Origin of the sequence: Micromonospora parva (genome assembly GCF_000718515.1) — a bacterium.
GTDB classification, from domain to species: domain Bacteria; phylum Actinomycetota; class Actinomycetes; order Mycobacteriales; family Micromonosporaceae; genus Micromonospora; species Micromonospora parva.
This window is the reverse complement of sequence record NZ_JNZS01000010.1, coordinates 56,082-110,841: the sequence shown is the minus strand read 5'-3', so window position 1 is coordinate 110,841 and position 54,760 is coordinate 56,082. Positions and strand designations below refer to the sequence as shown.

The window sequence follows — 54,760 nt, the reverse complement described above, 5'->3', positions numbered from 1 at the left end:
GGGTGTACGTGCCGATGACCATCCCGACGGCCCGTCGGCCGGCCCCGACATCGCCGTGGACCGAACGGGCCGCCGCGGAGGCCACCGAGGCGGTGGCACTGGTGGACGAGCCCTCGCGGCGCTGACCGTACGGCGCACGGCGTTTCGCCGGGCGACGGCGGGGTAGCCGGCCTGGTGAGCGACGGGAGAAACGCGATGCCGGATCAGAGTTCCTGGCTGCGTGAGGCCACAGCGACCGCCGAGGGCGGTCACGTACGCACCGACGATGGCGGGCTCTCCACAGCGCTGGCCTCACCGCTGGCGCCGCACTGCACCGGGCTGACCCCGGAACAGTTGCTGGCCGCGGCCTTCGCCTCCTGCCTGCACCACGCGGCGGTGGAGGTGGCCGGGGAGATCACCGACGAGGCGCACACCGTGCAGGTCCGGGCGGAGGCGAAGCTGGGACGCGACAACGACGGCCGGTACCGGGCCGACGTGCACGCGGAGATCTCCTCGGCCGGCCTGAGCCGAGATCAACTGGCCGACCTGGTCGAGTACGCCGACCGGCTCTGGCCGTTCTCCAGCGGCGACGCCAGCCGACACCGGCTGACCGTCACCCCGGCCGAGAACGGCCGACACTGACCCGCCGGGCGGGCCCGACCCGACGATCGTGACGCGTGTCGGCCCCGCATGATCGTGCTTGATCCTGGTTGTAGGTGCCTCGTTCCTGCTTGAGGGCCCTGTTTCCTGGATCGGGCACGATCTTGCCGAGGGCCTCGGCGACTTCGTCTACGACGCCGACGGGCACCGCGGCCATCACCCGCTTGATCGACTCGGGTTCCTGAAAGTCGCGGTGTCTAGTGGGGGGTTTTACCCCGACTCGTCTACGACGCCGACCGGCACCGCGGCCATCACCCGCTGATCGACTCGGGTTCCTGAAAGTCGCGGCGTCCAGGTGGCGGGGTTACCCCGACTCGTCTACGACGCCGACCGGCACCGCGGCCATCACCCGCTGATCGACTCGGGTTTCTGAAAGTCGCGGTGTCCAGGTGGCGGGGTTACCCCGACTTCATGAAAGCCGAGTGGATCATGTCGGTCTGCGTCGTTCGCGCAGCCTGACTGGGCCGACCCGGCCGCACCGCGCCGTGCGGCAACCCCGATGGTGGTGAACAACCGGTCGATCAAGACCCTTGCCCGGCCGCCCAGCAGGACCCGCGACCAACCTGCGCCGGCCAAACCGGCCTCCGCCGGCCTCCGTCGGCCTCGCCGGCCGAACGAGGCACCACACCCTCAAGATCGTGCTCGATCCAGGAAACAGGGCCCTCCCGATGCCGAGGAGGCCACTACAACAAGGATCGAGCACGATCATTGCGAGCGGCGAGACCGCCCCCACCACCAAGCGAACCGACGGCGGTCAGTGGGAACACCCCCGCGGGCCGAGCCAGGGGGCCGGGTGTCGCAACCCGGCACCGTGACGCGGCACCATGACGCGGCACCATGACGCGCCACCATGACGCGCCACCATGACGCGGCACCATGACGCGGCGCCGTGACGGGGCACCGTGACGGGGCACCGTGACGGGGCACCGTGACGCGGCACGCCGATGCCTGCCGATCGCGGCACTTCGCTGCGCCGCCGCCGGAGGATCGGCCGAGGGAGCGGTGGGCTTTCCGGGGGCATCGCATCGGGTGTTCGGTGGAACCTGGAGCGCGGTCGGACGTCGGACCGACGGCCCCTCGCCGCGAGCGCATTCATCCAGCAAGTCGGGAATAACCGTCTGGAGGCATCCGCGAGGTTGATCAGCTTCGCTCTGCTTTTGCCCGCTAAAGTCATCATGATCAGGGCAAATTGTGGCGCATGCCACCGTACCGGCCTATGGCATCGAGCATTCAGCTCTTTAGCCTCGGCAGGTGCATCCCGACGACCCCTCCGCCCAGAAGCTGACCGACGCGCGCCCGACCACCCCACCGGACGACGCCGCATCAACCGAACGGACGATCGGCCGTCACCGCGCTCCCGAACCGCGACGACGGGCCCTGCTGGGCTCGACCCCGGTGCGGGTGGCGCTGGCCACCGGTGTCACCTGCTGCCTCAGCCTCGTCGCGGTCGCCACCGCCCAGGGCAACGACGACACCCCCCGTACGGTCGAGCCGCTCGCCGAGGCGGTGGCCGAGCGCGCCGCCATCGCCGACGAACGCGCCTCCCGGTCACTGGACCGCGACCTCGCCCCCGCCCGGGTCCTGCCCAGCCCGACGGCGAAGCCCACACCCACCCCCACCGCCGTCCGCAAGACACCCAAGAAGCCGGTCAAGCCCCGCCGGCCCCGGCCCGTCGCCGGCCTCGACCAGGCCCAGATGGACAACGCGAAAGTCATCGTGGACGTCGGCCTGGAGATGAAGATGCCGCGCCGCGCCCTGGTGGTGGCGTTGGCGACCGCCATGCAGGAGAGCAACCTCTACAACCTGGCCAGCGACGTCCTGCCCGAGTCGGCGCAGTACCCGAACCAGGGCAGCGGCTCCGACCACGACTCGGTCGGGCTGTTCCAGCAGCGGCCCAGCAGCGGCTGGGGCACGGTGGCCCAACTGATGCGCCCGTCGTACGCCGCCCGGGCCTTCTACAGCGCGCTCAACGAGATCCCCGGCTGGCAGGACATGAGCGTCACCTCCGCCGCCCAGGCCGTCCAGATCTCCGCCTACCCCGACGCGTACGCCCAGCACGAGGACCGGGCGACCACCGTCGCGGCCGCGCTCACCGCCTGAACCGGGCGACCGACCCCCGCGCCCACGGGCCTCAGCGACGACCCGGCGGCTGCGCGCCCGGGTCCGGCCCACCGGCCCCGACGCGGCTGCCCGGCATGCCGGCGGCGGCGGTCGGGGTGTCCGCGGGCACCTGGTCGACCGTCACCCGGCTGAGGATCTCCTCCACCCGCGCCTCGCGCCGTCGACGGGCGTCCAACGCCGCCTCGACGTCACGTCGGGCCTGCACGGCCTCCGCGTACGCCTGCTCGCGCACCCGCCGTGCCTCCTCGCGGGCCTCGTCCAGCTCGACGCGGGCCCGGGCCAGGATCTCGGCGGCCTCGCGCCGCACCGCGTCCCCGGCGTGCCGGGTGACGGCGGCGTCGCCCAGGTCCAGCCGTTGCAGCAGCCCGCTGAGCCAGGCCGCCTCCTGACGGATCTCGTCCCACTCCCGGGCCGCCCCGGCCGCGCTCTCGGCCCGCGCCGCGAGCCGGGACAGCCGGATCCCCAGCTCGTCCAGGCAGTAATCCACCTGCCGCTGGTCGTAACCGATGTCAACGACGGAGAACCTCATACTGTCGCCCCCAGGCAGCCGCTGTTACTTCCCCACCTGGATCCTCGGCCGGGACCGCTCGCGCCGAGGAGGTTCGGGGAAAATGTTCAGCATCCGCTCAGGTGGCGGCGGCGTCAGGTGCGCTTGGGCAGCACCACGACCCGACCGAAGAACTCGTCGATGCGGCGGACCACGTCGTTGAAGTCGTCCAGGTCGATCGGCTTGGTGACGTACGCGTTGGCCTGCAACGTGTAGCTGCCGACGATGTCGGTGTCGGCGTTGGAGGTGGTCAGCACGACGATCGGGATGGTCCGCAGATCCTCGTCCTGCTTGACCGCACCGAGCACCTGCCGACCGTCCATCCGCGGCATGTTCAGATCCAGCAGGATCACGTCCGGTCGGTGGGCCTGCTGGTGCCGGCCCTCGGCGCGGAGAAACTCCATCGCCTCCTCGCCGTCACTGACCACATCGATGATCTTTTCGACGTCGGAGTCCGCCAGCGCCTCCTCGATCATCAGGACGTCACCCGGGTCGTCGTCGACCACCAGGATGCGTACCGGCTGCGGGCTGTCTACGCCCATCACTACCTGCCTCAGAGTCGGCGGAGACGGGACCCTGACGGTCACCGCGCTGGCGGGAAAATGCTGGCGTGGAAATCTAGCCCATCAGGACGCACTGCGGGACGCGGGGTCGACCGACTCCGGTTCGTAGCGCAACACGTCGGCGAGGCCCGTCACCCGCAGCACCCGCTCGACCCGCCCACGGGCGCCGGTGAGCCGGAGCCATCCCCCGTCGGCGGCCGCTCGGTTGTCACCCCGGACGAACACGGCCATCCCGGTGGAGTCGCAGAACGTGAGGTCGGTCAGGTCGAGCAGCACCCGGGTCTCGCCCGCCGCGGTGAGCCGGTCGATCACGGCGGACAGCTCGGGGGCGGTGCTCAGATCCAGCTCGCCGACGAGCCGCAGGTAGGCGCCACCACCGCCGCGCTCGACGTAGTTGACGCTGAACGTCACCGTTCTCCCCCTCGCTCCACCATGGGTGGGACGTTTGCAGTCCGGCAAGTATACGCAGAGCTGACCGTGCCGCCGCTGAGCGCGGTGATCGATCCGGAGCCACCAGTGGGTCGGTCAGCGGGGCCTGCCAGGCAGCGTCGCCGATCCCAGCGCCAGCGCCCGCGCCGCCCGCGGAAAGTCCCGCAACGCGCCGGCGTAGTGCTCCAGCGGCAGGGCGATCGCCCCGACGGGCACCCCACGACTGAGCAGAATCCCCGACAGCCACTGCACGAACTCCGTGAACAGCGAAGCGTCGTCGACGTAGACCGCGGCGGCCAGGAAGTCAACGATGTGGCCCAGGTCGCTCACTGTCGCGTCGAGCTGCGCGGCGGTGTACTCCCGGGTCGCCGGCACCCGCTCCCGCAGCTCCGCCAACGCGCTGTCGATCAACTCACCCCGACGACGCAGGAGGCTCGGGTACTCGTCGTCGGCCAGGTGGGCCAGCCGGGCCGGCGGCGCCCCGCGCAGCGCCCGCTCGTCGGCGATCAACTCGGCCGCCGAGGGCGCGTCCGGTGCCCAGGCCACCCCGAGCCGGCCCGCCCACCGGCCGTCAGCACCGAACCCGCGCCCGCCGACCACCACCGGCACGTCCGAACGGCGGCACGCCTCGATCATCCGGTGGGCGTACGGCAGGCGCATCGGCAGCGCGCACGCCAACGCGACCGCGTGCGCGTCGTAGCGGTGCAGATACGACACGAGGTGCGCGGCGGGCACGCTGGCCCCCAGGAAGGTCACCTGCCACCCGCGCAACCGCAGCACCTCGGCCACCAGCCGGGGCGGCAGCGCGTGCCACTCGCCGTCCATGCAGGCGACCACCACCCGACCGCCTGTCGGCCGCGGCTTCACGTGCGCCGACACCGCCGCCACCACCTGCTCGCTGATGTGGGTGGCCGCGTGCTCCTGGGCGACGCTCCACTCGTTGCGCGCCCACCGCTCGCCCACCTCGGCCTGGGCGGGAGCGACCAGGTCGAGCAGCACCCGTTCCGCCGCGACGCCGGCGTCGAGCAGGCCGATCGCCAGGTCGGTGGCGGCGTACTCGTCAGCGTCGGCGAGGTGGTCCAGGTAGCCGGAGTACGCCTCACCGAGGTCGGGGGCGGCCATGGCGGCGGTCACGCGTCGGTCTCCTCTGTCCGGTCGATGCCGGCGGGCACCGAGTGCAGGTGCCGCCCTCCGCGCCCGCCCGGGCCGGCCGCCCGCAACGCCAGCACGGCGATGTCGTCGTGGTCGCCCTGGGCCAGCCAGTCGCAGGTGACCTGCTCGACCCGTTCGGCCAGGGCCGGCGCGGGCATCCGCTGGCAACCGGTCAGCGCGGTGACCAGCCGCTCGGGGCCGAACAGCTCGTCGCCGCGCCGGCCACCCCGGGCCTCGGTCACGCCGTCGCTGTAGAGCAGGCAGGTTTCGCCCGGTGCCAGCCGCACGGTCACCTCTCCGACGCGGGGGTCGGACACCACCCCGATCAGCATGCCGCGTAACGGCACCGTCTCCACCTCGCCGGAGGCGCGCAGCACCAGTGGTGGCAGGTGCCCGCCGCCGGCCATGGTGAGGGTGAGGCCACCGTCGCGCTCCGGGCGGGCCACGCCGAGCACGATCGTGGCGAAGCGACCCTGGCCGTGCGCCTGGGTGGTCTCGAGCAGCGCGTCGTTGAGCAGCCGCAGCAACCGCGCGGGGTTCGACTCCAGCCGGTGCAGCGCCTGAAGGCACTGGCGCAGTTGGCCGGTGAAGACGGCGGCCTCGACGCCCTTGCCCGACACGTCGCCCAGGAAGAACACCGAGCCACCGTCGGTGAGCCGGTGCGAACCGTAGAAGTCCCCGCCGATGCGCAGCCCCGCCTGCGCCGGGCGGTACGCGGTGCCCCACTGCACGCCGACGGCCTCGACCGGCTCGACCGGCAGCAGGCTGGCCTGAAGGGTGTCGGCCACCTCCGCCTGGTCGCGGTAGAGCAGCGCGGTGGTCAACGCCGCTCCGGCGCGGGCCGCGAACGCGCGGACCAGCTCCACGTCGTCCTCGTCGTACCAGCGGGTGGCGCGGCGGGCCACCAGCAGCACACCGACGGGGGCGTCGCGGCCCGGCAGCGGGACGACCCGGGCGACGGTCTCGGTGTCGGCGAGCCCCGGCAGCCACCCGGCGTCGACCGCCTGCTCGACCAGCCAGTCCACCGCGTGCGGCTCGGCCCCGGTCAGCCCGTCGGCGATGGCTGTCGGCAGCTCGCCGCCGACCAGCACGCCGCTGTCCACCGCTGGCGCGTCGTCGTCGGTGCGCGAGGCCCGCCACCAGCGGGCGCGCCCCGCGCGCGGGGCCAGCACCAGCACCGCCACCTCGGCCAGGGTCGGCACGGCGAGTCGGACGACAGCGGCGGCGGCCCGATCCGGGTGCAGCGGGTTGCCGAGCTTGTCGCCGACCACGGCCAGGAACGCCGAGCGGGCTCGCTCGGCGAGCAGCGCGTCGGCACGGCTGACGCTGTCGGTGACGTCCTCGACGTACCAGCAGCAACGGGCACCGGAGAGGGGCACCCGGCGCGCGGTGAGCCGACGCCCACGATGGGTGAAGCCGCCGCGGGCGTCCTCGCTCAGGCCGGGCACACCGGCGGAGCTGAGCGGCTCGCCGGACGTCACCTCGGGCAGCAGCCGCTCGGCCACCGGGCTGACGTGGCGCACCACGCCGTCGGCGTCGCAGACCACCAGGCCCTCACGGAAATGCTCGACGACCTCGAACCAGTCGGGTGGGGCCTGACCCCGGTCGGGGGCCAGTGGCGGCAGGGCCGTCGTGGTGCGGCGAACGTCGGCGGACCACGCCGAGGGTCGTGTCGTGCTCGGCGTGGAGAGCCGTCCGTCGCCCGGGTCACAGTCCCTGACGTCGGAAGCAGTCACCAGCTGAGCCTCACTCCTTGTCGTTCACCGAACCCGTGCCGGAACCGGCGTCCACTGTCAAAAGTCTCCAGCCCACCCTACGCCCGAACACGGACAGCGGCATCCCACGGCAGGTGGCGGGCACCGACACGGCGGCGGACGCCACACCAGGGACACGGGTGCGCGGTCACCGCCCCGCTTTGCGTTTTGTCGGCTGGCAAGGAGAATGGAGGGATGCCTGAACAGCCGTTGACCATCGAGACAACCCGGCTCGCCGCCGGGCACGTCCGACTCCGGCTGACCGGCGAGCTCGACTACGACACCGCGCCCGAGCTGATCGCCGCGGCGGCCGAGTTGCGCAGCGGCGTCCCGGTGCTGGTCGACCTGACCGGGGTGACCCTCTGCGACTCCTCCGGGCTCAGCGCGTTGCTGGTGGTGCACCGTGCCGCCGGGGCGATCCAGTTGACCGGGGTCAGTCCCCACTTGCAGCGGATGCTCGACCGCACCGGCCTGAGTGAGTTGCTGGCCGTGGCGTACTCCGACGACGTGCGCGCCATCGGCTGATCCGCCAGCCGTCCCCGGATCCGTTCGGGGATGGCCCCCGACCCTGGGACCTGGGGTCGGGGGCCGGAGGAATGTCTAGGGCGCCGTCATCGGCTGGAGCCGGGGGCCGTCGGCACGCAGATCGCCGACCGGGGTCTCATCGACGTCCTCGGGCTCCCCCGAATCGGGCGTCTGGTACAGGTAGCGGACGAACTGCCCACCCGCCTCGTTGTCGTCCGCGCCGGGCCACTGACCGATGCAGTCCATCCCGATCACCTCGCGGCCCGTTCCGTCGGCCTCCTCCAGCAGCGCCCACAGGCTCACCGGGTAACACCTGGTGACCTCGGGCGTGAGCTGCCAGCGCGCGTACCAACCGGGTCGGGCGGGGACGATCTCGACAACTTCCTTCATGACGACCTTCCTTCCGTGTACCTCGGAAGAACTCCGGTCCTGACCCGATCCTGCGGGCCGAGCGGGTGAGCACCCCTCACCCTCGGCGGATGAAGCGTGGCGGAGGCCGGGCCGACCCGGCCGGCGGCCGCCGTTTCGTTCTCTGGAACGGCGGGAAGGCGACTGGCGCAGGCACGATCCCCAGCGGAAGGGGTGCCACCATGCGCAAGCAGATGGAGGGCGACAACCAGCGGCGCCGGGCGTTGGCCCGGCAGGCCCGTGAACAGAGTCGCCAGCCCAGCGAGATCGGCGCCAGCCTGAGCGCCTCCAAGCAGCTCACGAGCCTCGATGCGGGCAAGCGGGCCGGCCCACCAGCGGCCGGACCGCACAAGTCGGATACAACCCGCGGCGGGCCGGCACCGCCGCCGGTCGGTAGCGCCGACAACCCGCGTCCGCAGCCGTCCCCGCCGGGCGGCGCGGCCGGGGTGAGCAGCATGGGTTACCACGACCTGGTCGACGAGGTCCGGCGTCGCGCCGGGGTCGACTTCAAGACGGCGAAGGTGGGCACCGAGGCGACAGTGCTGGTGCTCGCGTTCGCCCTGGAGGCCGCCGAGCGGCAGCGGCTGCTCGCCGCCGTGCCGTCGTCGCTGCACGACGTGCTGCCGGTCGACGGCATCGAGCGGCACCGGGACCTGCCCGGCTTCCTGGCCGAGGTGGGCCGGATCAGCGGCAACACCCCGGAACAGGCCCGGTACCAGGCGGAGGCGACGATCGCCGCGCTCGCCGAGCAGGACAGCGACCTGGTCGAGTCGTTGCACGTACCCGACGGGTTGCGCGACCTGCTGAACCCGCCGGAGGCCGGCGGCGGCCTGGTGGGCGCCTCCACCACCACACCCACCCTGGACGACGACGAGATCAGCGCGGCGCTGGACGACCTGCCCTACTGGTCCGGCGACAGCCAGGGCCTCTACCGGGTGGTCGCGCTGCCGCCGGACAACCTGGACCGGGTGCTCGCCCGGCTGGATCGGCTGCGCCAGGACAACGGCCGCGGCCCGAGCATCGGGCGTCCGGGCGACACCGCCGCCGTGTTGACGGTGCGGACCAACCAGGCCAACGGGGTGACCGCGCTCGACGTGGACCTCGCCCGCCAGATCGACGACGCGATCGACGAGGTGGGAGCCGGGATGGCCGGCAGCTGACCGGACAACCGCGACATGGCGGGCCGGCGGGCCGGGGGCGAACCCGGTCCGCCGGTCCGTCGGCCGTGCCGGGCCACCGGCCGGGTGGGCCATGGGCTCGGCTAGCGTGCCGGACATGAACCGCGCCGCCGACCGGCTGGAACTGGTCGCCGACCCGGTCCGCCGGACCGGGCGGACACTGCTGTCCGCCGGGGTCGAGCAGTCGTACGTGGATCTCGAGGATCCGCGCCACCTGCATTTCGAGTACGTCCGGCGGATCGCCTCGGCGGTGGACGTGGCGGCCCCGGCCGGTGCGCCGCTGAGCGTCCTGCACCTGGGCGGCGGGGCGTTGACGTTGCCCCGCTGGTTGGCTGCCACCCGGCCCGGCTCCCCGCAACGGGTCGTCGAGCGGGACGCGGCGGTGGTCGACCTGGTGGCCCGAGAGTTGCCGCCGCTGCCGCCGCAGGTGCGGGTGGAGGTCGCCGACGCCCGAAACGCCCTGACCTCCACCCCGGACGACCGGTACGACCTGGTGATCGCCGACATCTACCGGGCGGCCCGGATGCCCCGGCACGTGCGCACCGTCGAGTTCGTCGCCGAGGTGGCCCGCGTCCTGCACCCCGACGGGTTGTACCTGCTCAACGTCACCGACCTGCCGCCACTTGTCGGCACCCGGGTGCAGGTGGCCACGCTGCGGGCGGTCTTCGCCGACGTGTGCGTGGTCGGCGACCGGCGGATGTTGCGCGGCCGCCGGTACGGCAATCTGGTGTTGGCCGCCACCTCCCGCCCCGGCGGGCTGCCGGTCGCCCGGTTGGCGGTGGCCGCCCTGCGTGACCCGGTGCCCGGGGGTCTGTTGCACGCCGCCGCGCTCGACACGTTCGTCGCCGGGGCCCACCCCGTCACCGACGCGGACGGCACCTCCGGGCGCTGATCGCCGTTGCGCCCGCCGTGCCGGGTTTCCGACGGTCTGCGCGGGGAAGGCGCGCCGGATGAGCAACACCGACGTCCGGGGCACCGCGCGTCGCACCCTGGTCGTGATCGGTCTGGTGCTGGCGACCGCCCTCGCGCTGGGCTTCGTGTACGCGACCCGCCGGGTGCTGGTCTGGGCGGTGCTCGCCGCGTTCTTCGCGGTCGCGCTCAAACCCCTCGTCGACCGGTTGCAACGTCGCCTTGTCCGCCGTCGGGCGCTGGCCACGCTGCTGGTGTTCCTCGCCGCGTTCGTGCTGCTGGCGATCCTGGCCGCGCTCATCCTGGTGCCGCTGTTCGGGGAGTTGAGCCGCTTCGCCGACCGGGCCCCCGAGCTGGTGCGCGACGCCCGCGCCGGGCGGGGCCCGGTGGGGCAGCTGCTGGAGCGCACCGGGGCGCGGCGCTACGCCAGCGAACACTCCGAGCAGCTGCGCGGCTTCGGCGGGCAGCTGCGCCAACCCGCGGTCGGCGTGCTGCGCGGCGTCGTCGAGTCGATCGCCGGGCTGGTCACTGTCGTCGTGCTCGCGTACCTCATGGTGTTGGAGGCGCCGCGGATCACCCGCGGCCTGCTCGCGGCGGCCGGGGACGGTCAGGGCGAGCGGCTGCGTCGGGTGGGCCGGGAGGTGTCGCGCACCGTCACCGGCTACCTCACCGGGAACCTGCTGATCAGCGTGATCTGCGGGGCGCTGACCTACGCGGTGCTGGCTCTCACCGGCGTGCCCTTCGCAGCCGTGATCGCCCTGCTGGTGGCGGTCGCCGACCTGATACCGCTGGTCGGGGCGACGCTCGGCGCGGTGATCGCGGCCGGTGCCGGTTTCCTGCACTCCCCCACCGCCGGAGTGGTGGTGCTGGTCTTCTTCGTGGTCTACCAACAGGTGGAGAACCACCTGCTCCAGCCGCTCATCCTGTCCCGCGCGGTCCGGCTGAACCCGTTGACCGTGCTGGTCAGCGTGCTGCTCGCGGCGGAACTGGCCGGTCTGCTCGGCGCGCTGCTGGCCATCCCCGCCGCCGGCATCATCCAGACCCTGCTGCGCGAGTACGGCCCGCGCCGGTTGCGGCCCGCCCCGCCGGCCGGTCCGGCCGCACGGCCGGGACGACCGGCCGGCTCCACCCACTGACCGGCGCGGCTACGTACGATGCTCTCCTCCCCGGCGACCGGCCGGGTGACCGCTCTCAGCGGATCCGGGTCGCGACCTCCGGCGTGGTGCTCTCCAACGGCACCGCGTTCGCCGGCACCAACCCCAACTGGACGGCCGAGCGGGTCAACGCGGCGTCCAACGCCCAGTCGGCACTGACCCGCGTGCGGTTTCCCGGCATCGCCATCAGGTGGTACGCCCGGGTGACCGCCTTGGCCGGCAACCCGGCCAGGTTGACCTGCAACGGGTTCGCCGCCGCGTCCTTGCCACCGAGGTCGACGACCCAGCCCAGGTCGTGGTGCTTGTACGGCTTGCGCCGGCCGAACCCGTACGACGCGGCGATGTTGTACGCCGCGCGCTTGCCCTGCCGCTGCGCGTGCTGGGCCGTCATCCCGCAGACCTTCCCCGGGTTGACCAGGTCCGGCACGGCGGCGGCGTCGCCGCACGCGTACACCTCCGGGTAGCCGGGAACGTTGAGGAACTCGTCGGTGACCAGTCGACCCCGGTCGGTCCGCAGGCCCAACTCGTTGACGAACGGGTCGGGGCGCACCCCCACACACCACACCAGGGTGCAGGTCGGCACGTACTCACCGTCGGTGAGCTTCACCCCGTCGCAGGTCGCCTCGGCCACCGAGGTGCCCATCCGCACGTCCACCCCACGGCGGTTGAGCACCTTGTGCGAGGTGTCCGACATCCGCTTGTCCAACTCCGGCAGCACCCGCGACGCCACGTCGAGCAGCATCCAGCGGGGGCGGACGGTGAGCCGTGGCCGTTGGGCGTGCAGCGCGTCGGTGAACAGCTGCCCGTGCGCGGCGACCTCGGTTCCGGTGTAGCCCGCCCCGACCACCACGAAGGTGGCCCGGGCCTGCTGCTCCGCCGGGTCCTCGGCCTGCTCGGCCAGCTCGAGCTGGCGGACGATGTGATCGTGCAGGTAGACGGCCTCGGGCAGGCCGCGGAAGCCGTGCGCGTACTCGGTCACCCCCGGGATGGGCAGCAGCTTGTTGACGCTGCCCACGGCGAGGATCAGCCGGTCGTACGCCAGCCGGTTCTTGTCCCCCTCGGCCTGGGTGAAGCCGACCCACCGGTTCTGCAGGTCGACGTGGTCCGCCTCGCCGACCACCACCCGTACGCCCTTGAGCGTCCCCGTCAGCGGCACGGCGATCCGCTTGGGCTCGACCACCCCGGCCGCCACCTCGGGCAGCAGCGGCAGGTACAGGAAGTAGTCGGTGGAGTTCAGCACCACGATCTCGGCCCGGTCCCTGGCGATCCGGCTCAACGTCTTCGCCGCGTGGTAACCGGCGAACCCGGCCCCCACGATCACCACACGAGGTTTCGTCATTGCGGGCCGTTTCCCGTCGACGCCCCGGACAAACGTCGGACGCGGCACCCGCGCTCGGCTCGCACCGCAGCCGAACGTGGTCGCTGCGACCGTCCCCGACCGTCGGAGCTCCGGCGGTCAGGCGGGGGCGGGCGCGGTGATCGCCCAGCGTTCGTGGTCGCGCCAGGCGCCGTCGATGAACAGGTAGTCCGGGGAGAAGCCCTCCAACCGGAATCCGAGCTTGCGGGCCACCCGCCGCGACGGCTCGTTGCCCGGCTGGATGTTCGCCTCCAGGCGGTGCAGACCGACCGAGGTGAACGCGTGGTCGATCGCCAGGGCGATTCCCGCCGAGGCGTGCCCGGTCCCGCTGTACGGCAGGAACGCCGCGTATCCCAGGAAGCCGCCACGCAGCGCGCCGAGCACGATGCCGCTGATGTTCACGTAGCCGGCGATCGCGCCGCTGGCCCGGTCGCAGATCAGGTAACCGGCGCTGTCGCGGCGACGGATCCGGCGCAGGTAGAGGTCGTACTCCTCGGGGGTGGCCGGCGCGGCCAACCACGGGTGGTGCAGGTCCCGACTGCGCCGCGCGGCGGCGACGAACTCGTCGGAGTCGGTGGGCCGGGGCCGCCGGATCGCGGCGGGACCACCGCTACGCAGGTATCTCACGGCCGACCACTCTGACCGACCGCTGCCGCCGTTGTCCAACCGGCCGGCCGGTGCGTGGCGCCCGCGGTTCCGTGATCGTGCTCGAACGTCGTGTGATCGTGCTCGAACAAGGATGTAGTGGCATCCGGCGGCGCACGCGACCACTACTTCACTGATCGAGCACGATCATGCGGGCGTTGGCGCGCCTAGCGAGGCATCAGCAGGCTGAACTCCTGACCATCAGGGTCGGCCAGCGCGAGACGGCCCGTCCCGTCCGGGTCCGTGCCGAGCCGGGTCGCACCGAGTGAGAGCAGACGGTCGACCTCGACCTCCCAGTCGACGCCAGCGGCCGGGGCGAGATCGAAACGCACCCGGTCCCGGCCGCCGTTCGGCATGTACGGCGGACCGCCCCAGGTGATCTTCGTGCCGCCGTTCGGTGACTGGATGGCGGTCTCCTCGCCCTCGTCCCAGACCAGCGGCCACCCGAGCGCCCGACTCCAGAAGTACCCCACCGCCGGCGATCCGTCGCAGGCCAGCGCACCGACGAAGCCGCAGCCGGCGAGGAAATTGTTACCCGGTGCGATGACGTCGAACTCGTTGCCCTCGGGGTCGGCGAGCACCACATGATCGATCTCCGGGCCCTGCCCGATGTCGGCGTGCCGCGCGCCGAGATCCAACGCCCTGGCCACCGTCTGCCGCTGGTCCTCCAGCGAACTGCTGGTCAGGTCGAAGTGCATCCGGTTCTGGACGACCTTCGGCTGATCCCAGGGCACGAAGCGCAGGCGCAGTTCCGGGGCGGCTCCCGGCAGGACCAGGACGCCGTCCTGCGGATCCTCCACCATCTCCCGACCCAGCAGCGCGGACCAGAAGCGGGCGAGCCGCAACGGCTCACGCGCGTCGAAGCTGATCGCGAACAGGTGTGCGGTCATCGCAGCGCTCGTCTCCCATCCGACCGGACGCCGTGCCAGCCGTCGGAGCGGGAGCCTAGGGGTGTGCCAGGTCGACCGCACCCGAGTTTCGGCGGTGTCATCCCCGGTAGGGCGCTGCCACACCCCAGCCCCAGCGTCGGCTCACCGAGGAAGGACTCAGCCTGGCCCCGGTGTGGCAGGCCCTGTACGACCGGGGCGCCTCAGCCGGGCGAGCGTCCCGTCAGAGCGGGCCGGGGAACGGCTGCTCCATCGGCATCGGCACCTGGAGGTAGGTGGTGCCGCGCATGTCCAGCCAGGCCCGGTCCGGCCCGCGCACCAGGCGCACCATCACCTCCTCGCAGGAGGGGCAGCGGGCGACCAGGCCCGGAGCGTGCGAGTAGACGTGCAGGCTGGCCATCGAGCCGGTCATCCCGCAGTTCTCACAGCGGCCCATCGCGCTGCTCAGGTCGACGGTGAACAGCTCACGCATCGGGCCGTCGAGCATGTTGCCGTCCACGTACGACATCTCGGTCATCGGATCTCCTCGACAGGGCGGGCGTCAGCCGGTGGGGCCGAAGCGTTCGGTCTTGACCCGGCGTGACGGGTGACCCAGCCCCACCAGCAGGTCGGCGACGGTCTCCACGAACGCGGTCGGGCCGCAGACGTAGGTGAGCGGTTCCAGATCCGGGGGCCACCCGTGCGTGTTGACGTCGGCCAGCCCGATCCGGTGCGGTTCGCCGCGCCAGCCGTCGGGCGCCTCGCGGGTGTAGACGTACGCGACGTCCAGCCCGAAGTCGTCACGGACCCGGCGGCGCAGCTCGTCGGCGTAGATGACGTCGGCGGGGGTGCGCACCGAGTAGATCAGCCGGAACGGAGCCTTGCTGCCCACCGCCCGCCGGGCCCGGATCATCGCCATCAGCGGCACGATGCCGGAACCGCCGGCGACGAGCTGCACCGGCGCGGTCTCCTCGGAGCGCCAGATGAACCAGCCACCGAGCGGTCCGCGCACCTCCACCGGGTCGCCGGCGGAAAAGACATCGATGAGGTACGGGGACACCTCGCCGTCGTGCACCCGCTGCACCGTCACCTCGATGCGCGGGCCGCCGGGCCCGTCGACGGCCGGCCCGGCGATCGAGTACGAGCGGGCCGCCTGGTAGCCGTCGGGGGCGGTGAGCCGCAGGTCGACGTGCTGTCCGGGCAGGTGCCCCGGCCAGTCCGGCACCTCCAGCACCAGGGTCTGCGCGGTCGCCGTCTCCACCCGGCGCTCCACCAGCCGGCCCACCTGCCAGCGGTTCGGCGTTCGAGGCTGGGTGCTCGTCGCCACGGCGCGCTCAGTCACCCTGGTACCGCTGTTCGCGCCACGGGTCGCCGTAGTCGTGGTAGCCGGCGGTCTCCCAGAACCCCGGCTCGTCCATCGTCTTGAGCCGCAGGCCGCGCACCCACTTGGCGGACTTCCAGAAGTACAGGTGCGGCACCAGCAGTCGGGCCGGCCCGCCGTGCTCGGCGGGCAGTGGGGCGCCGTCGAAGGTGTGCACCACCCACGCCTGGCCGCCACGCAGGTCGTCCAGCGGCAGGTTGGTGGTGTACCCGCCGTAGGAGTGCGCCAGCGCGAAGTGCGCCCCGGTGTCGACGTCGGCGAGCAGCGTGTCCAGTGAGACGCCCTGCCAGCTGGTGCCGAGCTTGGACCAGCGGGTGACGCAGTGGATGTCCACCGTCGGCGTCTCCTGCGGCAGGGCCATCAGCTCCTGCCACGACCACCGGTGTTCGCTGCCGTTCTCGGCGGAGATGACGAACTCCCAGGTGTCCAGGGACACCCGGGGCGTCGGGCCGGCCGAGAGCACCGGAAAGTCCTCGGTCAGGTACTGACCGGGTGGCAGGGCCGGCTCCTGCGTTCGGGGCCGGCCCTGAAAGCCGGGTGACACGATTCCCATTGCACAGTCGTACCACCCGCGCCGGCCGGGGCGGGAGCTTTCCCGCGTACCCCCTCGTCGGCTGGCGCGGCGCGGTCAGTGCCGCTTCGCGACGACCTCGCGGTCCGCGGGCAGGTCGCCGCCGCGGGTGGCGCGCAGACTGGTCACCGTGACGACCACCAGCACACCGATGATCACGCCGAGCGAGGCCAGGGTGGGGATCTCCGGCACACCCTCCCAGATGCCGTGCGCCCAGTGCAGACCCAGCTTGAGGCCGATGAACGCCAGGATGACGGCCAGACCGTAGCTGAGGTGCACCAGCCGGCTCAGCGCCGCGTGCAGGACGAAGTAGAGCGCCCGCAGGCCGAGCAGGGCGAACGCGTTGGTGGCGAAGACCAGGTACGGGTCCTCGGTGATGCCGTAGACGGCGGGCACCGAGTCGACGGCGAAGACGATGTCGGTGGCCAGCACCGCGACCACCACCAGGGCGAACGGGGTGAGCGCCCGCTTCGCGCCCTGCCGCACGGTCATCTTGGTGCCGTGGTACTCGTCGACCACCGGCATGATCTTGCGCAGCAGCTTCACCGACCGCATCTTGTTGATGTCGACTTCCTGCTGATGCCCGGACAAGGCGTCGCGCAGCAGCTTCACCGCGGTGGCGATGAGGATGATCGCGAAGAGCAGGAAGGCGAAGTCGAGGGTCTGCAACGCCGCCGCGCCGAGGGCGATGAAGACGGCCCGCAGCACCAGCGCGCCGGCGATGCCGTAGAGCAGCACCCGCTGGGCGAGCACCGCCGGCACCGCGAACGCGGCCAGCAGCAGCATGAAGACGAAGAGGTTGTCGACCGAGAGCGACTTCTCCACCAGGTAACCGGTCAGGTACTCGACGCCCTGCTGGGAGCCGAAGCGGGACCAGATCCAGGCGCCGAACGCCAGCGGCAGCGCGATGTAGAACGCCGACCAGCCGACGGCCTCCCGCATGGAGACCTCGTGCGGGCGACGGGTGACCAGGAAGTCCAGCACCAGCAGCAGGATGACCCCGATGATGGTGACCGCCCACAGCGTGGGCGTGCCCACCGACGACAGGTCACTGGCAGCGGACAGATACGACACTTGGCTCATATGGGGTCTCCTCGAACACCGTCATGTTCGAGGTCTCCTTCACCCACCACCTGATGGGCAACCACCCGAGGCGCGCCGGGCGCGCCGTACTGACCGGAATGGTTCGTGGGAAGTACTCCCCTCGCACGACAAGGTTAGGCCAGGCTGAATCACCGCGCCAAGCGGGACATCGATGGTTGCCCTGGTAAACCGCTGTGCGTACCCGGAACGGGCGCGGTCAGCCGCGGCGCAGCGTCGCTCCCGGGGCCATCGCCTGCTCGACCAGGCCCCGATAGTCACGCGGCAGTTGAGTCGCCACGTCATCGAACTCACCGCCGGTGATCGCCTCGCGCAGGGTGGTGAAAACCGCCCGACTGGCGTCCCGGGCGGCCGGCTCCTGCACCCCGGCGCGCACCGCGACCCGGGCCACGAACTCCGCCGCGCCGAACCGGTCCGCCTGCTCGGTGCTCGGGCTCGGTTTCAGCACGAGTTGCAGCGGTTGGGGCAACTGGGCGGCCAGGTCCAGAACCTCGCCGCCGGTCAACCGCTCGGCGAACGTCTCCAACACGGCCCGGGTCAGCTCGACCGCCCGCTCGGACGACGTCGCGGTACGCTGGGAAACCTGGTCGATGAAGGTGTCGTAGTTCATCGCGTACTCCCTTGGGTCGCGTCGGCGTCAGCGGGTACCCACGACGGGCGGGGAGAAACGGCACCCGGTTACCCCCGGTGGGTGGGCGTGACCGGCCGGCAGACGGGTAACCGCCGCCGGTCGTCACCACATCGATGCCCGAGGGAGCCCACGCCATGGCGAGCTACGCCGACGTCCTGCAGTACCTGTCGAGCCTGGACTACCCGGCCGAGAAGGACGACGTGGTCCGCGAGGCCGAACGGGAGGGCGCCCCGCCGGACGTGCTGAAGGCGCTGCGCGCCCTGCCGCCGGTCGACTACGCCAACGGTACCGAGGTGGCCCGGTCCGCCGGGATCGAGGCCGCGCCCGAGGTCGGCCCCGCCCAGCGGGCCGAGCAGGCCCGGGACAAGAAGCACAACCGGGTCTCGCAGCACCTGCGCGGCATCTGACCCAGCGGTGACGCCCACAGCCCGGCGAAGGAATCGTCACCGATGACCTACACCGGTGGCCCGTCCCGGCCGATGGATGTGCGCTTCCCCGCCGCGCGGCAGCTCGCCGTCGTGGCGGTGGTCGGGGTCGTCGCCGGCTGCGCCTTCGCGCTCGTGCTGCCGCTGCCGCTCGCCGCGCTGGCCGGCTGGGACGTGGGCGCGCTCAGCTGGCTCGTGCTGATCTGGCACAAGATCTGGCCGATGGACGCCGAGCGGACCGCCCAACTGGCCGTGCACGAGGACCCGAACCGGGCGGTCCGGGACGCCCTGCTGCTCTTCGCCTGCCTGGCCAGCCTGCTCGCCGTGGGGTTGGTGGTGGCCAGCGCGCAGAGCGCGCCCCCCGGACTGGCCCGGGAACTGCACAGCGGCCTGGGCGTGCTCAGCGTCGTGCTCTCCTGGCTCGTGGTGCACACAGTGTTCGCCGCCCGGTACGCCCGGATCTACTACACGGGCCCGGATGGCGGCGTGAACTTCAACCAGCCCGAACCGCCGCGCTACTCCGACTTCGCGTACGTCGCGTTCACCATCGGGACGACGTTCCAGGTCTCCGACACCAACCTGACCAGCAACGAGATGCGTCGTACGGTGCTGCGCCACTCGATGGTGTCGTACCTGTTCGGCGCGTTCATCATCGCCGTGACAGTGAACCTGCTGGCGGGTCTGGCGCGATGACGACACCGGCTGGCCGGTCCCCCGGAGCACGACACGGGGCGGGGCCGATCGAAGGGCCGGGACAGGCGGGCGCCCCTGGTCACGAACCGCGACCCAGGGCGCCACGCAAGCCTGCCCAGGCGGTGAACCGCATCCGAACCGGTCGCGGTCACCAGGCGGTGGAGGCCCGCCCGAACCGAGCGGCCAGCACTGCCGGGTCCAACCATACGACAGAACATCCTCCGTTTGGTCAGAATTTGCGGAAGTGTGGGCCAGGGCACGTCACTGCCGACCGGTCACCTCCGCGTACCGGTGCTCCAGGTCGACCCGGGCCAACGCCCCCACCAGCCAGGCCAACTGCTCCGACTCGCCACTGGCCAGGCCGGCCAGGTCGTCGGCCGACCTGCCCAGCCCGAGTCGGCGCGCGGCAGCCAACGCCCGCCGGTCGGCGACCGGCGCCACCTCCCGCCACAACGCCTGAGCCTCGCGCAGGAACAGGTCGACGACCTGGCCGTCCACCCCCGGAAGCTCGGCGAGCAGCGCCCGCTCCCGGACCGGGTCGTGGTGCGCCACCGCCCGCAACCGGCGCAGATCACCCCGGTACCGCTCGACCACCGTCCGGGCCAGGTCACCCAGCACACTGGCGAGCCCGTCCACGTCGCCGCGCTGGCCGCTGGCGCGCAACACCCGCACCCGGTCCTCGTGCAGCGAACGAGCCAGCCGGGCGGCGCTGTCCCACCCCTCGTCCCGCAACGCCCGCGCCCCGTCCAACGCCCGCCGGAAGTCACCACGACGGGCCAGCAACACCGACAGACACAGCACCTGGAACAGGCTCGCCGGGTTGTTGGTCACCCGGAACCCGTACTGCTCGGCGAAGCCCCGCCCGCTGCCGGCGAGCCGGCGCGCCAGACGTTTACGGTCCTCCACCGGGGTGATCAAACTGGTCGCCATCCCAGCGACTACCCGCGCCGCCCCCGGCCACACACCCCCCGCCCGGCCCGCCCCGCCCCCTCCCCGCCGATCTTGCAGTTTCTGTCGCGGCAAAAGCCCGCAGGATCGACATTCCGGGGACCGAAACTGCAAGATCGACGAGGTGTGAGGGCGTCAGCCGTGCAGGCCACCGGTGCGGTCGCGGGCCTTGAGGCGGGTCGTGGGCAGCGCGGGCGCCGGCAGCGGCGGTGCCGGATCGTCGGCGACCACACCGAAGCGTGCGTCACCGGCCATCCAGTCCTCCCGGGCGGCGGCGATCTCCTCGTGCGACCGGCCCACGAAGTTCCACCACATCACCAACGGCTCCTCGAACGGCGTACCGCCCAGCAGCAGCAACCGGGCCCCCGCCCCGCCGCGCACCGTCAACTCCCGGCGGCCCGAACCCAGATACAGCAGCGCCCCCGGCTCGAACCCGACCCCGGACGCCTCCGCGGACCCGGACATCGCCAGCACGGCGTACTCGAAATCGGGCCGCAACGACATCGTCGCCGGCGCCTCGCCGCGCAGCTCCAGCTGCGCCCCCACCAGCGGGGTGTGCACCACCGCCGGTGACCGTTCCCCGGCGAACTCGCCGACCAGCACCGTGCCGTCCAGGTCGCCGTCGCGCCAGCGGGGCAGGTCGGCGTGGTGCGCGAAGTCGGCCGCCCCGGCGCGCGCCGGATCCGGCAGCGCCACCCACAACTGCACGCCGTGCATCACCGGCGGGTGGGTGGCCGGTGACCGCTCCGAGTGGGCGATGCCGTTCCCGGAGGTCATCACGTTCAGCTGGCCGGGAACGATCGGCTGGACGTTGCCGAGGCTGTCCCGGTGCAGAATCTCACCGTCGAGCAGCCAGGTCACCGTCTGCAGCCCGGTGTGCGGGTGCGGCGGCACCTCCATGCCGGGCCGCTGCGCCACATCGTCCGGGCCAAAATGATCAACGAAACACCACGCGCCGACCATCCGGCGGGCGCGCTGCGGAAGCAGCCGCCGCACCGTGGTGTACCGACCCAACGGCACGTCGTGGCCGGGCAACAACACACTGCCGGGGTCGACGTCGGCCACGCCAGGCGGTCGGGTCTGCGCCAGCATTGATTCAGTACGCTCCACCGCCCGACTGTACGCTCACGCCCACCTGCGTCAGCGGCGCTTCCCGCCAGGGCCGACAGGCGTCACCAGCCCGCGGGCTTGGCGACGCGGGCTTGGCGACGCGGGCTTGGCGACGCGGGCTTGGCGACGCGGGCTTGGCGACGCGGGTCAGCGGTTGCTGGAGGACACGATCACGCTGTTGGCACCGGCGACCAGGTCCAGGTACAGGCGCTCGGCCGACCGGTCCCATCCCGGCGTACCCAGCACCGAGCCGGCGGCCACCCCGTCCCAACGCTCGTCGCGTACCACCACCGAGCCGGCGCCGACTCCCGCCCGCACCCGAACCGGCGTCTCCCCGGGGACCCGGACGTCGAGCTGGCTGGTCCCGCCGGTGAGTCGCACGGTCAGGCTGCCTGAGGTCGGACCGGCGAGGTCGTCCGGGCCGGCCGCGGTGATCGGTGGCAGAAGAATTTCGGTACGGCTGGAACCACCGGCGAGGTCCACGCCCAGCAGCCGGGCCCGGCTCAGATCCAGCACCTGGCTGCTCACCCCACCGACGAGGTGCAGACGCCAGGCGACCCGCTCGTTGAGCAACACCCGCACGGCGCGCGGCCCACGCGTCCCGGATTCCACGAGGTCGAGCCGGGCTGTTTCCCCCCGTACCGTCGGACGTCCCGCCAACCCCGAGCCGGCCGGGACACTGATCCGGTACAGGTCCTCGCCCAACTCGGTCACCCGCAGCTCGAACGAGGTCAACCCGTCCGCGAGCACGAAGGTGCCCTTTCGCCAACCGGCCACCGGCGCTGTCAGCAGTTGCTCGGCAGCAGCGCCCCCACCGCCGCGGCGACCGTCGGACGCGTCCGGGTCAGCGCCGTCCCCCGGACGACCGTCGCCACCGGGCCGGGTGCCGTCGTGCCCGGTGCCGTCGGGGCGGGTGCCGTCCGGGCGGGTGCCGTCCGGGCGGGTGCCGTCCGGGCGGGTGCCGTCCGGGCGGGTGCCGTCGGGTTGGCTGGAGTAGGTCATGCCGAGGCGGCCGGGATCGGCAACGATCACGGCCACCGCCGCCGCACCCAGCAGCAGCACGACGACGGCGGCAGCCACCAACAGGCGAGCCCCGGTCGACCACCGCTCCGGCGCGGTCGCACCGGAGGGTTCCGGCCCCAACCCCGGTTCGCGATCCACGCCGTTCCCCACTGCGGCCATGCCTCTGTCCCTCCGCCGGTCCCCGTCCAGGGGTACGTACCCGCCGGCCGATCGGATCACTCGGCGCCGATCACGCCACTCCGCTACGTCGCCGACGGAGATCTTGGACAGTTTCCGTTCGGGGCGAACGGAAACTGTCCAAGATCTCCGGACACCCGCCGGTCAGACGACACCATCCGCCTCCCCACACCCCTGGAGCGCGAGATTCCGGCCCCCTCAGCCAGGGGCGGCGGACGGCAGGCGGGGGCGGCGGGCGGCGGACGAGCGGCGGACGGGCGGCGGACGGGCGGGCGGCGGACGGCGGACGGGCGGACGGCGGACGGCGGACGGGCGGACGGCGGACGGGCGGACGGCGGACGGGCGGACGGGCGGACGGGCGGACGGGCGGACGGCGGACGGGCGGACGGGCGGACGGCGGACGGGCGGACGGCAGGCAGCGAACGGCGAACGGCAGGCGGCAGGCGGCGGACGGCAGGCGGGGAGGGCGGCTGACGGCGGACGTCGGGTGGCCGGCGACGGCGACCGGTGGTCGCGGGCGCGCGTGGTATGGCTACCGACCTGCACGGCGACAGCAGGAATGCCGCTGGCCGGCACCCCGTGTTGCGGGTGCCGGCCAGCGGTCAGAGTCGTGCGGTGGTCTTACTGTTCGGTCGTGCGAATCCGGGTCAGCTGTTCCAGTACTGGGCGACCAGGTCAGCGGCCTGCTGCTCCCACTGGGCGTAGGCGTCCGGGTACGCCGACACCTGCACCGTCTGCGCGGCCACGGTCAGCGGCATGTCCTGCCACCCGTCAACCTGCTTCAGGCCCTTGAGGAACGCAGGCTCGTCGCGATCGAGATCACCGCGGCGCGCTCGGGCAGGCCGGCCTTCTTCGTGGCCGCGATGATCGCCTTGACGTTGGCCGTCTGCTCGTCGTTCAAGGAGATGTGCGACTGCTCGCCCTGGGTGCCGTGCGGGATCAGCTTGCTGATGTCGGGCTTGTCAGCCTGCACCGTGACCGCGGCCGGCTTGGTGTCGGCCTGGTTGGCCACGTGGGCGATCGGGCCGGCGAACACACCGCCGACGAACGCGAGACCAGCAACGGACAGCACGCTCTTACGCATGATCGTGTTCATGGGGGTAGCTCCTTCGGGGGTAAGGACACCCACACGTCGGGGGACGCACGGGTGTGAGCACCTCGTCCGGCGCTGCACAACAAAGGGGAAAGTCTTCGGGGTCGGTGGCCTGCGAGCGGGGGCTCGTGGCACCGGGGGTCCCGGTGTAACGACCCGGGGGGCCGGGGTCATTCCGGGGTGGCCCAACCTGTCCGCACCCAGGTGGAGGCGGTGCCTGCGGTCGTTCGTGGGGGTCACAACGACCGGGTGGAGGCTGGCATTCCGACCTGCGCGACCAGGCTCAGCGCCCGGGGCCCACTCGGTGGTGCTGCGATCGTCAGGATGTGCAACGACCCCGACCCGGCCATGATTCCAGCCTGCGGGTGCGCCCGGTCACCACCCACTGACCCCCACAACCCGACAAACCACCCAGGCATGGCGGACGGTCGGTGTCGAACCGCCCTCACCGGGATGATCCACTGACAGCGGGGTGTCCCGGACGACGGGACAGCCCGCTGTCAGGGAAACCCAAGTCGAGCACGGAAGCATCAGGCGCGCATTCGCCCAGATGCGGTCGGCCTGCCATGGCCCGGCAAGGGTGGGTGGGCGTAACCGGACGCTACCGACGGTCCTGGTCTGCCAGGCGGGAACGCACCTTCGCGGCGCAGGCGTCCAGGACCGTTTGCGCGTCCAGACCCAGGCTCTCGATGGCCACCAGCGCGGTGAAGGCGACGTCGGCCAGCTCCGCCGCCACGTCATCGCGGGTGTGGGTGACACCCTTGCGCGGATTCTGCCCGAGCAGACCGATCCAGGCGGCCGACGCCTCCCCCGCCTCTTCGGTCAGCTTGAGGATGCGGCAGGTCAGCTCGGTCTGCCCGGTGCCGTTCGCCGCGTCCAGCCAGCTGCGCGACACCCGGGCCGCCTCCCAGATCGACTCGTCCACGGCGACCAGTCAACCCGATCGGCCCACCGACCCCGACGACCGGGTTCGGCCGGACAGTCGTGGTTGAGCCGCCGGTCAGCGTACCCATTGACACTGGTCGACGGCGGTTCTAGGTTCAGGACGCTACCGGCCGGTAGGCAACCGTCCCGCTGGTCGCCCCCGGGCGACATCCGTCCGATGGGGAGCATCGATGCTGTCCACACCCGTTCGCACCCTCCGCCGGCTGCTCGCCGCCACCACGACGCTGACCCTCGCGGTCGGGCTGGTCGGTGCCGCACCGGCCGGCGCCACCGGCCGCGACGCGAGGGGCGGCGAGCCGCTGCCCGGCTACACCATCGAGAATCCGCCGTTGGCGCCCCTGGTCGTCGGCGGCAAACCGACGACGGTACGCCAGGGAGTGCACCGCCACGCCGGGTACCTCATCGAGGTCCCCGCCCGGTGGAACGGCGACCTGGTGATGTGGGCGCACGGCTACCGTGGCCAGGGCACCGTGCTCTCGCCGGAGCCGCCGGGCTTCGGGCTGCGCCAGCGACTCCTGGAGCAGGGGTACGCGTGGGCGTCGTCCTCGTACGACCGCAACGGCTTCGACATCCGCTCCGGTGTGCTGGGCACGAAGGACCTCGCCGACCATTTCGCGCGGACGGTCCGCCGACCGCAGCACACCTACGTCGCCGGGGTGTCGATGGGCGGGTACGTCATCGGTCGTTCGCTGGAGCAGTATCCCGGCTTCTACGACGGCGCGTTGCCGATGTGCGGGGTGCTCGGCGATCAGACGCTTCTCGACTTCTACCTGGACTACAACCTGGTCGCGCAGGCGCTCGCCGGGGTGCCGGCCTATCCCACGCCGGCCGACTACCTGACCAACGCGGTGCCGCGCATCCAGGTGGCGCTCGGCCTGGCCGGGCTGACCCCCACCGGGCCGGACACCACCACCGAGCGGGGCAAGCAGCTGCGGGCGATCACGGTAAACCGCTCCGGCGGGCCGCGTCCGGGAGCCGACGCCGCGTTCGCGGTGTGGAAGGACTTCCTGTTCTCGATCAGCGTGCCCACCAGCAGCGGCAACTCCCCCGCCCAGCAGCCCGGCCAGCTGTCCACCAATCTGCTCACCCGCTACACCCCGAACAGCCCGGTCAACGTCAACGCCACGGTGCGGCGGGTCGCCCCGGAGAACCTGCGGCAGCGGCTCCTGCCGACGTTGACCGAGGTGCCGCGGATCGCCGGCCGACCGACCGCGCCGGTGCTCAGCCTGCACGGTCTGGGGGACCTGTTCGTGCCGTTCAGCATGGAGCAGGCGTACGCCACCGACGTGGCGCGGCACGGTCGCGGCAAGCTGGTGGTTCAGCGGGCGATCCGGGCCACGCAGCACTGCGAGTTCACCCCGGCGGAGGCCGGCACCGCCTGGGACGACCTGGTGTCCTGGGTACGCACCGGCAAGCGCCCAGCCGGCGACACCGTCACCGACCCGGCGGTGGTGGCCCGGCCCGACTACGGCTGCCGGTTCAGCGACCGGGACGCGTACGCCGCCGGGGTCGGCACCCGCCGTCTCTACCCGGCCTGCTGAGGGCACGACGAACGCCGGCCGGCCCCTGAACGGGACCGGCCGGCGCGGGATGTGCGGGTGTCGTCACCAGAGCTGCTGGACGATGTCCGCCGCCTGCTCCTCCCACTGCGCGTACGCGTACGGGAAGGCGGAGACCTGCACGGTCTGCGCGGCGGTGGTCAGCGGCAGGTCCTGCCAGCCGCCGACGTTCTTGAGTGCGGTGAAGAACGCCGTGGCGGCGTACTCCGGGTCGGTGATCTGGTCGGGCGTGCCCCAACCGGACGACGGACGCTGCTGGAACAGGCCCTGCGAGTCGTGGTCGTTGTACGCGCCGAGGTGGCCGAGGTTGTACAGCTTCGACTCCTGCAGCGAGGTGGCGATACCGATCACCGCGCCCCGGTCACCGACGCCGGTCTTCTTGGCGGCGTCGACGATGGCCCGGGCGTTGGCCAGCTGCGCGTCGTCGAGGGGGACCCGCGACTGGGCGCCCTCGATGCCGTGCGGGATGAGCTGCGCACGGCTCGGCTTGCCCTCCGGCGGCTTGCCGGTGGCGGAACCGGTGGTCAGGCCCGACTCGACGGGCTGCTCGTCATTCTGCTGTGCCGAGGTGGCGGCCTTGCCGGTGGCGAGGTCGATGGCGGCGACGGCGCCCTGGTGCGGTCCGGAGGTGACCGGGGCCGCGGCTGCGGTCGGCGCGAGCGCCAGGCCGCCGAGGGCGGCCACACCCGCCACGCTCAGCGCGGTCTTGCGGTACGAGTCCTTAGCGATGGCGGGGAGCCATCGAGTGAAGTCGACCTTCACGATGGTTGCCCTTTCGATCGTGCGAAGCGCTCCGGGGTGAACACTCCTCGGGAGATGACCGCGGAAAGGGGTTTGGGCTCCGGCGGTACGGGGGACACAACCAGGTTCACGTGTCGGTCATTCCGGAAATGACCTCGCGTCGGCCGGCTGCGGTCCCGGTCACGACGCAGAACCGGACAGACGCGGCTCGTCGCCCGTCACACCTGACAATGGTGACGCAGGGTGAATTCAGCGGTCGGAGGCAGAACGCCGTTCACACCCTTTGCTCTGCACCCACACACGCACCAGACACCGTGCGTGACGGCTGTGCGGAACGCCTACGGGGGGCGGAAACGGCTCATCCGCAGCTCAGGTCCGTGGCGCCGATCTGGGTGCAGAGCAAAGGGCGAATTCACCGTGGTGGGGAGGCGGGCGGCTGGCGGTTTGCCGCTACCGTGAGCGACCGACGGACCCGGCACTGTGGGTGAGATTGGCGTGTGGCTCGCCGTAGCGGACGAGGACATGCCAGAGCTGCTTGAGGTGCTGGAGGGTTTCCGCGACCGGACCCCGGTCGGTCCACCGCTCCGGCTCGGTGACCACCGAGACCGCGCCCCGCCCGACCAGCGCCGCGTCCACCGGCTCGCCCGGTCCGGCGAACTCCCGATGCAGCCGCGCCGCCAGCACCGGAATCGCCGGCCCTCGGAATTCGGCGTCGACCCGGTCGACGGCCAGCGCGAAGCCCGGGTGCCACAGCAGCGGGAAACCGTGCCGCTCAGCGATTGATTCCAGCGTCGCCCCGGTCAGGGTGCCGGCGAAGGCCTTGTCCACCACCAGTTCCTCGACATCGCGCGCGAGGTCGAGGGTGCCGTGGATCTGGGCCTCCACGTAGTCGTCGAGCGCGCGACCGACAGTTTCCCGCGTGGTCGGAACGTCCCGCACCGTCCGAACGAAGGTGCCGACGTCCGTTCCGGTGCGTCCCAGACACTCACCGGTGGCGGCGACACCGACCAGGAGCCCGGCGAGGACCGCCTCGAAGGCGTCGGCGGTCCCCACCACCCGCGGACCGAGGTGGCTGTCACCGAGACAGAAGGTCGCCCGGGTCAGCACCGCCGGACGCAGCCGCAGGTGACAGGAACCGAATCGGGGACAGGCGCCGTCCGCGTGACCGAGCAGGTTCATTCCGCCGTACGTGGGGCGGTCGGCCGCCGTGACCCCGGTTCGCTGGTACGCGCCGTCGAACATCCGTTGTTCCCAACAGTCCCGGTCTCCGCCCGGATAGGCGGTGAGCCCGCCGTTGGAGATTCCGGTGACGAACTGGCTGCGGTACACCCCGTCCTCGGCCAGGGCGGCGGCGACGGTCCGCCCGTCGACGCACAACCGGTCGGGGTGGAAGTTGACGGTCAGGCGACCACACTGGACCACTGCGGCGAGCAGCTCTTCCGGCCGGTCGTGGAGGCCGGCGGCGGTGAGTTCCCGGGCGATGATGTCCAGGGCGGCGCGCCGCTCGGCCACGGCCAGGGACCGGACGTGGGCCAGGGCCGCCGTCTGCGCCGGGGTGAGAGCGGCAGCCCGGGAACTGCCGGACTCAGTTGTCGCTGTCACGTCCGGGCTCCGCATGCCGCGTCCCCTCCCGCACGTCCGGCGCGAGCAACTCCTGGAAGACGGTGATGTGCAGGCCGGCGGGCGCGTCGAGGCGGGAGTTGAGCGACTGCCACGGTGTACGCGTCGGCGGCGCGACCTCGCTCGCCCCGGCGGCGACCAGCCGGGCCGTAGTCGCCTCGGCGTCGTCCACCTCGAAGGCCACCCGCAGGCGGGGGGCGACCTGCCGCCCCACCTCGACCTCGTCGATCATGCGTTTCTGGGCCGGGTTGGCGATCTCCAGGGTGGCCCGGCCCGCATCCAGGATCACCACCCGGGCGTCTCCGTCGCCGACGAACGCCGCCTCCTCGGGCAGGCCGAGCGCGTCACGGAAGAACGCGACGGCAGCGTCGTAGTCGTCGGCCTCCACCACGAGGCGGAGCTGACGGACGGCGGGGGTGGGGTGCTCGGCGGCCATGCGCGATCCTAACGCCGTAGGCTCGCACCGTCGGCAAGGGAGCGTCATGGCTGGGACAGCTCAGGACGAGACGTACCCTCTGCGCCCGGTCGGCCGGGTCGCCTCGCCGCTGACCGACGCGGCGAGCGCGCCACGACAGGGCGACGAGGGCGCACCAGCGGCGTGGCTGGTCTTCGACCCGCACGTCGAGCGGGCCCTGCGTGACCTGCGGGTCGGCGCGGAGCTGCTGGTGCTGACCTGGTTGGACCGGGCCCGGCGCGACGTGCTGGCGGTGCACCCACGCGGCGACGAGACCCGGCCGGAGACCGGGGTGTTCAGCACCCGCTCCCCGCACCGGCCCAACCCGATCGGGCTGCACCGGGTGCGGGTCCTGGCCGTGGACGGGCTGCGCGTCGAGGTGGCCGACCTGGAGGCCCTCGACGGCACACCGATCCTGGACGTCAAACCGGTGCTGGGCGCGGCCGACGAACGCTGAGCCGTCGGCCGGGCGCCAGCAGGCCGGTGCGCTGGGCTCAGTGGCCGCGGGCCAGCCACTCCTGCAGGTGCGGCGCCTCCGCGCCGATCGTCGTGTCGTCGCCGTGGCCGGTGTGCACGACCGTCTCCGGCGGGAGGGTCAACAGGCGGGTGCGGATCGACCGGACGATGGTGTCGAAGTCGCTGTACGAGCGGCCCGTCGCGCCCGGACCACCGGCGAAGAGCGTGTCGCCCGTGAACACCGCGCCCAGCTCCGGCGCGTGGAAGCTGCACGCGCCCGGGCTGTGCCCGGGGGTGTGCAGCACCCGCAGCGTGGTGCCACCCACCTCGATGCTCTGCCCGTCGTGCAGCTCGCCGTTGGGCGGCAGGTGCGGGTGGACCATGTCCCAGAGGACCCGGTCGGCGGCGTGCAGCAGCACCGGCGCGCCGGTGGCCTCGGCCAGCTCGGGCGCCACCCGGACGTGATCGTCGTGGGCGTGGGTGGCCAGGATCGCCTTGACCTGGCGGTCACCCACCAGGGCGAGGATCGCCGCCACGTCGTGCGGCGCGTCCAGGACGACGCACTCGCGGTCGTCACCGATCACCCACACGTTGTTGTCCACGTCGAAGGTCTGGCCGTCGAGGGAGAACGTGCCCGAGGTGACCGCGTGCTCGACCCGGGCGGTCATCAGAACACCACCACCGAGCGGAGCACGTCGCCGTGGTGCATCCGCTCGAACGCGGTCTCCACCTGGTCGAGTGCGATCTCCTCGGTGACGAACGCGTCGAGGTCGAGTCGGCCCTGCAGGTACAGCTCGGTGAGCATCGGGAAGTCCCGGCTGGGCAGACAGTCGCCGTACCAACTGGACTTGAGGGCACCGCCGCGCCCGAAGACGTCCAGCAGCGGGAGCTCGATCTGCATCTGCGGGGTCGGTACGCCGACCAGCACCACGGTGCCGGCCAGGTCGCGGGCGTAGAACGCCTGCTTCCACGTCTCCGGTCGACCCACCGCGTCGATCACCACGTCGGCGCCGAAGCCACCGGTGGCGGCACGGATCGCCTCGACCGGGTCGGTCTCGGACGCGTTCACGGTGTGCGTGGCGCCGAACCGGCGGGCCCAGTCGAGCTTGCGGCTGTCGGTGTCCACGGCGACGATCGTGGTGGCGCCGGCGAGGGCTGCCCCGGCCACCGCCGCGTCCCCGACGCCGCCGCAGCCGATCACCGCGACCGAGTCGCCCCGGGTGACGTTTCCGGTGTTCATCGCCGCGCCCAGCCCGGCCATCACCCCGCAGCCGAGCAGGCCCACCGCGGCGGGTCGGGCGGCCGGGTCCACCTTGGTGCACTGCCCGGCATGTACCAGGGTCTTCTCGGCGAACGCCCCGATGCCCAGCGCCGGGGCGAGTTCGGTGCCGTCGGTGAGGGTCATCCGCTGGGTGGCGTTGTGGGTGTTGAAGCAGTACCAGGGCCGGCCCCGGCGGCAGGCCCGGCAGACCCCGCAGACCGCCCGCCAGTTGAGCACCACGAAGTCGCCCGGGGCGACGTCGGTGACGCCCTCGCCGACCTGCTCCACGATGCCCGCCGCCTCGTGACCGAGCAGGAAGGGGTAGTCGTCGTTGATGCCACCCTCGCGGTAGTGCAGGTCGGTATGGCACACGCCGCACGACTGGATCCGGACGATCGCCTCACCCGGCCCCGGATCGGGCACAACGATGGTGGTGACCTCGACCGGAGCGCCCTTGCTGCGGGAGATGACTCCCCGGACTTCCTGGCTCACTTCGCCTCCTGCTGGTGGTCTGCGGCAGGGCCGGGTGCCGGGGTGGGCGGGTGTGCCACGGGCTCGGCGCTGGGCCCCCGGCGAACCTACCGCGACCACCACAGCCTGCCCAGCCGCCCCGGCGGGTTATCGCGGGCGCTGCGGGGTACGCGGGCCGCATTCGACCACTGCCAACGGGGGTAACAATGAAATTCGCCCACCTGCCGCTGCGGCTCACCATCGGCGCGTACGTCCTCAACTCGGGTCTGGGCAAGCGCAACCTGGAGGGCGCCGCGGCGGAGGGCATGCACGGGATGGCGGTCGCCGCCATGCCTCAGCTCGGCCAGCTGGAGCCGGCGCGCTTCGCCAAGCTGCTGTCGTACTCGGAGATCGCCCTGGGGGCCGCGCTGATCGCGCCGTTCGTCCCGGCGCCCCTGGTCGGGCTCGGCCTGACGGCGTTCGGCGCGGGCCTGGTGCAGCTGTACCTGAAGACGCCGGGGATGCGGGAAGCCGGCAGCGTCCGGCCGACCCAGGCGGGTTCGGGGCTCGCCAAGGACATCTGGCTGGTCGGCGCGGGGCTGACCCTGGTGCTGGAGGGGCTGACTCACGGCCGTCGGCGCGGCTGAGGCCACCTGAGGGACCGCGGTGACTCACCCTCGGTCGGTGCGGCCGTTCTACCGGCCGATGCGGCCACACCGCCGCGACGAGCCGCACCGGGCCGCCACCCCGCTGGAACTGTTCTTCGACCTCTGCTTCGTGGTGGCCGTGGCGCAGGCCGCCACCAGCCTGCACCACTTCCTGGCCGAGGGTCACCTCGCCCACGCGGTCACCGGCTACGTGATGGTGTTCTTCGCGATCTGGTGGTCGTGGGTGAACTTCACCTGGTTCGCCTCGGCCTACGACACCGACGACGACGTCTACCGGATCACCACCCTGGTGCAGATCCTCGGGGCGTTGATCCTGGCGGCCGGGGTGCCCCGCGCCTTCGCCGACAACGATTTCACCGTCATCACCTACGGGTACGTGGTGATGCGGCTGGCCGCCGTCGTGCACTGGAGCCGAGCGGCGGCCGGCGACCCCGCGCACCGTGCGGCGGCGCGCCGCTACGCGGTCGGGGTGACGGTGGTGCAGCTCGGCTGGCTGCTGCGCCTGTTGCTGCCACCCGAGTGGGGGCTCGCGTCGTTCGTGCTGCTGGGGCTGGCCGACGTGCTGGTGCCGGCGGTGGCCGAACGCCCCGGCATGACCCCGTGGCACCCGGCCCACATCACCGAACGGTACGGGCTGTTCACGCTGATCGTGCTCGGTGAGGCGGTGGCGGCCGTCTCGTTGGCGATCCAGGACGGGCTCGACGCCGGGGAGCACGACCTCTGGTTCCTCGCCGCCTCCGGCGCGGTCATCGTGTTCGCGCTGTGGTGGCTCTACTTCGATCGGCGCAGCGAGGCGCCCGACCGGCTGCCGTACTCCCTGGTCTGGGGTTATGGCCACTATCTGATCTTCGCGGCGATCGCCGGGGTCGGCGCCGGCCTGGGCGTGGCGGTGGACTACGAACGGCACCTGGCGCACATCTCGGAGCGGACCGTCGGGTACGCGGTGGCCGTCCCGGTCGCCGTCTTCCTGCTCACCGTCTGGGTGCTGCACGTACGCCGCAAGCAGCACGGCGTGACGGCCGTCGCCTTCCCGGTCGTCGCGCTGCTGGCACTGTTCACGCCGCTGGGCCCGGCCCCGGTGTACGTGCTCGCGGCGCTGCTGGTCGCCCTCGTGACGATCACCGTGCTGTTCCGCGGCCGCGACGTGGGGCGGACCGCGGCCGTGGCCGACCAGGCCTGACCGCGGTCACCCCACCTGGCGGTCAGCCCTCCGACGCCCGGGTGAAGGTCATGATCCAGTTGGTCTCCCAGGTCTGCTCGCCGTCGACCGAGAACGCCTGCTCCCAGCGGGCGGTGGTCGCGCTGATGTCGGACCAGACGAACCGGCACCGCACCGGGCGTCCCTCGTGCTGGTCGTCGGCGTAGAAGCGGCCGACCCCGTCGACGAAGCGGCCCACCATCGGTGGCTGCCCCAGCACCCCGGTGTCGCTGCTCATCCAGTAGATCGACCACTCCTGCCGGGCCGGGTCGAAGATCCGGACCGTGGCGCCGGCGGAGCCACGGGTCGGAAAGGTGATCTCGTCGAAGTGACCGCCGCCGGCGAAGAAGCCGTGCGCCACCGACACCCCCGGGAACTCCTCCCACTCGTCGGAGCCGACCAGCCGCTCGCGCAGCCGCCGGTTGACGACGTTCCAGGTGCCCACAAAGAAGTCGAAGTCGCCCATCAGCGGCCCACCGGCCCTTCCGCTCGCGTGTCGTGCAGGTATCCGGCCAGGTGGGGAGCCTGCGGGGCAAGCATGTGCCGCACCCAGGCCGCCCGCTCGTGCTCCAGCACCGCCAGCTCCCAGACGCAGCCGACGGCGGGTCGACGGACCTCGACGAAGTGGGTCGGGTCGTCGTCCGGGCAGTCCAGCGCCGGCTGCCCGGCCGCCGCGACGCGGACCTCCACCGCGTTGTCCCAGACCCAGGTGTACGCCAGCAGGTACGCGCCGGTGTCCGCGCCCCGGTGCAGCACCACCCACCCGGCGGCCGGGGTGCCGTCGTCGACGACGTCGGCCAGCAACGCCGGCAGCAGGTCGTACGCGGCCTTCTCCACCTCCGGTTCGAGCGGCCGTTCCGGCTGGTCGATGTGGTAGCGCTTGAGGTGCCGACCGTCCACCGTGATCGGTCCCGGTGTTCTCAGATCCTTGTCGCGAAATGCCATGCCGGGACGGTACGAGCGGTCCCCTGACAACTAGTGTCAGTGAAGTGCGGGCCAGTCGACTCCTCTCCGTCCTGTTGCTGCTGCAGTCACACGGGCGGTTGACCGCCGGGCAGCTCGCCGAGCGGTTGGCCGTCTCCCCCCGCACCATCTACCGGGACGTCGAGTCGTTGCACGCCGCCGGCATCCCGCTCTACGGCGAGGCCGGGCACGCCGGCGGCTACCAGCTCGTCGACGGCTGGCGGACCCGGCTCACCGGGCTGACCGCCGAGGAGGCCGACCGGCTGTTCCTCGCCGGCCTGCCCGGCCCGGCCGACGAGCTGGGCTACGGCGACGTGGTGGCGGCGCTGCAACTCAAGCTGCACGCCGCGCTCCCCGCGCCGCTGCGCGACCGGGCGACCCGACTGCGGCAACGCTTCCACCTGGACACCCCCGGGTGGTACGCCGACGGCGACGCCTCCCCCGAGCTGGCCCGCACGGCCGAGGCGGTCTGGCGACAGCACCGCATCGAGGTGCGCTACCGCGGCTGGAACGGCGAGGTGACCCGGGTCCTGGAGCCGTACGGCCTGGTCCTCAAGGGCGGCCGGTGGTATGTGGTGGCCGACCAGCCCGGCCGGGGCGCGCCGGCCACCTACCGGGTCAACCAGATCCTCACGCTCACCCCGCTCGGGCAGGAGTTCGACCGACCCGAGGACTTCGACCTGCCGGCCTGGTGGCGGGCGCACGTGGTGCGGTTCCGGGAACGGCTGCACCGCGACGATGCCACCGTCCGACTCTCCCCGGCCGGGCGGGAGCGGCTGCGCGAGATCGGCAGCGACCCGGTGGTGACCGCGATGGACACCAGCGCCGGGCCACCCGACGCGCGGGGTTGGGTGACCGCTGTGCTGCCGATCGAGTCGCTCACCCACGCCCACGGTGAGCTGCTGCGCCTCGGCGCCGAGGTCGAGGTGCTCACCCCGGTGGCGCTGCGCGAACGGCTGGCCGCCACCGCGGCCGGGCTCGCCGCGCTGTACTCCCCCACCTGAACAGGCCCGGCCGCTCCACAGTGGAAGGGTCGGGGGCGTCGGTTGTCGGCACGGTGTGCCACCCTGGGACGGTCATCAACGGTCACCGGAGGTGAGGGTCACGTTACGGCTACGCGCACTGGTCGCCGTCCCCGGCACCGGGCCGGTGACCCTCGACGTTCCCGCCGGCACGCTCGCCGCCCTGGTCGCGCCACCCCGGTACGGCACGGCGGTCGCCCGGGTGCTGGCCGGGCTCGCCCCACCGGTGACCGGCCGCATCCTCGTCGGCGACCGGGACGTCACCGCCCTGCCGCCGCCCCGCCGGCAGATCGGCTACGTGCCCGCCGGTGGCGCGTTGCTGCCGCAGCTGACCGTGCGCCGCAACATCGAGTACGGCCAACGCAAACGCGAACGGGTGCACGAGGTGGCCGACGACTGGACGGCCACCGTTGTCGACCGGCTCGAGTTGGCGCTCTCCCTCACCCTGCTGCCGCACCAGATCTCCGCCGCCCAGCGGTTCCGGGTGGCGCTCGCCCGAGCGGCGGCCTGCCTGCCCGAGGTGCTCGTGATCGACCTGCCGGCCGGCTCGGCGGGCGACAGCCGCCTCGGTGACCTGATGCCCCGTCTCTCACCATCGAACGCTCCCGGGGTGGCGGTGCTGGTCTGCACCGCCGACCCGGCCACCCTGGCCGAGATTCCGGTGCGCCACGAGCTGGTCACCGAGCCGAGCGAGGTGCCCCGATGAGGCCGGCGATCCGGGCGAGTCGTCGTACGCTGCTGCGCGCCGCCGCCGTGGGCGCCACCGCGCTGGCCGCCGGCTGCTCGGGCGGGAGCCGGTCGGTGCAGGTGGCGGTGGTCTGGAGCACCAGCGAACTGGACCGGTTCCGTGAGGTCGTCGCCGGCTACCCCGCGCCGGTGCAGGTGGTCAGCGCCGGCAACGACATCGACGCGTTCCTGCGCGCCCGGCACCTCGCCGGCACCAGCCCGGACGTGGCGATCCTGCCGCGTCCCGGCCTGGTCACCGAGTACGCCCAACGCGGGTGGCTGAGCCCGGTGCGCCCGTCCACCGGGTACGCCGTACCCGCCGGGCTCAGTGAGCTGCTGACCGCCGAGGGTCAGCGCTACGGGGTCTGGGTCAAGGCGGCACACAAGTCGCTGGTCTGGCACCTGCCCTCGATGCTGCCGGTGCCGCCGGCCAACTGGGACGAGCTGGTCCGGCGTACCCGGGAGCTCGGCGCGCTCGCCCGGCGCGACGGCGGGCCGGCGCCGTTGGCCATCGGCGCCGCGGACGGCTGGGTGCTCACCGACTGGTTCGAGAACGTCCTGGCCGACGTGGCACCCGAGAGCTACAACGCCCTCGCCCGGGCGGACGCCGACTGGCAGGGCAGCGCGGTGCGCGAGGCACTGGACCGGCTCGCCGGGCTCTGGAGCATCGACGGGGCGTTCGTCGGCGGCGGCCGTCGCGCCCTGCTCACCCAGTACGAGGAGTCGGTGATCCAGGTGGTGCACACCCGGCGGGCGGTGATGCTCGTCGGGGCCGACTTCACCGCCGACGTCGCCGACCCGTTCCAGCGCGGCCCGCAGGCGCCGGTGACGTTCCGGTTCCCGGGCGCCTCATCGGGCGGTGGTCCACTGATCGTCGGCGGGGACGCGGCGGTGGCGTTCGCCGACGCCCGGGGCGGTGTCGAGCTGGTCGAGTGGCTCACCCGGGCCGACTCGTTCCAGCCGTGGCTGCGCTCCGGCGGCTACCTCTCGCCCAACACCAACGTCACGATCGACAGCTACCGCGACCGGGTCGCCCAGCGCCTCGCCGAGGAGATGCGGACGCCCGGCACGCTGCGGTTCGACCTCTCCGACCAGTTGCCCGGCCCGTTCACCGGCTCCGACGGGGTCGGCATCTGGCGGATCATGCAGGGGTTCTTCGCCGACGTCACCGACGGGGTCCGGGCCGGTGAGGCGATCCGCCGGGCCACCGGCCTGCTCGCCGCGGCGGCCCGCAACGCGGGGGGCGGCCGATGAGTGAGGTGCGCGTCCTCGGCGAACTGGCGGTCCTCGACGACGTCGGGCCGGCCCGGCGGGGTCGGGCCTATCCGGCGGCGGGAGCGACGTCGGCCCTGCTGCTGCCGGCCGCGGTGCTGCTCGGTGGGCTGGTGCTGTGGCCGGTGCTGCGGACCATGCACGCCAGCGTCACCACCGACGGCCGCTGGGTCGGCGCGGCGCACTTCCGGACCGCCCTCGCCGCCCCGGGCACCGGCGCGGTGGTCGGCCGGACGGTCCTCTGGGCCCTGCTGGTGCCGGCGGTGGTGACGGCGTTGGGCTACCTGCTGGCCGCCGCGTCCCGCCGCTCCCAGGAGGGCGGCCTGGTGCGGTTGATCCTGCTGGTGCCGGTGGCGTTGCCGCTGGTCGTCACCGGGGTCACCTTCCGGCTGATGTACGACCCGGACCCGAGCCGAGGGCTGGCCACACTGGTCGCGACCCGACTGACCGGCCGCTCGGTGGAGGACGCGCCGCAGCTGCTCGGCCCGGGGATGGTGACCGTCGCGTTGATGTCGGCGTTCGTCTGGGCCTGGGTCGGGTTGGCGGTGCTGGTCTTCCGGTCCGCCCTGGACGCGGTGCCGCCGAGTCTCGCCGACGCGGTCCGCGCGTACGGCGGCGGGCGTCGCCACGTGCTGTGGGACGCGCAGTGGCGGCCCTTGCTGCTGCGGACGACAGCTGTGGTGTTCGCGTTGGTGGCGGTGGGCACCAGCCGCACGTTCGACCTCATCCTGGTGATGACCCCCGGTTCGGTCCGCGACGAGGCGTCGGTGCTGGCTTTGCGGATCTGGCAGACGTCCGGCGGCACCACCACCGGCGACGGCGCGGCGCTCGGTGTGGTGTGGCTGGTGGCGGTCATCGGCGGGATCATGGTGGCCGCGCTCTTCGTCCGGCAGGCGTGGCCCCCGCCGCGCGTCGAGGCGGCACCGGAACCCGCTCCGGTCGCCCCGCCCCGGCGGGTGTTCCGGCTGCTCGCGGCGGGTGCCGCGGTCGCCTGGCTGGTGCCGCTGGCGGTGCTGGTCGCCACCTCGGCGCACGGCAGGGTGGACGCCGCCGCGCGCGGCTGGTGGTCCGCGCCGCCGAACGCCGAGTCCTACCACGACCTGGTCACCGGCACGGAGCTGTGGCGCACGCTGGGCTTCACCCTGGTGCTGGCCACCGCGGTGACCGCCACGGTGCTGGTGGTCGCGCTGCTGGCCGCGTACCCGTTGGCGTGGTTGACCGGGCCGGCCGCGCAGGCCACCGGGTTGCTGCTGCTGGCCGCGAGCGTCGTGCCGATCCAGGTCATCGCCGGGCCGGTCAACGAGGTGCTGGGCCTGGTGCTCTCCTCCGGCACGGCTCAGGGCCTGGCCCTGGTGCACATCGCGCTGGGTGTGCCGTTCGCGGTGCTGGTGCTGCGCAACGCGTTCGCCGACCTGCCGGTCGAGCAGGTCCGCGACGCCCGGCTGGGTGGGCGCCGGTGGTGGCACACCCTGCGCCGGTTGGCCCGGCACAACCTGTCGGCGGTGGTGGCGGTCTCCGTGCTGGAGTTCGTCCAGGTCTGGAACGACCTGGTGGTGGGTCGGCTGTTCAGCGCGTCGGGAGCGTCGCCGCTCGGGCCGTTCCTGGCCGAGCAGACCCGCAGCTTCGTGAGCAACAGTGGCGCGCTGGCGGCCAGTTCGGTGCTCGCCTCGGTGCTGCCGGTGGTGCTCGTGGTCCTCTCCCGGCGGCACCTGGTCGCCGGGCTGGTCTCCGGGGGCGTGCGGTGACCGGGCCGGGTGGCGCGCGCGGTGGTTCGCGCTGGCCCGCGCTGATCGCGATCGGCGGCGTGGTCGGCAGCATCCTCGCCAACGTGGCCGGCAACCTGGCCGGCAATCTCCTCTCCGAGTTGGTGGCCAGCGTGCTCGGGCCGGTGACCATCGTGCTGGCCACCGGCGGTGTGCTGGGTTACGTGGTGTACGAGGTGCGCCGCCGCCGGGCCGGTCACGAGGTCGGCCCCGAACCGACCGAGGTGCTCACCACACCGGCCACCGGGGCGCCCACCCTGCCCTACACGGCCGAGTTCACCGGTCGCCGCGAGCACGTCGACGCGCTTGTCGCGCTGCTCGCCCGGGAGCACGCCGTGGCGGTGCTGGGACGACGCGCGGCGGGCACCTCCGCGTGCGCGGTGCAGGCGGCGAACCAGTGCCGGGAGGACTTCCCGGACGGGCAGTACTACCTCGACCTGCGGCGGCGTGGCCGACCCCGCTCGGCCCGGCAGGTCCTCACCGCGCTGGCCCGGATCCTGGGCACCGCCCCGCCGACCTCCGGCCGGCCGGACGCGCTCGCCGCCGCCGCCGACGCGCTGCGCGGTCAGCTCGACGGTCGCAAGATCCTGCTGGTGCTGGACAACGTCGACCGTCCCGACCAGGTCCGGCCGCTGTTGCCGCCCACCGCGCGCACCTGCCGCCTGCTCCTCGCTGGCGGTCCGGCGCTGGTCGGTCTGGAGGGCGTGGTCGCGCACTGGATCGCCGAGCCGGGCACGTCCGAGGCGGTGGAGCTGTTCGCGACGGCGGGCGGGGCCGCGCCCGCCGCCCGGATCCGGCGCGCCGACCCGCGCACCGACCCGGCGGTCCGCGAGATCGTCGACCTGTGCGGGCGGCAGCCGCGCACCGTGCGCGCCCTCGGTTACCGCACGGCCCAACACGGCTGGCGGCACTCCGACGTGCTGGAGGCGCTGCGCCGCGCGGTGCAGACGCCACCGCACCAACGGCTCGCCGTGTCGCCGGCGGCCCGTCTGGTCACCGAACGGGACATCGCGTACCAGGCGTTGCCCCGTCAGGCCCGACGGTTGTACCGGCTGATGTCGCTGGTGCCCGCCCCGGTGGACCGGCCCACCATCGCCGCGCTGGCCGGGCGGCATCCCGAGCTGGTGACCGCGCTGCTCGACCGGTTGGCCGCCGCCGCGTTCGTGGTCGGCGCGCCGGGCGACCGGTACGAGATCCGCCCCCTGCTGGCCGGCAGTGCCCGTCTGCACCTGCGCGACGCGGATCCGGCCCGGGCCCGGGTCGCCGCGCAGGCCCGGCTGACCCGGCACCTGGCCCGCCGGGCCGAACGGCACGCGGCCAACCTGGCGGTGCTCGGCTCCCCACCGGACCGGGAGTGGTCGCTGCCGCTCGATGACGACCCGTACGGCTGGTTCGACCTGCACCAGGAGCTGCTGCTGGCGGTGGTGCGGGTGCCGGCCGGCGCGAAGGAGACCCTGCCCCGCCGGGTCCGCCGGTGGTGGTTCCGGCTGGCCGTGGCGCTGTGCGGGTGGCTGGCGTACGCCGAGCGGCTCGACGAGTGGGAGCAGGTCTGCCGTACCGTGCTGGCCACCCCGACCGCCGACGACCGCCCGGAGATCGCCGGGTGGGCGCACAACGAGCTGGGGGTGCTGCGTCGACGCCGGGGCGACCCGCAGGGGGCCGCCGCCGCGCTCACCCTCGCGGTCAACGAGCGGGGCCGGCGGGGCAACGCCCAGGCGCGGATGAACCTCGGCCTGGCCCTGCTCGACCTGGGGCAGCTCGACGACGCGGTGGAGCACCTGGAGATGTCCCGCCGGCACCGCTCCGGCGCGGACCGGGCCGGGCACGCCCTCACCGACCTGGGCCTGGGCGCGGCCCACCTCGCCCGGGGAGAACCGGACACCGCCCACCACCACCTGGTGCGGGCGGCCAACACGTTCCGGTCGGTGGGCGACGCGCGCGGGTACGCTGCGGCGCTGACCAACCTGGTGCTGGTGCACGCTGCCCTCGGCGAGCACCTGGACGCCGCCCAGGCGTGGCGGGCCGCGCTGCGCGAGTACGAGTCGGTCAACGACCCGACCAGCCGGGCGACGGCGCTGCTCAACGCCGGGGCGACGCTGTTGAGCAGCACCCCGGGGCAGGCGCGGACGGCGTACGAGCTGTTGGCCGAGAGCCGCCGGCTGCGCGAGGAGACCCGAGCGAGCGCCGGGCTGGCGCGTACCCTGCTCTACCTGGGTGACGCCTGCGCCGCGCTGGGCGACCGGACCGACGCGCGGCGGCACTGGGCGGACGCGGCGGCGGTGGCCGAGGAGGTCGCCGACGTGCAGGGGTTGGCCGCCGCCGACGCCCGACTCGAGGAGGACGCCGAGCGCCGCGTGACGTAGGTCGCTCGGGTTGGTCGGTGGCACCGCTCTGCGAGACTCTGTGATCGTGGACGCGCTCTCGGTACGGGGACTCAGCCGCAATTTCGGCGACCTGGTGGTGCTCGACGAGGTGAGCTTCACGCTCCCGGCGGGCCGGATCGCGGTGGTGCTGGGCCCCAACGGCAGCGGGAAGACCACCCTGCTGCGCTGTGTCGTCGGCGCCGACCGGCCGGACGCGGGTGAGGTGCTGGTGCAGGGCCGCCGGGCCGACGAGACCGACCCTCAGGTGCGGGCGCTGGTGGCGGCGGCCCTGGACGACATCGACTTCTTCCCCGACCTGTCGGTGGTCGAGCACCTGGAGCTGGTCGCGTACGCCCACGGGGGTGACGCCGAACCGGTCGGGGAAGTCCTCGCCGAGCTGGGTCTGGAGGCGGCCCGCGACCAGTTGCCGGTGACGCTGTCCAGCGGGCAGCGCCGCCGGTTGGCGCTGGCGTCCTGCTTCGTCCGCCCACGCCGGGTGCTGATCCTGGACGAGCCCGAGCAGCGGTTGGACGTCCGCGGGCGGCAGTGGCTCGCCGACCGCCTGCTGCGGGAACGGGCGGCGGGCGTGGCCGTGCTGCTGGCCTCGCACGACCCGGAGCTGATCGACGCGGTGGTCGACGAGCGCATCGAGATCGGCAAGTGACCGCCGCACCGGCCACCGTCGCCGACGCGCCGGCCGGAGTGCCCACCGCCCGGCAGGTGCGGACGCGCCTGCGCCGGGCCCGCAGTCGACACCACGACCATTCCCTCGGCGACGTGCTCGGTGACGCGTACGTCATTGTCCTGTTCGTGGGCATGTACGGCTGGTTCGCGGTCAGCGCCAGCCGCAACCTGCTGGACTCCCCCACCGTGGGGCAGGCCGAGCCGGGGGTGCGGTGGTGGCTGGCGGTCGCCGCGCTGCTGGCCGGCGCGGGGCTCGCCTGGCGGGGCCTGCGGGCGCTGGGGCCGCTGCTGGTCACCCCGGCCACGCAGAGCTGGGCGACCAGCGCGCCCATCGACCGGCGGGCCTGGCTGGCGCCGCGCTTCGTGCTGCTGCTGGTGGGCGCGGCGACCGGCACCGCAGCGCTCGCCGTGGCCGTGGCGGCGCTGGCCGGGGTCGGCGAACCGGCCGCGCTGGGCTGGGCGGCGGCGGCCGGCGCGGGGTGGGGCGTGGCCGCGTTGGCGCTCAGCGTCGTCGCCCAGAGCAGCCGGTCGGGGCGACGCTGGCCGACGGTGGCCGGGGCGGTGCCGATGGCGGCGGCGGCCGTGATCACCACGGTGGTGGTGCTCGTGGGTCGCCTCGGCGACGGGCTGCCCCGGCCGGCGACGACGCCGACCGTCGCGCTGGTCGCCGTCGCGGTGCCCCTCGCGGTCGTGGGCACGGTCCTCGCGGTACGCGCGCTCCCCCGGGTCGACCGGGCCTCGCTGACCACCGGCGCGCAGTTCGCCAACGCCGCCGCCACGGCCACGATCCTGCTGGACCCGAGCCTGCTCGCCGGCCTGGTGGAGAGCCGCCGCTGGCGCCGGATCGGCCGGGTGCGCAGCCGCCGGTTCCTTCCGGGCCCCGGCTGGTGGGCGCTGCTGCAGGCCGACGTACGCCGGCTGCGCCGCCACCCGAGCGCCGTGCTGATCTGGGCGGCGCTGCTCGGGGTGCAGTACGCGGCGGCGCTCGCCCTGCCCGGGTTGGCGGGGGCCGCGCAGGTGGTGTTCGCCTACCTCGCCGCCGACCGGCTGACCGGCGGTCTGCGGGCGGTCAGCCGCTCACCCGGGCTGCGCCGGGCGCTCGGCGGCAGCGACAACCTGCTGCGCGGGATCCACGTGGTGGTGCCGGCCGTCGGCGCGGGCCTGTGGTGGTTGCTGACCCTGCCGACCGTCGACCCGGGGCCGCCCTGGCTGGCGCCCACGCTGGCGCTCGGGGTGGTGGCTGCCGCGTTCCGCGCCGGCACCCGCCCGCCGATCAACTACGGCGGCGCGACGGTGAACACGCCGTTCGGGATGATCCCGGTCGACCTGCTGCGGCAGGGCTCACGGGGGCCGGCGCTGCTCGCCGTGCTGGTGCTCGTCCAGCTGTTCCTGGGCTGACCGGTCAGTTGCCCGGTCGGCCCCAGGCCCGATCACGGCACCACCCGCTGTCGTTTTCATCCAAGACAACGCCGCAGTCGCGATCTAGCGTGGACCCGGCAGCCCGCTCGAGCAGGAGGAGACACCACAATGCGCGACCTGGTCTACACCGGTTTCATGTCGCTCGACGGCGTGGTGGACTCGCCCGGCGGCGGGCCGGGCGAGGAGCACCGCAGCGGCGGTTGGGTGTTCAAGGACCTCGAGTTCGTCCCGGAGGCCTGGTCGCTGAAGGGCGAGGAGCTCGCTGACACGACAGCGCTGATGTTCGGCCGTCGCAGCTACGAGGCGTTCGCGCCGGTCTGGCCCGGCTCGGAGGACCACGCCAGCTACAAGGAGCTGCCCAAGTACGTGGTGTCGAGCAAGCTGTCCGGCGACGCGCTCGTCGACGGGTGGGGGCCGACGACGATTCTGCGCTCGACAGGGGACGTCGCCGCCCTCAAGCAGGGCGATGGCGGCGCGATTTTCATCCACGGGAGCGCGGAGCTGGCCCGGCGGCTGTCCGATGAGGGTCTGATCGACCAGTACAACCTGCTCGTCTTCCCGGTGCTGCTCGGTGCTGGTAAGAGCCTGTTCGGCCGGGCCGACCGAGAAAAGAACATGCTGACGCTGCGGGAGTCGGAGAGCTATTCGAACGGGATCCTCAAGTTGATCTACGACGTCAAGCGCTGACCCAGGTCGAGGGCTATGGCGCCGACGCTGCCCTCGCGCAACTGCCGGACGGTGCGTCCGACGTAGGAGCGCAGCGCCCGGGCCAGATGCGGCTCGTCGAAGTAGTCGAGCTTGGCGACCACGTCGGCGACCGGGTCGCCGCCAGCCAGCAGCTCTGCCGCCCCGCGGGCCCGCTCGATCTGCCGGACCGCGCCGCGCGTCAGTCCCGTCGCGGCGCGGAACCGGCGTTCGACGGTGCGCTCCGAGACGGCCGGGCGGTGACCCCGCAGTAGCTCGGCGACGAGCGGGTCACCGACCACGGTCCCGGCCCGGACGAGCCCGGCGACCAGGGCTTCGGCGTCGTCGGGGCCGGGCGTCTCCCAGCGCGTGCCGTCCAGCCGAAACGTCCGGTGCGTGGTGTCGGGGAGCTCGATGCCGCCGTCGACCAGCGCCGTCGTGGGCACGGCCCGCAGCGAGGTGCCCACGACGAAGTCGATGCCGGTGAAGGTCGCGCCCTCCGGCACCGACGCTGTGCCGGTGCGGGTCTCGGGACCGGTGATGCCGGCGTACGACCGGCCAGCCTGTTGCCAGAACACCAGGCCCCACCGCACCCCCGCGACGGAGGTCATCGCGGTGACCTGCTCGCTCGTGCAGGTCCACACGGTGTCGACCCAGGGCGAGTCGGACCCGCGCGTCTCGAACCGCAGTCCCACGGGCGAAGGGTACGCGGCGAGCACGGTGGACGGGTGGTCCTAGCCGGAGCCGAGCGCGGCGGCGAGGGCGGCGACGCCGTCGTCGATCTCGGTGGGCGTACGGGCCGCGTAGCCGAGCACCAGGCCCGGCCGGTAGGGCCGCTGGCAGTGCCAGGACAGGGGTTGCACCTTCACCCCCCGGGCCAGCGTCGCCGCCGCCAACTCGGTGTCGACCACCGCGTCGTCCAGCGTGATCATCAGGTGCAGACCGGCGGCGGCGCCGTGCACCGTCGCGGACGGCAGTGCGCGGGCCAGCGCGGCGATCATGGCGTCCCGTCGGCGGATGTGTCGGCGGCGCAGCAGCCGCAGGTGTCGTTCGAAGGCACCGGAGGTCATCAACTCCGCCAGCACCAGTTGCGGCAGCACGGCGTTGCCCAGGTCGGCGTTGCGCTTGGCGGCCACCACCGCGTCGCGCAGTCGCGGGGGCACGAGCAGCCAGCCGACCCGCAGGGCGGGGGCGAGCAGTTTGGAGACACTGCCGGCGTAGCAGACCTGCTCGGACAGCAGGCCGCGCAGCGCCGGCACCGGGGGGCGGTCGTAGCGGTGCTCGGCGTCGTAGTCGTCCTCGATGATCAGGCCGCCGGCCCGCGCCCAGGCGACGAGGTGGCGGCGGCGGTCACCGTCGAGCACCACGCCGGTCGGGAACTGGTGCGCGGGGGTGAGCATCACCGCCGGTGCGCCGCTGGCGGCCAGGTCGTCGACCCGCAGGCCGGCGTCGTCGACGGTGATCGGCGGAGTGGCCATCCGCCAGTTGTTCAGGTGCTGGCGCACTCCGAGCGAGCCCGGGTCCTCGACCGCGATCCGGTCGACGCCGGCCGCGGTGAGCGCCTGGGCGAGCAGCCCGAGCGCCTGCGAGACGCCGGCCACGATGATCACCTCGGCGGGGTCGACGCTGATGCCACGGTTGCGGGCCAGCCAGGCGGCGACGGCCTGCCGGAGCGCGGGCGTGCCGCAGGGGTCGCCGTAGCCGAGGTCGGCCGCGGCGAGGCGGCGCAGCACTGTCCGTTCGGCGCGTAGCCAGTCCGTGCGGGGAAAAGCGGCCAGGTCGGGTACGCCGGGCGTCAGGTCGATCGTCGCGGGCGCCGCGCGTACCGCGTCGAAGATGTCGGTGCCCGGTGCCGGTGGGAAGGTCGCGACCGGTGCCGGCGCGGCGGCCGGGGCGGGGGTGGGCGCGGCCGGCGCGGCGACGACCACGGTGCCGGCGCGGCCCCGACCGGCGACGTGCCCCTCCTCGGTCAGCCGCTGGTACGCCTCGGTGACCACGCCCCGGGAGACGCCGAGGTCGGCGGCGAGCACCCGGGTCGGGGGCAGTCGGTCACCGACCGGCACCCGACCGTCGGCGATGGCCTGGCGCAGCCGGTCGGTCAGCCAGTCGGCGCGCCCGCCCGGCGCCGCGTCGGCGATGGTCAGGTGCAGGAAGTCGGACCCGGCCGATATGGACCTCTCGGACGCCGTCGGTTTGGCTCTGCCCATCGGACCATTGTGGCAGCAGAGTGAGCAGGAGCCAGACCTGCCAACTCCGCCGGAGGACGACCGTGACCATCCCGTTCCTGATCACCACTCTGATCGTGGTGGTCACCCCCGGCACCGGGGTGATCTTCACGCTCTCCGCCGGGCTGTCCCGGGGCGCCCGGGCCGGGGTGCTCGCCGCGTTCGCCTGCACGCTGGGCACGTTGCCGCACCTGCTGGCCGCGATGACCGGGCTGGCCGCGCTGATGCAGACCAGCGCGGCGGCGTTCGAGACCGTCCGCTATCTCGGCGTCGGCTACCTGCTCTACCTCGCCTGGTCCATCGCCCGCGATCGGGACGCCTTCGCCGTGACCACCGACGCCCCGCCCCGCCCGGCGCTGCGGGTGATCGTCTCCGGGGTGCTGGTCAACCTGCTCAACCCGAAGCCGACGCTGTTCTTCGTCGCGTTCCTGCCGCAGTTCGTGGACACCACGGCACCGGGCTCGACCCGCGCGATGCTCGGCTGCGGGGCGGTGTTCATGCTGCTCACCTTCGTGGTGTTCAGCGGCTACGGCGTCTTCGCGGCCCGGGTCCGCGACCGGGTGCTGACCCGACCCCGGGTCACCGACTGGCTGCGCCGATCCGCCGCCGGCACGTTCGTCGCGCTCGGCGTGACCCTCGCCCTCACCGAACGATAGGACCACAGTGCAGTTCGAACACTCCCCACAGCTTCGCGACGCGTACCCCGATCTGATCGCCGGGGTGGTGCTGGCCTCCGGAATCACCGCCACCGCCGACGTGACCCGACACGCGGCCAGCTACCTCACCGAGGCCCGGCGGCGGTTGGCCGCCGGGCCCGAGAGCGGGTTCCCGGAGATCCAGGCCTGGCGGCGGGCGTACGCGGCGATGGGCCTGCGGCCCACCAGGTACCGGTGCGCCGCCGAGGCGCTGCTGCGCCGGCTGCGCCTGGACGGCGAACTGCCCCGGGTGCACCCGCTCGTCGACCTGTGCAACGCCGTCTCGGCCGCGTACGCCATCCCGGTCGCCGCGCTCGACCTGGAGCGGGTCGACGGCGACCTGGTGGTCCGGCCGGCGCACGGCGACGAGCCGTACCTGAGCTTCGCGGGCGACACCGAGCATCCCGAGCCGGGCGAGGTGACCTTCGTCGACTCCGTCGGGCGGGCGCACGCCCGACGGTGGACGAACCGGCAGAGCGGCTGGTCGGCCGTGCGGGCGGGCACCTCGTCGGTGCTGATCGTCGCCGAGGCGCTGCATCCGGGCGCCGAGCCGGCGGTGACCCGGCTGGTCGCCGACCTCGTGACCGAGCTGACCGACGAGTGGTCCGCCCCCACGGCCGCCGCGGTGCTCACCAGAGCCGCGCCCCGATTCCGCACTCCGACGGCCGGTGACGACAGAGGTCAGGCGGTGTCGCCGGGCATCAGGTGACGGTAACCGGGGATCGTCTCGCCGAACCAGCCGGCGACGCTGGCCAGGCCACGGTCGTTGAGCTGCGCGTCGTGGACCGGGTACGCCGCCGTCGCGCCCACCGCGCCGGCGAATCGGATCGCCTCGTCGAGGCGCAGCCAGGACCCCTGGGCCGGGACGAGCACCGTGTGCACCGGCTCGTCCGGCACGTGCAACGCGTCACCCGGGTGATAGAGGTGATCAGCGATCAGGTAGCCGAGGTTCGGGCAGTCGGGCTGCCCCTCGTGGATCGCGGCGTGCCGTCCACCGTGCGCGCTGACCGACATGCCGGCCGCCGTGAACCGCTGGCCCGCGCGGACCCGGGTCACCGGCAGCGGGGCGAGATCCGGCAGTTGGGCACCCTCCGGGGCGTACACGGGGACACCGAGACCGGCGAGCCGCAACACGTCCACGTGGTCGGTGTGCTCGTGGGTGACCAGGACTGCGTCCGCGCCGACCAGGGCACTCGGCTCGCTCCACGTCCCCGGGTCGACGACCAGCACCCCGCCCTCGTGCTCGATGCGGACACAGGCGTGGGTGAACCGGGTGATACGCATCAGGCGACCGTACGCCGCCGGCAGAGCGGTCCGGGTGCCTGTGGCGGTTGGGCCGGCGCTGCCGGGGTAGTGCGCCAGCATGCCGCAGCGATACGAGAACTACCCGAGGATCGCGGTCGTCACCGGCGCGGACTCCGGCATCGGCAAGGCCTGCGCGGTGGCGCTGGCCACGGCCGGCTTCGAGATCGGCATCACCTGGTACGGCGATCCCGACGGCGCCGAGCGGACAGCCACCGAGGTCCGCGCGACGGGCCGGCGCTGCGAGCTCGCCGAGGTGGACCTGACCCGACTGCCGGACGCGGCGGCGGTGGTGGACGAGCTGGCCGACCGGCTCGGCGGCATCGGGGTGCTGGTCAACAACGCCGGCGTCGGGGCCTCCACCCCGTTCGTCGACACCGGGTGGGAACAGTGGCGCGAGGTGCTCGCCGTCGACCTGGACGCGCCCTTCCTGTGCGCCCAGCGGGCCGCGCGACGGATGCGGGCCGCCGGCACCGGCGGGCGGATCATCAACATCACCAGCGTGCACGAGCACGCGCCCCGGGTGGGCTCCGCCGCGTACTGCGCCGCGAAGGGCGGGCTCGGGCTGCTGACCCGGGTGATGGCCCAGGAGTTGGCCGCCGACGGGATCACCGTCAACGCCGTCGCCCCGGGCGAGATCGCCACCCCGATGACCGGTCAGGAGGACGTCGACCCGTTCACCCAGGAACGGCCCGGCGTGCCGGTGGGTCGGCCCGGCGACGCCCGGGAGGTGGCCGCCGTGGTCGCGTTGCTCGCCTCCCCCGCCGCCAGCTACGTCACCGGCGCGTCCTGGCCGGTCGACGGGGGCATGTTGCTGATGGGCCCCCAGGCCGCGGCGTTGCCGAACGACGACTGGCGATCGGTCTGACCAGCATCGGCGGCGACGGCCGCTGACCGCACGCACGGTGACCCCCGACCGGCCCGGTCGGCGCGGCACAGGAAACAATGGTGACCACCTGATCGTCAGGAGGACCGTCGGCGTGTCGGACCGCACCGCACCGCCGTCCGGGGCGGCGCAGCTGCGCGCCGACTGCGGACGCTGCTTCGGGCTGTGCTGCGTGGTGCCCGCCTTCGCCGCGTCGACTGACTTCGCCATCGACAAGCCGGCCGGCTCGCCCTGCCCCAACCTGCGCCCCGACCACCGCTGCGGCATCCACACCGAGCTGCGGCAACGCGGTTTTCCCGGCTGCACGGTGTTCGACTGCTTCGGCGCCGGGCAGCAGGTCGCCCAGGTGACCTTCGGCGGGCGGGACTGGCGGGACGCGCCGGAGACGTTGCCGGCGATGGCGGAGGCTTTCGCGGTGCTGCGACCGCTGCACGAACTGCTCTGGTACCTCACCGAGGCGGTGGCGCTGCGCCCGCCGGCCGACCTGCGCGCCGATCTGGAACGCGCCCGCGCGGAGACGCTGACACTCACCGAGGGTGACCCCGCGCGGCTTCGCGCGGTGGACGTCGACGCCCACCGGGCCCGGGTCAACCCGCTGCTGTCCCGGGCCAGCGACGCGGCCCGGGCCCCCGTGGGTGCCGACCGGCGGGGCGCGCACCTGCTCGGGGTGGACCTGCGCCGGGTCGACCTTCGCCGGGCCAACCTTCGCGGGGCGCTGCTCATCGGCGCCGATCTGCGCGGAGCGGACCTCGGCCTGGCCGACGTCACCGGCGCGGACCTGCGCGGGGCCGATCTGCGGGGCGCGGACCTGCGGCGCACGCTCTTCCTGCACCAGACCCAACTGGACGCCGCCCGGGGCGACACCCGCACCGGGCTGCCGCATACGCTCACCCGGCCGGCGCACTGGACGGCGCTGCCACTCACCCCGGTCCGCCAGCCGACCCGGTCCCCGGCCCGCGCCCATCGGGGCCGCCGCCGCTGAGCACGAGGTTTCGGCCGGGACGACGCCGGGTAGCCAGCGCCGACGCGAACCGGCATCGACGGGGGGGCACGGCGTGGGCTACCGAAATCGCCAAGGTGAACAGCCGGGCGACCCGCAGCACAGCGAGGACGAGGCCGGCCAGACCTCACTAGTGCAGGTCGAGACGGACACCGAGGTCCCCGCACCGGCGGACACCGACGTCCGGCCGGACATCGTGACCGAGCCCGACAACTCGGGCGTCGCCGGTGGTTCCTCCGGCAGCAGCGGTGGTGGCTCCAGCATGCCGGGGCACCCCGACGCGACCCGCTGACCCCGGCTCAGCGGCTGATCAGCGCGGCCCGCGCCTCGGTCATGCCCTTGTTGGCGAGCCCGTCGGCCCGCTCGTTCTCCGGGTGCCCGTTGTGCCCCTTGACCCACAGCCAGGTGACCTCGTGCCGTTCGCAGGCCGCCTCCAACCGCTGCCACAGGTCGGCGTTCTTCACCGGCTGCTTCGCGGCCGTCCGCCACCCGTTGCGCTTCCACGACGCCAGCCAGCTGGTGATGCCGTTGCGCACGTACGTGCTGTCGGTGTGCAGCTCCACGGTGACCGGCCGGTTCAGGCTCTCCAACGCCTGGATGGCCGCCATCAGCTCCATCCGGTTGTTGGTGGTGGGCGTGGCCTCACCGCCGCACAACTCCCGCTCGTGATCGCCGTAACGCAGCAGCGCACCCCAACCGCCCGGGCCGGGGTTGCCACTGCACGCCCCGTCGGTCCAGATCTGCACGCCCCTGCCGGCCGCCGCGTCCACCATGCCCGGCAACCTACCGGGCGCGCACGTCGTTCTCGCCGCTCGGGGCCGGCGCGTCGCGACGCCCGCGCCGCACGGCCCCCGCTCGGGGCGGGAGTCAACCCGGTCAGGTCGGACGCGGTGCGCCGGCCGCGCCGGGCGCCGCACCCACCACCGCCGGTGGGATGGCCGGTGCGGGCCGGGTGGGGCGCAGCCGGTCGCGCACCCGGTCTGCGGCGTCACCGGCGGTCGCGGCGATCATCGGCACCAGCCGGGTCGAATTCATGATCGCGATCTCCTCGGCCGGGGTGGTGCCGCCGTCGAGGAAGCGCAGCACCCGCTCGGCCGGGTTGCGGTCGAAGAGCCGGTCGAAGAACTCCGGACCGCCCACCCCGCCCCGGTCCAGCGCCCGCAACGCCACCGCGTCCATCCAGCGGTGCCGGCGGGGGTACGCCGGCGCGGGCACCGGCGCCCGGCCGGCGGCGAGGGCGCGGGCCACCTGGTCGGCCTGGCGGTACATGGCGGAGAAGGTGAAGCCGGTGGAGGGGCGGGTCGCGCCACCGGCCGTGCCGAGCCGGACCACCCGGGGGGTGGGCCGGGCCGGGAAGGGCGCGTCGGTCATCGGGATGACCCCGTTCTCCACCTCGCGCACCCGCAACCCGGCCGGGTCCAGGCCGAGCAGGTCCCGGTAGCCGGTCAGCGCCGCGTCGTAGCCGGCGTCGGTGAGCAGGTCCGGCGAGAACTCGGTGTACTCGACCAGGGCGTAGCGGTCGCTGACCGGCAGCACGTAGCCGAAGGAGACGCCCCGGGGCGGCTGCGGGGTACGGAAGTCCATCAGCACCGCGCGGGTCGGGTCGAACACCGGCCGGTCCGCCTCCAGCCACCACCCCCGGAAGTGCTGCAACCAGGTGGTTCGCCCCGCTCGGGCCGGCGGGCGGGGACGCGAGTCGAGCACCCAGCCGGCCCGTACGGTGCGCCCGTCGCCGGTACGCACCAGCACCCGGGTGCCGTCGTCGCGCACCGTGTCGGCCGGCGCGACGATCCGGGTGGCGTGCAGGCGTCGCTCGGCGTCGGCAGCCCGGTCGTAGACCGGGCCGGAGCGGAGCATGGCGTACCGCAGCGGGGTGAGGTCCAGGACGCGGCGGCGCGCCGCGGTCGCCACCTCGACCTGCTGCCAGCTCGCGCTGAGCAGCGGGTCCAGGTCGGTGTCGGGGTGGCCCCAGAACGCCCAGGTGCGGTCCTGACCGCGTCGGCGCACCGGGTCGACGATGGCGATCCGTTGATCCCGGACGCCGTGCCGGTCCAGTGCGGCGAGCAGCAGTGACGCCGCGCCGCCGCCACCGAGCAGCGCGAGGTCGACGTCGAGCGGCGCGGAGTCGGTCACCCGCACCACGCTGCCACACCACCGCGCCCGACCGCGCGTCGCCATGGGTGGCGACGACGCCGAGCCCATCGGGGCGGACGCGTCGGCGCGGGCGTGCGAGCCCGATTGACAGGCAACTTGCTGGTTGCCTATGTTGATAGGCAACCGCTGGGTTGCCTGTTGTCGGGAGGGTCGATGGACGACGCGTTCCGGGCGCTGGCCGACCCCAGCCGGCGTCGCCTGCTCGACCGGCTCAACGACCGCAACGGGCAGACCCTGCGGGAGCTCTGCGACGGGCTGGCCACCAGCCGACAGGCCGTCAGCAAGCACCTGTCGGTGCTGGAGGCCGCCAATCTCGTCACCACGGTGCGCCGCGGCCGGGAGAAGTTGCACTACCTCAACGCCGCCCCCATCAACGCCATCGCCGACCGGTGGCTCAGCCGCTACGACCGCGAGCGCGCCGCCGCCCTCGCCGACCTGACCACCGCATTGGAGCGACAAGCCATGGAAAGCCCCACCTTCGTCTACACGACCTACGTCACCACCACCGCCCAGCGACTGTGGGCCGCGCTCACCGAACCGGCGTTCACCCGCCGCTACTGGGGTGGGGTGGCGCTGGTGTCGGACTGGCAGGTCGGGTCGCCGGTGCTGTGGCAGGACGCACCCGACGCCGAGCCCCGCGACCTGGGCCAGCGGGTGCTCGTCGCCGAGCCGTACCGCCGCCTCTCCTACAGCTGGCACGGCTTCCAGCCCGAGCACGCCGAGCACTTCGGCTGGTCCGCCGAGGAGCTGGCCGCCCGGCTCGGCGAGCGCCGGTCGAAGGTGACCTTCGAGATCGAGCCGCACGGCGACGGAGCCGTCCGACTGACAGTCATCCACGACGGCTTCTCCCCCGACAGCGAGATGCACCGGGCGATCAGCGGCCAACTCGACGGCAGCGGCGGCTGGCCGGAGCTGCTGGCCAGCCTCAAGACGCTGGTGGAGACCGGCGAGCCGATGCCCGAACCGACCCCGGCGGGCTGACCCAGCCGAGCGGGCCGGCCGTTGCCGCCGGCCCGCACCGAAGCAGCGCCTCATTCGCGGCGTCGCCGGCAATACCTCGCCATCGGCCCAGCGGCGACAGCTCGCGGCTCTCCCCGCCTTCGGGTGGACACGTGACGGCAACGAGGATTTCTCATTTTCACCTGATCGAGGACCCAACCCACCTAGTGTTGGGCACACCGGTGCTAGTCACGGAGTTGGCCACCCGAACGACGTCCCACGCAGTCAGCGGACGAAAAGTGAGGGAAGACGCGTATGAAGGTCTCAACAGCACTCTGCTCGGCGGCGCTCGGCGTGGGCCTCGGCACGCTCCTGCTGCCAGGCGCCGCACTGGCCGACACCACCGTGTCACCGGCCACCACCCCGGTCGGTGGAACCGTCGTGCTCACTGCGACGACCTGCAACCCGAAGTCGGGTGATGCCCTCTTCCGGGTCACCGGCCCCAACCGCGACCAGAACGTCCGATCCACCACGGCCGCCGCCGGCGGCGGGCTGAGCGCCGAACTCTTCACCGCCGGGTTCACCCTGGGCACCTACACGGTGGCGGCCACCTGCGGCGACGGCAGCTCGGCCGGCACCGCCACCTTCACCGTCACCCCGATCGGCGGCGCGCCCGCCGGCTCCGGAGGCGACAACCGTGACACCGGCGCTCTCGCCGCCGGCGGCACACTGCTCGGCACCGCCCTCGCCGGCGCGGTGATCCTGATCCGCCGGCGCCGTCCGGTGTCCACTGTCGCCTGACCGGCGGCCGTTCCATCCCTGAGACGGGTGCCCGCGCCGGTGACACCGGCGCGGGCACCCCGACGAACCCACCCGGAGGTGCGCAGGTGTGGTGGCGGCGGACCCTGCCGGCCGTGGTCGCCCTGCTCGGCGTGACCGGGCTCGGGCTGATCACCGTCGGCCTCACCGCCGACCCGGCCCGGCCACCGCGACCGTCGGCCGACGCGCCGACCCGCACCCACCCCGCACCGGACCTGGCCCCGCTGCCACCCGCCGCGCCGGTCCGGGTGCAGATCCCCGCCATCGGCGTCCGCGCCGACATCGTTCCCGTCGGCGCGGACGCCAGCGGGGTGCTGGAGGTGCCGCCACTGGACCGGCCCACCCTCGCCGGCTGGTACCGGCACGGGGTCAGCCCCGGCGAGACCGGCAACGCCGTCCTGGTGGGACACGTCGACGCACCGTCGGGGCCGGCGGTCTTCTTCGACCTCGGTCGGCTCCGCGCCGGGCAGCAGGTCCAGGTCACCCGCGCCGACGCACGGGTCGCGACGTTCACAGTGGACGCCGTTCGCGCGTACCCCAAGGAGCACTTCCCCACCACGCTGGTCTACGGCCCGGCGGACGCCGCCGAGCTGCGCCTGATCACCTGCGGCGGCCGGTTCGACGCCACGAGCGGCAACTACGTCGACAACGTCGTCGTCTTCGCCACCCGCACCGCCTGAACGGGGTCGCCCGCCTCAGTCACCCGCACCGCCGCCCCGCTGCCGTGCGCCGGGCCCTGCTCGGCAGAATGCGGTGGCACCATCCCTGATCGAGGTGGTGCGTCGGCGGCGGGGAGGCACGCGGTGGATCAGCGACCGGTACGGGACCGAACAGGTCGACGCGTACGGGCCCTGGCCCGTCGACTGCTCGGACGGATCGAGGACGGCTCCCCCACCCCCCGTCGGTCCAACCCGGACGCCGTGGTCGACTGCGCCGTCTACGTCAACGGCCGCCGGGAACCCGGTCACCTCCACTACGCCGACGCGTACGCCCGGGCCCGGCACGGCCGCGACGCCTTCGTGTGGCTCGGACTGCACGATCCCGGCGCGGCCGTGCTCGCCGCGGTCGGCCGGACCTTCGGCCTCGACGAGC

Annotated in this window: 60 protein-coding genes and 1 pseudogene (2 of these 61 only partly in view); 30 read left to right on the top strand and 31 right to left on the bottom strand. The window is 73.2% G+C overall.

Going from position 1 to position 54,760, the window contains the following annotated elements; all coding sequences use genetic code 11:
* The 3 genes from IF22_RS0115595 to IF22_RS0115580 form a co-directional block, all read left to right on the top strand.
* On the top strand, positions 1-125 hold the final stretch of the coding sequence (locus tag IF22_RS0115595) for a serine/threonine-protein kinase (protein WP_030332595.1). It extends 814 nt beyond the left edge of the window; 125 of the gene's 939 nt are visible here — the last part of the coding sequence; its start codon lies beyond the left edge, outside the window; its stop codon occupies positions 123-125.
* A 70-nt stretch (positions 126-195) separates the two neighbouring features.
* Positions 196-621, top strand: a complete 426-nt coding sequence (locus IF22_RS0115590) for an OsmC family protein (protein ID WP_030332593.1) — start codon at positions 196-198, stop codon at positions 619-621.
* A gap of 1,269 nt (positions 622-1,890) precedes the next feature.
* On the top strand, positions 1,891-2,739 hold the full coding sequence (locus IF22_RS0115580; RefSeq protein ID WP_030332589.1) for a hypothetical protein: 849 nt from the start codon (positions 1,891-1,893) through the stop codon (positions 2,737-2,739).
* 31 nt (positions 2,740-2,770) lie between these two features.
* On the opposite strand, the gene IF22_RS0115575 is transcribed toward IF22_RS0115580, so the two are convergent.
* From IF22_RS0115575 to IF22_RS0115555, 5 genes are all read right to left on the bottom strand, one after another.
* Complete coding sequence (locus IF22_RS0115575; RefSeq protein ID WP_030332585.1) at positions 2,771-3,289, bottom strand: F0F1 ATP synthase subunit B family protein; 519 nt, start codon at positions 3,287-3,289, stop codon at positions 2,771-2,773.
* A gap of 113 nt (positions 3,290-3,402) precedes the next feature.
* Positions 3,403-3,849 (bottom strand): response regulator, encoded by a 447-nt coding sequence (locus tag IF22_RS0115570; RefSeq protein ID WP_030332583.1) that lies wholly within the window; start codon positions 3,847-3,849, stop codon positions 3,403-3,405.
* Positions 3,850-3,933: 84 nt separating this feature from the next.
* A complete protein-coding gene (locus IF22_RS0115565; protein WP_030332581.1) occupies positions 3,934-4,281 on the bottom strand; it encodes an STAS domain-containing protein in 348 nt (115 codons plus the stop codon).
* 114 nt (positions 4,282-4,395) lie between these two features.
* The gene (locus IF22_RS0115560) at positions 4,396-5,421 is read right to left on the bottom strand and encodes a cobalamin B12-binding domain-containing protein (protein ID WP_030332579.1); all 1,026 of its coding nucleotides are present in this window, start codon (positions 5,419-5,421) and stop codon (positions 4,396-4,398) included.
* A gap of 8 nt (positions 5,422-5,429) precedes the next feature.
* On the bottom strand, positions 5,430-7,187 hold the full coding sequence (locus IF22_RS0115555) for a PP2C family protein-serine/threonine phosphatase (RefSeq protein ID WP_030332578.1): 1,758 nt from the start codon (positions 7,185-7,187) through the stop codon (positions 5,430-5,432).
* A gap of 213 nt (positions 7,188-7,400) precedes the next feature.
* On the opposite strand from IF22_RS0115555, the gene IF22_RS0115550 reads away from it, so the two are divergent.
* Positions 7,401-7,730 (top strand): STAS domain-containing protein, encoded by a 330-nt coding sequence (locus IF22_RS0115550; protein ID WP_030332576.1) that lies wholly within the window; start codon positions 7,401-7,403, stop codon positions 7,728-7,730.
* A gap of 75 nt (positions 7,731-7,805) precedes the next feature.
* Here the strand turns inward: IF22_RS0115550 and IF22_RS0115545 are convergent, their stop codons facing one another.
* Complete coding sequence (locus tag IF22_RS0115545; RefSeq protein ID WP_030332569.1) at positions 7,806-8,120, bottom strand: hypothetical protein; 315 nt, start codon at positions 8,118-8,120, stop codon at positions 7,806-7,808.
* A 200-nt stretch (positions 8,121-8,320) separates the two neighbouring features.
* Between IF22_RS0115545 and IF22_RS0115540 the strand changes: the two genes are divergently transcribed.
* The 3 genes from IF22_RS0115540 (at position 8,321) to IF22_RS0115530 (ending at position 11,361) form a co-directional block, all read left to right on the top strand.
* On the top strand, positions 8,321-9,298 hold the full coding sequence (locus tag IF22_RS0115540; RefSeq protein ID WP_030332568.1) for a DUF2267 domain-containing protein: 978 nt from the start codon (positions 8,321-8,323) through the stop codon (positions 9,296-9,298).
* 115 nt (positions 9,299-9,413) lie between these two features.
* Positions 9,414-10,208 (top strand): spermidine synthase, encoded by a 795-nt coding sequence (locus IF22_RS0115535; protein WP_081883843.1) that lies wholly within the window; start codon positions 9,414-9,416, stop codon positions 10,206-10,208.
* Between the two features lie 58 nt (positions 10,209-10,266).
* The gene (locus IF22_RS0115530; protein WP_030332564.1) at positions 10,267-11,361 is read left to right on the top strand and encodes an AI-2E family transporter; all 1,095 of its coding nucleotides are present in this window, start codon (positions 10,267-10,269) and stop codon (positions 11,359-11,361) included.
* Positions 11,362-11,416: 55 nt separating this feature from the next.
* Here the strand turns inward: IF22_RS0115530 and IF22_RS0115525 are convergent, their stop codons facing one another.
* The 8 genes from IF22_RS0115525 to IF22_RS0115490 form a co-directional block, all read right to left on the bottom strand.
* Positions 11,417-12,718 carry an NAD(P)/FAD-dependent oxidoreductase gene (locus tag IF22_RS0115525; RefSeq protein ID WP_030332561.1) on the bottom strand — a complete coding sequence of 434 codons (1,302 nt, stop codon included), beginning with the start codon at positions 12,716-12,718 and terminating at the stop codon, positions 11,417-11,419.
* A gap of 117 nt (positions 12,719-12,835) precedes the next feature.
* Positions 12,836-13,363 carry a GNAT family N-acetyltransferase gene (locus IF22_RS0115520; protein WP_030332559.1) on the bottom strand — a complete coding sequence of 176 codons (528 nt, stop codon included), beginning with the start codon at positions 13,361-13,363 and terminating at the stop codon, positions 12,836-12,838.
* 185 nt (positions 13,364-13,548) lie between these two features.
* Positions 13,549-14,271: a VOC family protein gene (locus IF22_RS0115515; protein ID WP_030332558.1), complete on the bottom strand. Its 723-nt coding sequence runs from the start codon at positions 14,269-14,271 to the stop codon at positions 13,549-13,551.
* 220 nt (positions 14,272-14,491) lie between these two features.
* Positions 14,492-14,785, bottom strand: coding sequence for a DUF6510 family protein (locus tag IF22_RS0115510; RefSeq protein WP_030332557.1), 294 nt, complete (start codon positions 14,783-14,785; stop codon positions 14,492-14,494).
* A gap of 24 nt (positions 14,786-14,809) precedes the next feature.
* Complete coding sequence (locus IF22_RS0115505; RefSeq protein WP_030332556.1) at positions 14,810-15,574, bottom strand: ferredoxin reductase; 765 nt, start codon at positions 15,572-15,574, stop codon at positions 14,810-14,812.
* Positions 15,575-15,581: 7 nt separating this feature from the next.
* Positions 15,582-16,181 carry a sulfite oxidase-like oxidoreductase gene (locus tag IF22_RS0115500; protein ID WP_030332555.1) on the bottom strand — a complete coding sequence of 200 codons (600 nt, stop codon included), beginning with the start codon at positions 16,179-16,181 and terminating at the stop codon, positions 15,582-15,584.
* A gap of 75 nt (positions 16,182-16,256) precedes the next feature.
* Positions 16,257-17,282: a TerC/Alx family metal homeostasis membrane protein gene (locus tag IF22_RS0115495; RefSeq protein WP_030332554.1), complete on the bottom strand. Its 1,026-nt coding sequence runs from the start codon at positions 17,280-17,282 to the stop codon at positions 16,257-16,259.
* Positions 17,283-17,499: 217 nt separating this feature from the next.
* Positions 17,500-17,910, bottom strand: a complete 411-nt coding sequence (locus IF22_RS0115490) for a DUF2267 domain-containing protein (RefSeq protein WP_030332553.1) — start codon at positions 17,908-17,910, stop codon at positions 17,500-17,502.
* A gap of 155 nt (positions 17,911-18,065) precedes the next feature.
* Between IF22_RS0115490 and IF22_RS0115485 the strand changes: the two genes are divergently transcribed.
* Positions 18,066-18,338, top strand: coding sequence for a DUF2795 domain-containing protein (locus tag IF22_RS0115485; RefSeq protein ID WP_030332551.1), 273 nt, complete (start codon positions 18,066-18,068; stop codon positions 18,336-18,338).
* Positions 18,339-18,380: 42 nt separating this feature from the next.
* Positions 18,381-19,049 (top strand): DUF1345 domain-containing protein, encoded by a 669-nt coding sequence (locus tag IF22_RS0115480; protein ID WP_051708514.1) that lies wholly within the window; start codon positions 18,381-18,383, stop codon positions 19,047-19,049.
* A gap of 261 nt (positions 19,050-19,310) precedes the next feature.
* On the opposite strand, the gene IF22_RS0115475 is transcribed toward IF22_RS0115480, so the two are convergent.
* The 5 genes and pseudogenes from IF22_RS0115475 to IF22_RS0115455 form a co-directional block, all read right to left on the bottom strand.
* Positions 19,311-19,979 (bottom strand): hypothetical protein, encoded by a 669-nt coding sequence (locus IF22_RS0115475; protein WP_030332549.1) that lies wholly within the window; start codon positions 19,977-19,979, stop codon positions 19,311-19,313.
* Between the two features lie 153 nt (positions 19,980-20,132).
* Positions 20,133-21,107, bottom strand: coding sequence for a pirin family protein (locus tag IF22_RS0115470; protein ID WP_030332548.1), 975 nt, complete (start codon positions 21,105-21,107; stop codon positions 20,133-20,135).
* Between the two features lie 147 nt (positions 21,108-21,254).
* Positions 21,255-22,289 carry a hypothetical protein gene (locus IF22_RS35015; RefSeq protein ID WP_051708512.1) on the bottom strand — a complete coding sequence of 345 codons (1,035 nt, stop codon included), beginning with the start codon at positions 22,287-22,289 and terminating at the stop codon, positions 21,255-21,257.
* 665 nt (positions 22,290-22,954) lie between these two features.
* Positions 22,955-23,403: pseudogene (locus IF22_RS33105) on the bottom strand (hypothetical protein).
* A gap of 598 nt (positions 23,404-24,001) precedes the next feature.
* The gene (locus IF22_RS0115455; RefSeq protein ID WP_030332544.1) at positions 24,002-24,325 is read right to left on the bottom strand and encodes a MazG-like family protein; all 324 of its coding nucleotides are present in this window, start codon (positions 24,323-24,325) and stop codon (positions 24,002-24,004) included.
* A gap of 190 nt (positions 24,326-24,515) precedes the next feature.
* Here IF22_RS0115455 and IF22_RS0115450 point away from each other — a divergent pair, with 190 nt between their 5' ends.
* A complete protein-coding gene (locus IF22_RS0115450; RefSeq protein ID WP_030332542.1) occupies positions 24,516-25,886 on the top strand; it encodes an alpha/beta hydrolase family protein in 1,371 nt (456 codons plus the stop codon).
* A gap of 63 nt (positions 25,887-25,949) precedes the next feature.
* Here IF22_RS0115450 and IF22_RS0115445 read toward each other — a convergent pair whose 3' ends face one another.
* From IF22_RS0115445 to IF22_RS0115435, 3 genes are all read right to left on the bottom strand, one after another.
* Positions 25,950-26,666: a hypothetical protein gene (locus tag IF22_RS0115445; RefSeq protein WP_030332540.1), complete on the bottom strand. Its 717-nt coding sequence runs from the start codon at positions 26,664-26,666 to the stop codon at positions 25,950-25,952.
* A gap of 429 nt (positions 26,667-27,095) precedes the next feature.
* A complete protein-coding gene (locus IF22_RS0115440) occupies positions 27,096-28,247 on the bottom strand; it encodes a DUF3626 domain-containing protein (protein ID WP_245233641.1) in 1,152 nt (383 codons plus the stop codon).
* On the bottom strand, positions 28,231-28,701 hold the full coding sequence (locus tag IF22_RS0115435) for a VOC family protein (RefSeq protein WP_030332538.1): 471 nt from the start codon (positions 28,699-28,701) through the stop codon (positions 28,231-28,233). The genes IF22_RS0115440 and IF22_RS0115435 overlap by 17 nt, the downstream gene beginning before the upstream one ends.
* 46 nt (positions 28,702-28,747) lie before the next feature.
* Here IF22_RS0115435 and tsaA point away from each other — a divergent pair, with 46 nt between their 5' ends.
* Positions 28,748-29,176, top strand: coding sequence for a tRNA (N6-threonylcarbamoyladenosine(37)-N6)-methyltransferase TrmO (gene tsaA, locus IF22_RS0115430; protein ID WP_030332537.1), 429 nt, complete (start codon positions 28,748-28,750; stop codon positions 29,174-29,176).
* 37 nt (positions 29,177-29,213) lie between these two features.
* On the opposite strand, the gene IF22_RS0115425 is transcribed toward tsaA, so the two are convergent.
* Positions 29,214-29,843, bottom strand: coding sequence for an MBL fold metallo-hydrolase (locus tag IF22_RS0115425; RefSeq protein ID WP_030332536.1), 630 nt, complete (start codon positions 29,841-29,843; stop codon positions 29,214-29,216).
* Positions 29,843-30,928 (bottom strand): S-(hydroxymethyl)mycothiol dehydrogenase, encoded by a 1,086-nt coding sequence (locus tag IF22_RS0115420; protein ID WP_030332535.1) that lies wholly within the window; start codon positions 30,926-30,928, stop codon positions 29,843-29,845. Before IF22_RS0115420 ends, IF22_RS0115425 begins: the two co-directional genes overlap by 1 nt.
* 185 nt (positions 30,929-31,113) lie before the next feature.
* On the opposite strand from IF22_RS0115420, the gene IF22_RS0115415 reads away from it, so the two are divergent.
* Positions 31,114-31,533 carry a hypothetical protein gene (locus tag IF22_RS0115415; protein WP_030332534.1) on the top strand — a complete coding sequence of 140 codons (420 nt, stop codon included), beginning with the start codon at positions 31,114-31,116 and terminating at the stop codon, positions 31,531-31,533.
* A gap of 37 nt (positions 31,534-31,570) precedes the next feature.
* On the top strand, positions 31,571-32,734 hold the full coding sequence (locus IF22_RS0115410; protein ID WP_245233640.1) for a low temperature requirement protein A: 1,164 nt from the start codon (positions 31,571-31,573) through the stop codon (positions 32,732-32,734).
* Between the two features lie 22 nt (positions 32,735-32,756).
* Here IF22_RS0115410 and IF22_RS0115405 read toward each other — a convergent pair whose 3' ends face one another.
* Both IF22_RS0115405 and IF22_RS36175 read right to left on the bottom strand, forming a co-directional pair.
* Positions 32,757-33,218 carry a hypothetical protein gene (locus tag IF22_RS0115405; RefSeq protein ID WP_030332532.1) on the bottom strand — a complete coding sequence of 154 codons (462 nt, stop codon included), beginning with the start codon at positions 33,216-33,218 and terminating at the stop codon, positions 32,757-32,759.
* Positions 33,218-33,697 carry a hypothetical protein gene (locus tag IF22_RS36175; protein WP_030332531.1) on the bottom strand — a complete coding sequence of 160 codons (480 nt, stop codon included), beginning with the start codon at positions 33,695-33,697 and terminating at the stop codon, positions 33,218-33,220. The genes IF22_RS0115405 and IF22_RS36175 overlap by 1 nt, the downstream gene beginning before the upstream one ends.
* A 44-nt stretch (positions 33,698-33,741) precedes the next feature.
* Here IF22_RS36175 and IF22_RS0115395 point away from each other — a divergent pair, with 44 nt between their 5' ends.
* From IF22_RS0115395 to IF22_RS0115360, 8 genes are all read left to right on the top strand, one after another.
* Positions 33,742-34,719, top strand: coding sequence for a helix-turn-helix transcriptional regulator (locus IF22_RS0115395; protein ID WP_030332529.1), 978 nt, complete (start codon positions 33,742-33,744; stop codon positions 34,717-34,719).
* Between the two features lie 91 nt (positions 34,720-34,810).
* Positions 34,811-35,443, top strand: a complete 633-nt coding sequence (locus IF22_RS0115390) for an ATP-binding cassette domain-containing protein (RefSeq protein WP_051708509.1) — start codon at positions 34,811-34,813, stop codon at positions 35,441-35,443.
* Positions 35,440-36,717 carry an extracellular solute-binding protein gene (locus IF22_RS0115385; RefSeq protein WP_030332526.1) on the top strand — a complete coding sequence of 426 codons (1,278 nt, stop codon included), beginning with the start codon at positions 35,440-35,442 and terminating at the stop codon, positions 36,715-36,717. Before IF22_RS0115390 ends, IF22_RS0115385 begins: the two co-directional genes overlap by 4 nt.
* Positions 36,714-38,480, top strand: a complete 1,767-nt coding sequence (locus tag IF22_RS0115380) for an ABC transporter permease (protein WP_081883839.1) — start codon at positions 36,714-36,716, stop codon at positions 38,478-38,480. The genes IF22_RS0115385 and IF22_RS0115380 overlap by 4 nt, the downstream gene beginning before the upstream one ends.
* On the top strand, positions 38,477-40,861 hold the full coding sequence (locus IF22_RS0115375) for a tetratricopeptide repeat protein (RefSeq protein ID WP_030332522.1): 2,385 nt from the start codon (positions 38,477-38,479) through the stop codon (positions 40,859-40,861). Before IF22_RS0115380 ends, IF22_RS0115375 begins: the two co-directional genes overlap by 4 nt.
* A 46-nt stretch (positions 40,862-40,907) precedes the next feature.
* Positions 40,908-41,525, top strand: a complete 618-nt coding sequence (locus IF22_RS0115370; protein ID WP_245233639.1) for an ABC transporter ATP-binding protein — start codon at positions 40,908-40,910, stop codon at positions 41,523-41,525.
* Positions 41,522-42,943 (top strand): DUF6297 family protein, encoded by a 1,422-nt coding sequence (locus tag IF22_RS0115365; RefSeq protein ID WP_030332518.1) that lies wholly within the window; start codon positions 41,522-41,524, stop codon positions 42,941-42,943. Before IF22_RS0115370 ends, IF22_RS0115365 begins: the two co-directional genes overlap by 4 nt.
* 129 nt (positions 42,944-43,072) lie before the next feature.
* Complete coding sequence (locus IF22_RS0115360; protein ID WP_030332516.1) at positions 43,073-43,651, top strand: dihydrofolate reductase family protein; 579 nt, start codon at positions 43,073-43,075, stop codon at positions 43,649-43,651.
* Here the strand turns inward: IF22_RS0115360 and IF22_RS0115355 are convergent.
* Both IF22_RS0115355 and pdxR read right to left on the bottom strand, forming a co-directional pair.
* Positions 43,633-44,343 carry a helix-turn-helix domain-containing protein gene (locus IF22_RS0115355; protein WP_030332514.1) on the bottom strand — a complete coding sequence of 237 codons (711 nt, stop codon included), beginning with the start codon at positions 44,341-44,343 and terminating at the stop codon, positions 43,633-43,635. The two genes, IF22_RS0115360 and IF22_RS0115355, sit on opposite strands and share 19 nt — an antisense overlap.
* Before the next feature lie 39 nt (positions 44,344-44,382).
* Complete coding sequence (gene pdxR / locus IF22_RS0115350; protein WP_051708507.1) at positions 44,383-45,855, bottom strand: MocR-like pyridoxine biosynthesis transcription factor PdxR; 1,473 nt, start codon at positions 45,853-45,855, stop codon at positions 44,383-44,385.
* Positions 45,856-45,917: 62 nt separating this feature from the next.
* Between pdxR and IF22_RS0115345 the strand changes: the two genes are divergently transcribed.
* A complete protein-coding gene (locus IF22_RS0115345) occupies positions 45,918-46,529 on the top strand; it encodes a LysE family translocator (RefSeq protein WP_030332511.1) in 612 nt (203 codons plus the stop codon).
* Between the two features lie 7 nt (positions 46,530-46,536).
* The gene (locus IF22_RS0115340; protein ID WP_051708505.1) at positions 46,537-47,277 is read left to right on the top strand and encodes a B3/B4 domain-containing protein; all 741 of its coding nucleotides are present in this window, start codon (positions 46,537-46,539) and stop codon (positions 47,275-47,277) included.
* On the opposite strand, the gene IF22_RS0115335 is transcribed toward IF22_RS0115340, so the two are convergent.
* Positions 47,250-47,852 (bottom strand): MBL fold metallo-hydrolase, encoded by a 603-nt coding sequence (locus IF22_RS0115335; RefSeq protein ID WP_030332507.1) that lies wholly within the window; start codon positions 47,850-47,852, stop codon positions 47,250-47,252. The two genes, IF22_RS0115340 and IF22_RS0115335, sit on opposite strands and share 28 nt — an antisense overlap.
* A 79-nt stretch (positions 47,853-47,931) precedes the next feature.
* Here IF22_RS0115335 and IF22_RS0115330 point away from each other — a divergent pair, with 79 nt between their 5' ends.
* The 3 genes from IF22_RS0115330 to IF22_RS0115320 all read left to right on the top strand — a co-directional run bounded on the left by IF22_RS0115330 (position 47,932) and on the right by IF22_RS0115320 (position 50,048).
* Positions 47,932-48,738 (top strand): SDR family oxidoreductase, encoded by an 807-nt coding sequence (locus IF22_RS0115330; protein WP_051708504.1) that lies wholly within the window; start codon positions 47,932-47,934, stop codon positions 48,736-48,738.
* 112 nt (positions 48,739-48,850) lie between these two features.
* Positions 48,851-49,738, top strand: coding sequence for a pentapeptide repeat-containing protein (locus tag IF22_RS0115325; protein WP_051708502.1), 888 nt, complete (start codon positions 48,851-48,853; stop codon positions 49,736-49,738).
* Positions 49,739-49,811: 73 nt separating this feature from the next.
* On the top strand, positions 49,812-50,048 hold the full coding sequence (locus IF22_RS0115320) for a hypothetical protein (protein WP_030332502.1): 237 nt from the start codon (positions 49,812-49,814) through the stop codon (positions 50,046-50,048).
* Between the two features lie 7 nt (positions 50,049-50,055).
* Here the strand turns inward: IF22_RS0115320 and rnhA are convergent, their stop codons facing one another.
* The gene (rnhA, locus tag IF22_RS0115315; RefSeq protein WP_030332500.1) at positions 50,056-50,529 is read right to left on the bottom strand and encodes a ribonuclease HI; all 474 of its coding nucleotides are present in this window, start codon (positions 50,527-50,529) and stop codon (positions 50,056-50,058) included.
* Positions 50,530-50,632: 103 nt separating this feature from the next.
* The gene (locus IF22_RS0115310; RefSeq protein ID WP_051708500.1) at positions 50,633-51,934 is read right to left on the bottom strand and encodes a lycopene cyclase family protein; all 1,302 of its coding nucleotides are present in this window, start codon (positions 51,932-51,934) and stop codon (positions 50,633-50,635) included.
* Between the two features lie 129 nt (positions 51,935-52,063).
* Here IF22_RS0115310 and IF22_RS0115305 point away from each other — a divergent pair, with 129 nt between their 5' ends.
* From IF22_RS0115305 to IF22_RS0115290, 4 genes are all read left to right on the top strand, one after another.
* Positions 52,064-52,891 (top strand): ArsR/SmtB family transcription factor, encoded by an 828-nt coding sequence (locus tag IF22_RS0115305; protein WP_030332496.1) that lies wholly within the window; start codon positions 52,064-52,066, stop codon positions 52,889-52,891.
* Between the two features lie 273 nt (positions 52,892-53,164).
* Positions 53,165-53,650, top strand: a complete 486-nt coding sequence (locus tag IF22_RS0115300) for a hypothetical protein (protein WP_030332494.1) — start codon at positions 53,165-53,167, stop codon at positions 53,648-53,650.
* A gap of 86 nt (positions 53,651-53,736) precedes the next feature.
* Positions 53,737-54,348 carry a class F sortase gene (locus IF22_RS0115295; RefSeq protein WP_030332492.1) on the top strand — a complete coding sequence of 204 codons (612 nt, stop codon included), beginning with the start codon at positions 53,737-53,739 and terminating at the stop codon, positions 54,346-54,348.
* Positions 54,349-54,471: 123 nt separating this feature from the next.
* Positions 54,472-54,760 carry the start of a magnesium and cobalt transport protein CorA gene (locus tag IF22_RS0115290; RefSeq protein WP_030332490.1) on the top strand. It continues 812 nt past the right edge of the window, so 289 of the gene's 1,101 nt are visible here — the first part of the coding sequence; it begins with the start codon at positions 54,472-54,474; the stop codon falls past the right edge of the window.

What these genes read in the sequence shown, in the direction of transcription:
- IF22_RS0115590 (WP_030332593.1), top strand. Translation starts at nt 196, where the DNA reads ATGCCGGATCAGAGTTCCTGGCTGCGTGAGGCCACAGCGACCGCCGAG.
- IF22_RS0115575 (WP_030332585.1), bottom strand. Translation starts at nt 3,289, where the DNA reads ATGAGGTTCTCCGTCGTTGACATCGGTTACGACCAGCGGCAGGTGGAT.
- IF22_RS0115570 (WP_030332583.1), bottom strand. Translation starts at nt 3,849, where the DNA reads ATGGGCGTAGACAGCCCGCAGCCGGTACGCATCCTGGTGGTCGACGAC.
- IF22_RS0115560 (WP_030332579.1), bottom strand. Translation starts at nt 5,421, where the DNA reads ATGGCCGCCCCCGACCTCGGTGAGGCGTACTCCGGCTACCTGGACCAC.
- IF22_RS0115550 (WP_030332576.1), top strand. Translation starts at nt 7,401, where the DNA reads ATGCCTGAACAGCCGTTGACCATCGAGACAACCCGGCTCGCCGCCGGG.
- IF22_RS0115545 (WP_030332569.1), bottom strand. Translation starts at nt 8,120, where the DNA reads ATGAAGGAAGTTGTCGAGATCGTCCCCGCCCGACCCGGTTGGTACGCG.
- IF22_RS0115540 (WP_030332568.1), top strand. Translation starts at nt 8,321, where the DNA reads ATGCGCAAGCAGATGGAGGGCGACAACCAGCGGCGCCGGGCGTTGGCC.
- IF22_RS0115535 (WP_081883843.1), top strand. Translation starts at nt 9,414, where the DNA reads ATGAACCGCGCCGCCGACCGGCTGGAACTGGTCGCCGACCCGGTCCGC.
- IF22_RS0115530 (WP_030332564.1), top strand. Translation starts at nt 10,267, where the DNA reads ATGAGCAACACCGACGTCCGGGGCACCGCGCGTCGCACCCTGGTCGTG.
- IF22_RS0115525 (WP_030332561.1), bottom strand. Translation starts at nt 12,718, where the DNA reads ATGACGAAACCTCGTGTGGTGATCGTGGGGGCCGGGTTCGCCGGTTAC.
- IF22_RS0115515 (WP_030332558.1), bottom strand. Translation starts at nt 14,271, where the DNA reads ATGACCGCACACCTGTTCGCGATCAGCTTCGACGCGCGTGAGCCGTTG.
- IF22_RS0115510 (WP_030332557.1), bottom strand. Translation starts at nt 14,785, where the DNA reads ATGACCGAGATGTCGTACGTGGACGGCAACATGCTCGACGGCCCGATG.
- IF22_RS0115500 (WP_030332555.1), bottom strand. Translation starts at nt 16,181, where the DNA reads ATGGGAATCGTGTCACCCGGCTTTCAGGGCCGGCCCCGAACGCAGGAG.
- IF22_RS0115495 (WP_030332554.1), bottom strand. Translation starts at nt 17,282, where the DNA reads ATGAGCCAAGTGTCGTATCTGTCCGCTGCCAGTGACCTGTCGTCGGTG.
- IF22_RS0115490 (WP_030332553.1), bottom strand. Translation starts at nt 17,910, where the DNA reads ATGAACTACGACACCTTCATCGACCAGGTTTCCCAGCGTACCGCGACG.
- IF22_RS0115485 (WP_030332551.1), top strand. Translation starts at nt 18,066, where the DNA reads ATGGCGAGCTACGCCGACGTCCTGCAGTACCTGTCGAGCCTGGACTAC.
- IF22_RS0115480 (WP_051708514.1), top strand. Translation starts at nt 18,381, where the DNA reads ATGACCTACACCGGTGGCCCGTCCCGGCCGATGGATGTGCGCTTCCCC.
- IF22_RS0115475 (WP_030332549.1), bottom strand. Translation starts at nt 19,979, where the DNA reads ATGGCGACCAGTTTGATCACCCCGGTGGAGGACCGTAAACGTCTGGCG.
- IF22_RS35015 (WP_051708512.1), bottom strand. Translation starts at nt 22,289, where the DNA reads ATGGCCGCAGTGGGGAACGGCGTGGATCGCGAACCGGGGTTGGGGCCG.
- IF22_RS0115450 (WP_030332542.1), top strand. Translation starts at nt 24,516, where the DNA reads ATGCTGTCCACACCCGTTCGCACCCTCCGCCGGCTGCTCGCCGCCACC.
- IF22_RS0115435 (WP_030332538.1), bottom strand. Translation starts at nt 28,701, where the DNA reads ATGGCCGCCGAGCACCCCACCCCCGCCGTCCGTCAGCTCCGCCTCGTG.
- tsaA (WP_030332537.1), top strand. Translation starts at nt 28,748, where the DNA reads ATGGCTGGGACAGCTCAGGACGAGACGTACCCTCTGCGCCCGGTCGGC.
- IF22_RS0115425 (WP_030332536.1), bottom strand. Translation starts at nt 29,843, where the DNA reads ATGACCGCCCGGGTCGAGCACGCGGTCACCTCGGGCACGTTCTCCCTC.
- IF22_RS0115415 (WP_030332534.1), top strand. Translation starts at nt 31,114, where the DNA reads ATGAAATTCGCCCACCTGCCGCTGCGGCTCACCATCGGCGCGTACGTC.
- IF22_RS0115405 (WP_030332532.1), bottom strand. Translation starts at nt 33,218, where the DNA reads ATGGGCGACTTCGACTTCTTTGTGGGCACCTGGAACGTCGTCAACCGG.
- IF22_RS36175 (WP_030332531.1), bottom strand. Translation starts at nt 33,697, where the DNA reads ATGGCATTTCGCGACAAGGATCTGAGAACACCGGGACCGATCACGGTG.
- IF22_RS0115385 (WP_030332526.1), top strand. Translation starts at nt 35,440, where the DNA reads ATGAGGCCGGCGATCCGGGCGAGTCGTCGTACGCTGCTGCGCGCCGCC.
- IF22_RS0115380 (WP_081883839.1), top strand. Translation starts at nt 36,714, where the DNA reads ATGAGTGAGGTGCGCGTCCTCGGCGAACTGGCGGTCCTCGACGACGTC.
- IF22_RS0115360 (WP_030332516.1), top strand. Translation starts at nt 43,073, where the DNA reads ATGCGCGACCTGGTCTACACCGGTTTCATGTCGCTCGACGGCGTGGTG.
- pdxR (WP_051708507.1), bottom strand. Translation starts at nt 45,855, where the DNA reads ATGGGCAGAGCCAAACCGACGGCGTCCGAGAGGTCCATATCGGCCGGG.
- IF22_RS0115335 (WP_030332507.1), bottom strand. Translation starts at nt 47,852, where the DNA reads ATGCGTATCACCCGGTTCACCCACGCCTGTGTCCGCATCGAGCACGAG.
- IF22_RS0115330 (WP_051708504.1), top strand. Translation starts at nt 47,932, where the DNA reads ATGCCGCAGCGATACGAGAACTACCCGAGGATCGCGGTCGTCACCGGC.
- rnhA (WP_030332500.1), bottom strand. Translation starts at nt 50,529, where the DNA reads ATGGTGGACGCGGCGGCCGGCAGGGGCGTGCAGATCTGGACCGACGGG.
- IF22_RS0115310 (WP_051708500.1), bottom strand. Translation starts at nt 51,934, where the DNA reads ATGGCGACGCGCGGTCGGGCGCGGTGGTGTGGCAGCGTGGTGCGGGTG.
- IF22_RS0115305 (WP_030332496.1), top strand. Translation starts at nt 52,064, where the DNA reads ATGGACGACGCGTTCCGGGCGCTGGCCGACCCCAGCCGGCGTCGCCTG.
- IF22_RS0115300 (WP_030332494.1), top strand. Translation starts at nt 53,165, where the DNA reads ATGAAGGTCTCAACAGCACTCTGCTCGGCGGCGCTCGGCGTGGGCCTC.